This is a genomic window from Microthrixaceae bacterium (assembly GCA_016702505.1).
Classification (GTDB): Bacteria; Actinomycetota; Acidimicrobiia; order Acidimicrobiales; family Iamiaceae; genus Aquihabitans.
Genome location: JADJDU010000013.1, coordinates 1 through 57,671 on the forward strand (window position 1 = coordinate 1; position 57,671 = coordinate 57,671).

Sequence of the window (57,671 nt, forward strand, 5' to 3'; positions counted from 1 at the left end):
ACGGGACTGCCGTCACGACCGTACATGGACTCTCCCCATGACCTTCGGGAGATCACCCGTGCTGCGGATCCGGTTCCTGATCCGGGAGGACTTGCGAACGGGTGGCGATGGGATGTGCCTGGGCGGGTTCAAGGGGTGACGGCAACACCGTGAGGTGATGGGTCTCCACCGGTCAGAGCGTGATGGCGGCCATGATGGCCGCTGTCTACACAGCACCCTGAACCGATGGAGAGTCCCAGCATGCCAGCTAACCCACTCACCGCGTCTGATCGTGAGCAAATCCGCGCTGGGATCGAACGCCGACTCGACGCCTGTATCGCCCGCGGGCTGGGACGTCATCGCAGCACGATCGGGCGCGAGATCGCCTGCAACGGTGGCCGAGCGCCGCGTACACCGCGACCAAAGCGCAGGTCCGAGCTGACAAGGCACGATTGCGACCAAAGCACCGATGCTGGTCGCTGAACCCGAACTGGCGTGGCAGGTGACCAAACGTCTCGTGGCCGGAGATTCGCCGATGACGATCTCGATCGAGTTGGCCCAAGGCCTCCACGGCTACACCGCCAACATCTCCCACGAAACGATCTACCAGGGCGTCTACGCCCCGAAACGTCACGGCCTGCCACCAAGGTCCTACAAGATGTTGCACCGCCGTCGTCCACGACGCCGACACACCGGTCAACGCCATAGCCAGCAACGATCCAGCGTTCTCGGCCAGTTCAACATCATCACAACCGCCCACCCGCCGCCGAGGCACGGGCAGAGGTCGGTCACCTCGAAGGCGATCAGATCATCGGCGCCCGCAACCAGTCCGCCATCATCACCCTCGTCGACCGCAAAACCCGGTACCTGTGGCTCGCCCGCCACGACACCCAACTGTGCCTACACCGCCTTGAGCACCCAACACGCCCTCACCGCCACCCTCGAAACGATCCCACCCGAGCTGGGACTGACCCTCACCTGGGATCGCGGCAGCGAGATGGCCAACCACCCCGCCATCGCCCAAGCCACCGGAATCGACATCTACTTCTGCGACCCCACAAACCATGGCAACGCCCAACCAACGAGAACACCAACGGCCTTATCCGACGCTGGCTCCCAAAGGCACCGACCTCTCGATCTACACCAGCCGACCTCGACCGAATCGCCCACCGCATCAACACCATCCCCCGACGCTCACTCGGCTGGACCACCGCCGCCCACCACTACCATCACGCTGTCGCGATGACCGGTTGAACTCGCCTGGCATGTTCGGGGTCTCAGGGGGACTTGGGAACTGGTAATCGGGCTTGACACAAACCGGGTCGTGCACTGGAACTTTTACGATGAGCGAGAGGACGATCTTCATAGAACGGTGGATACCAGGACTGCAATCAGAACATGGTGTTGCCGGGTATTTCGGTGGGTGGTCGGGGCCTGCTGGGGTTCGCTGGCGTATAACTCGTTGGGCGCTGGCAGTGCTGGGTTGTCGGGTTTGGTGGTCGTCGGTGTTGTCGATGACGGTGGTGGCTGATGGCGGGGATCGTGGGTGGTGTCCCAAGAGGGCGGTTCGATTTGTCTGTTTCTGGCCCGGATGGCAGCGGGGGTTGGGTGGCTCCGTCGAGGTTCTCTGCTGGTTTGGTGGCGCTAAGCTGGTGTGGGCTGGGTGTTTACCCGTAACCATTTCGACAAGTTCAGCGTTCGACGCATGGGAAGCTGGTTTCGATTGGTGATCAGTTCGGTAACGAGACCACCGTTACCTGGTGGCGGGGCGGCAGTGTTCATGGAGGACGAGGCTGGTCGCCGGTTGAGTTTCGCGGTCGGCGGCCGGCTGGTGTCGGTCACTGACTCGCTGGGTGGCTTCGGGCGGTCCAAGTCAATCCACATGGCCTATGGAGACGCGGCCGGTGATTTTGGCGTCGTTCACCGATGTTGGCGACGGGATATGGTCGTTCACTTACGACGGTTCCCGCATCGTTTGTTGAGTATGCGTAAACCCCGTATCACGGCGGCGCACCTGCTGTGTGGCAAACACTTCCATGACCATTTGGGTCGGGTCAGCCACAAACAAATGAGAACAACGAGAAAGTGACGTTTGAGTATTTCACGCCGGTTCCGGGGTGCGACGACGATAACGATGGCGTCGGGCCGCCAAAAGATCGACGTTTGGCGTGATCATGACGGGCTGGTGCACACGTCGACGGTGTGGGCCCCAGCACCGCGGCGGAGCCTGAGACGGTCTTTGTTCGTGACCCGCCACTTGGCGTTGGAGCGGTCACGAAACGCGGCCAATGAGGTGACGGTGTTCGACAGCGACGCTCACGGGAATCACGATGGTCCTCGTGGCGGGGTCGGGGCGGGTGATGAACACGGCGGACCTACAACGGCCAGGATCAGGTGACGTCGATGTCAGTGGGTGAGAGACCGCGGCACCGTTGCCGTCCTCGACAGCGAACGTGGTGACCTCGACGATCTCCTACAACGCTGATGGTTTGCCGACGGTGATGGTGGACGGTCGGCACCGCCCTCGGAAGCAAACCACCAGTTTCGTTCCATGACAGTGTGCACCGCGAGGATCTGGTGGAGGTGATCGACGGCCGCTCACAGCACTGGACTTATGGCTATGACCCGGCCAGTGGTGATGTGGTCGAAGCGGTTGATCCGGTGGGCGGTCGTTCCACGATGTCCTACAACAACATCGGCTGGCTGAACACGGTGGTGGCCCCTGAAAGGGGCAACCTCGCCGGTGCGACAATCAGCCCCGTGGGCGACGACCTTGGAGGCGGACGATTGGGGCCGGTGACCGGCGAGGTCGACCCGATGGGGAACCGGGTCGAAAAACCTCCTTTGACGCCAACGGCAACGTGACTCGATCGAGACCGGCTTGTCGGCCACGGTCGCGGGGGATGTGGACCACCTACAGCTACGACAACGCGGACCGTCCCCACGTCGGTTAGATCCACTCCGGTCCGGGGGACTGCACCAGCCATGACCCTGACGGGCGCCGGACCGGGTTCACTCAACGAGCTGGACGGCACCTGGGTCCTTACAGTTTCGACGCTCTGGGGCGGGTCGAGTCGGCGCGACCGACCCGACCAACGCGACCGCCAAGCTACGGCTGGACGAGGCGTCACGGTCAAGTCGGTCACCCAACCTGGCAGCAACCGCAATGGCGCACCCAAGACCGGCTGTGTCACCTACACATATGACTTGGCGGGCCGTCTGACTGGTGTCGATTACGCTGATCCGGGCCATTCCCCGACATCACCGCCATCACCCCATGACGTTGGGACGAAGGACTCCCAGCGTCTCGGGCGGTGACACTGAACATGGGTGTGGGATCAGCGGTGCACGGTTGACGTCACACACGGATGTGAACGGCCGTGCCACCAGTTACGGGTGACGACACCGGAAACCTGATATCGATTGCTACCCGGGCCAGACCACCGCGGTCACCCGCACTTTCGACGGCCGGAAGAATGGCCTCGACCACGGACTGGACGGGCCGGCTCACCACGTTTGGTTATGACCAGAACAGCAACTGGTCTGAGACGGTAGCCCCGGGAAGTCGTCACAGAACCGTGACGTTCACTGTTCGATCGCTCTGATCGATGGTCGGTGTCACAGCGGAACCGCGGCCTGACAATGCTGGGCAGCCTCTCCTATGGGCCCCGTGACTTGGAAGGGCCAGGTCACGCCCGTCGCCGGCACTGGGGCCGGCTGGCCGGGACCAATGTGGGCCCAGCGATTGACCGGGACCAGGGCTTGACCGCGCACTGGGGACGGAGGGGGTTCGGGTTTGATGCGCCACGAACCCGGCCGACCAGGATGGGGTGTTGCAGGTGTTCGACCCCGCCCCAACGGCTGTGTTGACATCGCAAACCGTCGAGGGCGGTGATTGGGACCCCGTACCTGAGGATGCGACCACCTACGGTTATGACGCCTGCGGAACCGGACTCGATGACTCATCCGTCGGGAACGACCGCAACGTATGGGTTTGATGCCGAGAACCGGATGACCAGCGCGGTCCTGCCGACGACGTGGCAGACGACACCGCCCGCCAACACGCACCTGTCCCCGCGCCCGCTCGTGGACACCACGACGCGTGCCGGAACTTGTGATGGTGCCCCGTGTGCCCGGCTTGCCGCTGATGACCCCTGTCTCTGCAGGTCACCGGTGGGGGTGGTGTGCCGGCGTCAGGGTTGACGTTGGTGGTGGTGTCGATCATCGCGCCAGCACCACATCGGATGGCTGGTTGGAGGTGAACCCCGCTGGTGACGCCGCCGCCGGACACTCTCCCACTCAACGCCGGACAACGTCGGCTCAGACCGTGACCGCGAAACTGGCTGGGAACGGACGATCACCTTGGCTAGTGGGGTGTGTGGATGTGTCGGTCGATGGTCGGCTATTACTTCCGGCGCCGTCGCCGTGGTGCCGGCCCTGAACCACTGGCCGCTCACCCCCACAGTCACCGCCGAATCCACGTCGGGAACTGGTGTGTGACGCTTCGCCGTGTGGGACTCTTGTGGGAAACGGGCAGTGTCGGTGCTGCTGGTGTGTTCACTGTGCCCCTCAACCCTGACGGCACCATCACTTTGGAAACCGCCGGTTCCACCAACATCAGGGTGGCGGTGACGGGCTACTGGAAGATCCCCACCGGAACCGATACCGGTCTCGGCTTGGATCTTCTCGATGCCCCCACCCGACTGGTGGATACCACCACCAACGTCGGTGTCTGTGACAGCGACCCGTGTGACACCGCCCAGTCGAACACGCCAGTCGAAGTCGCGGTCACCGACAGGCGGGGCTGAGCGGTGAGATCAAAGGTGGCGGTCATGGTTTCGGTCACCGCTACCGACCCGACCGGCACCGGTGTCCCCGGTTGGGACCACCGAAGCCGACTGGTGTGGCGGATCGTGGTGTTCGACCCAGCCCAACACACGCCGACGACCATGATCATTCCGCTCACCGATACCGGACGTTCACGATCGGATCATGACCGAAACTGATGTGGCGGTCGATGCGGGCGGTGTGTTCCTGGTGCGCCGACCAGACGCGGCGTTACGAATACGACACGACCGGCAGCGCACCGCCAAGTAACCCCGACAACACCGCTGGCACCGGCGTGGAGGGCGTAAAGAACACACCTGACCGCCAGCGGCGGTCCCCCGTTGTTGCTAGCGGAGCATCAAGGCGCGCAGAGCGCGTATGTGATCTACGGGCCGGGCGGGACACCGATCTATCAGATCAACACCACCGGCGAAGTTCAACACTTCCACCAAGATCACCAAGGCTCCACCCGGCCTACAACCAACGCGAATGGAACCACCCGCAACACCATCACCTACAACGCCCACGGTGAAATCATCGCCAACACCAACTGGTGGCTCGAACAACCACCAGCCGGCTGTACCGGCCAACACCACGACCCAGAAACCGGCTACATCTACCTAAGAGCCCGCCACCATGACCCCACAACACCGGCCATTCACAACCCTCGACCCGTTAGTCGCAATCACCGAAGAACCCTACGGCTACGTAAGCGGAGACCCGCCGAACAACATGACCACTCGGGCCCAGCACCGACCTGCCGGGGGGTTCCGCATTCAATACGGTCCGTCCGACGAGAGTTGTAACACCGCCTCCGGACAACATCCGTGATGAACATCCCGAGGTTGCCTCAGGGCATCGTGGACTTCTCGAGCGGCATGCTCGACATAAAACCCACTACCGCCGTTACGAATGCGACAGGAGCCACTGACACCGCAGTATGCCAATGAATGTCCCGGCGGTGGTGCGGGGTGGGCAGGCAGGTCGGACGATGTTCGCATCGACGCGATCCCGGGCAGCCGGTGGAACCCAGGCGAGGCGTTCGGATCCGAGACTCATCGGTGTTCGGCAAGTCACGCCGTCGCTAACCTTGTTCGGTCGTTAGGAAAGGTGGCGGGGGGCCTTCTGGAAAAACCACTTTTTTGGACATGGATGCGCATCGGTGGGGGTTTGGGGGAAGGGATCCGGCCTCGGCAGGTCGGGACGTTCGCATCGGTATTGGAAACCGGAAATGGCACATTGAGATCTGGGAAGTCGGGAAGGCCCTGTCGTGGTTAGCGACTTCCGCGGAGTACCTGATAGCCGATTCCGACATGTAGAGCTAGTCGCCGTTACTCGGGAAAGCAAGGGACGATCTCCCGCGATGGGCGGAGTCGAGAGGCTGCCGCCGCGGAAGAACGGAGCGAATCGCCTTTTCCTGCCTGGGATGCCGCAAGTCGGAGCGGACCTTCTCGACGCCGTTTTGGGCTGGTTCGTCTTGAGGCCTCGGGTATCGGGCCAAAGAGCTCCGTGGCGTTAGGTGCCCGTCGGGCGGAGCGAGGTGGATGTCGGTGACGGTGCGCTCCAGAGTTACGAAGCCCTACTCGCGGGCAGCGACAGAGGTTGGCCGGCGTTGGCTCTCCTGATGGAGCGAGGGAATGAGGAAGGGATCGTCCTGTCCTCGGACCTCGATGGCTCAACGCCATTCATCGACGCCTGGGGTTTCACGGCGCTCGAGGATGAGGACGAATTGTTTGACCTCATCTGGACTGCGACGCGCGAATACCATTGATGTCGCGCCGGAGCGGTCAGATTGATTCGGACCTGGGTTTGACGGGTGCTCGGTGGGTTTGATTTGTCAGGCCGCATCGGCCTGACCGCGTGAACGGCAGTGGGCGGCTTCGACCTCTGCCTGGGAGCGGTCGTCGAGCTCGCCGTGGATGCGGTCCTCGTTGAACCAGGACACCCACCCACAGGTGGCGAGTTCGAGGTCCTCGAGCTCTTTCCAGTGCCCGCCGTTGGCGGCGAGCACGGCAGGGTTTCGGTGCAGTTCGGTCTTGTAGAGGGCGTTCACCGATTCGGCCATCGCATTATCGAAACTGTCGCCGATGGTGCCTATGGAGGGCGTCGCTCCGATCTCGTCGATGCGGTCGGTGTAGGTGATGGATGTGTACTGCCCAGGGAGCCGGCGTCGTTGTAGAGATCAGCCCGGCGAGGTCGGTGCCCCGCCGGGTCCAGGCGGCCATGTTCAGCGCATCCACGACGAGGTCGGCGTGCATGGGCGCTGCTTTCCAGCCGACGATGCGCCGGGAGAACACGTCGACAACAAACGCCACGTACACGATCCCAGACCATGTCGAGCAGTACGAAATCCGCAACCCACAACTGATCGGGTGCGGTCGCGGTGAAGTTCCGTTTCACCAGATCCGGGGCCCGGGTCGCGGCCGGATCGGCGTGGGTGGTGAAACGCTTCTTCGCTCGACTGGCCGCTGATGCCCTCAGCTTTCATCAGGCGTGCGACCTGGTCACGGCCGATGTCGATGCCGGTTTACGAACGGCGACGGCCATCTTGCGGCGGCCGTACACCGAGTAGTTCTTCTTCCAGATCGCCCGGACCTTCGGGCCCATCTCAGCGTCGCGGACCTTGCGGGCGCAGGGCTTGCGGGTCTTGGCGGACCAGTAGGTGGTGGGGGCGATCTCCAGCACTTCACAGATCGGCTCGACCCCCCATCTCAGCCCACCGGACTCACGGGTCCGGTGGGCATCGATGAACTCAACAACCGCAGCGACCTCTGCCGAGGTCAGCGGCCTTGCCTCTTCGGGTGACCGTCGAGCTCGGTCGCGAAGAAAACCGATGCGGCTTTCAAGATGTCGTTCGCCCTGCGGAGCTCACGGTTCTCCTTCACCAGCTCCGCGATACGCTGCGCGTCAGCCGTCGACGTGCCCGGACGGGTCCCCGAGTCGACCTCAGCTCGGCTCACCCAGCCACTCAAGGACTGGGCACCTACACCAAGGTCACGAGCCACCCGGGCGATCACCCCGTGAGACTGGCCGGACTCACGGCGGATCTCCAGGACCATCCGGACCGCTCGCTCACGCAACTCGTCCGGGTACTTCTGCGGCCGTTTCGGGCCACCACTGTTGCTTGCCATGCTCCATACTCGCTTCCAAGCTCAGGAGCACCCGCGGATCCCAGTCCGAATCAGAAGGTCGCCGGTGTGGGTGGTGTGCCGGCGTCAGGGGTGACGGCGGTGGTGGTGTCGATCATCGCGTCAGGCACCACATCGGATGGCTGGTTGGAGGTGAACCCCGCTGGTGACGCCGCCGCTGGAACCCTCCCACTCAACAGCGGGCAAACCTCGGCTCAGACCGTGACCGCGAAACTGGCTGGGAACGGGACGATCACCTTGGCCAGCGGGGTGGGTGTGGATGTGTCGGTCGATGTGGTCGGGCATTTCCGGGCCCCGTCCCCGTGGGTTCCGGCCCTGAACTACTGGCCGCTCACCCCACAGTCACCGCCGAATCCACGTCGGGAACTGGTGTGTGACGCTTCGCCGTGTGGAAACCTCCCGGCGGGTGAAACCGATATCGCCACCGCCGGACTGGCGGATCCCCGCATCCGGGGTGAACGCGGTCACCGTGTCGATCCTGGCCCAGAACGCGCCTGGTGGCCAGGTTGCGTGTCGCCCGTCGGGGATGCGGGCTGCGGGTGAGTTGGTGGGAGGCAGGCAGTGTCGGCGCTGCTGGGTGTGTTCACCGTGCCCCTCAACCCTGACGGCACCATCACTTTGGAAACCGCCAGAGTCACCAGCATCAGGGTCGCGGTCACGGGTATTGGAAGATCCCCACCGGAAACGACACCGGACTCGACTGGATCTACTCGAAGCCCCCACCCGCCTCGTCGACACCACCACCAGCACCGGCATAGGCGATAACAACCCGTGTGACACGCTCCAGGCGAACACGCCAATCGAAGTCGGGCCACCGGACAGGGCGGGCTGTCGGGTGAGATCATGGCGGTCATGGTTTCGGTCACCGCTATCAACCCGACCGGCACCGGTGTCCTCGGGTTGGGACCACCGAAGCCGACTTGGGTGGCGGGATCGTGGTGTTCGACCCCGCCCAACACGCCTCGACGACCATGATCATCCCGCTCACCGACACCGGGACTCTCACGATCGGATCCTGGACCCAAACTGACGTGGCGGTCGATGTGATCGGCGTGTTCAAAGGCACCGACCAGGACGGGCGTTACGAATACGACACCACCGGCATGCGCACCGCCAAACAACTCGACAACACCGCCGGCACCGGCGTCGAGTGGCGTAAAGAACACACCTGGACCGCCGGAACCGGTCTGCCGTTGCTGCTAGCCGAGCATCAAGGCGCACAGAGCGCGCGTATGTGATCTACGGGCCGGGCGGGACACCGATCTATCAGATCAACACCACCGGCGAAGTCCAATACCTTCACCAAGACCACCAAGGCTCCATCAGACTCACCACCAACGCCAACGGAACCACCCGCAACACCATCAGCTACAACGCCCACGGTGAAATCACCGCCAACACAAACTGGTAGCTCGAACAACCACTAGCCGGATACACCGGCCAATACCACGACCCCGAAACCGGCTACATCTACCTAAGAGCCCGCCACTACGACCCCACAACAGGCCAATTCACAACAGTCGACCCACTCTTAGCAATCACCGAGGAACCCTACGGCTATACCGAAGGCAACCCAGCCAATCGCTCTGATCCAACCGGTCTCTGCGGATTTCTTGGGCGATGGTCCGTGCACACCGGGCGGTATCGTCGACGACATCGCGGATAGGAGTCCGGTCCGAGGCCAGGATGCGGCAAATTCCGCCGCCGGGGTCCTTGACGGCATCACGATGGTAACGCTGATACGGTGCTATCGGCAATCGGTCAAGCGGACAAGGTGCGGTGGGATTCCACAGCTACAACTGTCGGTGGTGTTGTCGGCCTAACCCTGATGGCCCCTTGCCATTGTCGGCCCTGCCAGTTCACGGCATATGCAAGCAAGGCGACGGCACTCAACTTTGTATCCGAATCCTATTCATGTATCTTCACGAGTTGTGACTGGTGGTCACTCGTTGGAGCAACTGCTGGACTGGGCTTTGGAAGTATGTTCCAGGTTGGGTGGGACGTCACATGGGTGATGATGCTCGGCATGTGGCTTGGAGGTTTCCTCCGAATATCTCTTCCCGATGTTGTTTGTGCTTGCCTCAGTCTCATCCCCACGGATTGCCATTATGGACGACCAATGGAAGCCTCTAATGATGGCGCTCGTGGGATTGGTGATTGTTGTTTCATCCCGCCGATATATTCGCGATAGCGAATTATCTGAAGGCGACGGGAGAACACGCCTGCTAAGGCCTACTGGCGAATGACCCGCTGGGAAGTTTCGACTCTATGGGCAGGGTGGGCCATTGTTGTGTGCAGTTTGGTTGCATTTGTGGCTCAGCTGATTGGCTTGGCATACCTGAACGCGGGCCGACGGGTTCCAAGTGGTAACGGTAACACCGTGAGGTGATGGACGCTGAGTTCCAGCAGCCAGTGCCTGTCCGTCGTCGAGCGAGAGGAGATCAGCCGATGCGCGGTTATGACGCCCGAGGGGAACCGGACCTCGATGACTCATCCGTCGGGAACGACTGCAACCTTCGGGTTCGATGCGGAGAACCGCATGACGTCGGCAGTCCTGCCGACGACATGGCAAGACGACACCGCCCGCCAGTACGTCCCAGTCCCCGCTTCTCGCATCGTGGATGCGACGACGGGTGCCAGGACCTGTGACGGTGCGCCGTGCACGGCTCGCCGCTGATGACCCTGTTGCGGTGAAGGTCACCGGTGTGGGCGGTGTCCCCGCCACGGGGTGACGGCGGTGGTGGTGTCGATCATCGCGCCAGGCACCACATCGGATGGCTGGTTGAGGTGAACCCCGCTGGTGACGCCGCCGCCGGAACGCTCCCACTCAACAGCGGGCAAACCTCGGCTCAGACCGTGACCGCGAAGGTCGCGGCGAACGGGACGATCACCTTGGCCAGCGGGGTGGGTGTGGATGTGTCGGTCGATGTGGTCGGCTATTTCCGGGCGCCGTCGCCGTGGGTTCCGGCCCTGAACTACTGGCCGCTCACCCCCACAGTCACCGCCGAATCCACGTCGGGAACTGGTGTGTGTGACGCTTCGCCGTGTGGAACCCTCCCGGCGGGTGAAACCGATATCGCCACCGCCGGACACGGCGGGATCCCCGCATCCGGGGTGAACGCGGTCACCGTGTCGATCCTGGCCCAGAACGCGTCTGGTGGCCAGGTGCGTGTCGCCCCGTCGGGGGATGCGGCTGCGGGTGAGTTGGTGTGGGAGGCAGGCAGTGTCGGCGCTGCTGGTGTGTTCACCGTGCCCCTCAACCCTGACGGCACCATCACTTTGGAAACCGCCGGTGTCACCAGCATCAGGGTCGCGGTCACGGGGTATTGGAAGATCCCCACCGGAAACGACACCGGACTCGGACTGGATCTACTCGAAGCCCCCACCCGCCTCGTCGACACCACCACCAGCACCGGCATATGCGACAACAACCCGTGTGACACGCTCCAGTCGAACACACCAGTCGAAGTCGCGCCACCGGGCAGGGCGGGCTGTCGGGTGAGATCATGGCGGTCATGGTTTCGGTCACCGCTATCAACCCGACCGGCACCGGAGTCCTCGGGGTTGGGACCACCGAAGCCGACTTGGGTGGCGGGATCGTGGTGTTCGACCCCGCCCAACACGCGTCGACGACCATGATCATCCCGCTCACCGACACCGGGACTCTCACGATCGGATCCTGGACCCAAACTGACGTGGCGGTCGATGTGATCGGCGTGTTCAAGGCACCGACCAGGACGTGGCGTTACGAATACGACACCACCGGCATGCGCACCGCCAAACAACTCGACAACACCGCCGGCACCGGCGTCGAGTGGCGTAAAGAACACACCTGGACCGCCGGAACCGGTCTGCCGTTGCTGCTAGCCGAGCATCAAGGCGCCCAGAGCGCGTATGTGATCTACGGGCCGGGCGGGACACCGATCTATCAGATCAACACCACCGGCGAAGTCCAATACTTTCATCAAGACCACCAAGGCTCCACCAGACTCACCACCAACGCCAACGGAACCACCCGCAACACCATCAGCTACAACGCCCACGGTGAAATCACCGCCAACACAAACTGGTGGCTCGAACAACCCCTCAACGGATACACCGGCCAATACCACGACCCCGAAACCGGCTACATCTACCTAAGAGCCCGCCACTACGACCCCACAACAGGCCAATTCACAACAGTCGACCCACTCTTAGCAATCACCGAGGAACCCTACGGCTATACCGAAGGCAACCCAGCCAATCGCTCTGATCCAACCGGTCTCTGCGGATTCTTGGGTGATGGTCCGTGCACACCGGGCGGTATCGTCGACGACATCGCGGATAGGAGTCCGGTCCGAGGCCAGGATGCGGCAAATTCCGCCGCCGGGGTCCTTGACGGCATCACGATGGGTAACGCTGATACGGTGCTATCGGCAATCGGTCAAGCGGACAAGGTGCGGTGGGATTCCACAGCTACAACTGTCGGTGGTGTTGTCGGCCTAACCCTGATGGCCCCCTTTGCCATTGTCAGCCCTGCCGCGTTCACGGCATATGCAAGCAAGGCGACGGCACTCAACTTTGTATCCGAATCCTATTCATGTATCTTCACGAGTTGTGACTGGTGGTCACTCGTTGGAGCAACTGTTGGACTGGGCTTTGGAAAGTATGTTCCAGGTTGGGTGGGACGTCACATGGGTGATGATGTCGGCATGTGGCTTAAGGTTTCCTCCGAACATCTCTTCCCGATGTTGTTTGTGCCGCTCAGTCTCATCCCCACGGATTGTTGATTATGGACGACCAATGGAAGCCTCTAATGATGGCGCTCGTGGGATTGGTGATTGTTGTTTCATCCCGCCGATATATTCGCGATGCTAGCGAATTATCTGAAGGCGACGGGAGCGCGCCTGCTAAGGCCTACTGGCGAATGACCGCGCGCTGGGAAGTTTCGACTCTATGGGCAGGGTGGGCCATTGTTGTGTGCAGTTTGGTTGCATTTGTGGCTCAGCTGATTGGCTTGCATACCTGAACGCAGGCCGACGGGTTCCAAGGGGTAACGGTAACACCGTGAGGTGATGGGACGCTGAGTTCCAGCAGCCAGTGCCCTGTCTGTCGTCGAGCGAGAGGAGATCAGCCGATGCGCGGTTATGACGCCCGAGGGAACCGGACCTCGATGACTCATCCGTCGGGAACGACCGCAACCTTCGGGTTCGATGCGGAGAACCGCATGACGTCGGCAGTCCTGCCGACGACATGGCAAGACGACACCGCCCGCCAGTACGTCCCAGTCCCCGCTTCTCGCATCGTGGATACGACGACGGGTGCCGGGACCTGTGACGGTGCGCCGTGTGCACGGCTCGCCGCTGATGACCCTGTTGCGGTGAAGGTCACCGGTGTGGGCGGTGTCCCCGCCACGGGGGTGACGGCGGTGGTGGTGTCGATCATCGCGTCAGGCACCACATCGGATGGCTGGTTGGAGGTGAACCCCGCTGGTGACGCCGCCGCCGGAACGCTCCCACTCAACGCCGGGCAAACCTCGGCTCAGACCGTGACCGCGAAGGTCGCGGCGAACGGGACGATCACCTTGGCCAGTGGGGAGGGGGTGGATCTGTCGGTCGATGTGGTCGGCTATTTCCGGGCGCCGTCCCCGTGGGTTCCGGCCCTGAACTACTGGCCGCTCACCCCCACAGTCACCGCCGAATCCACGTCGGGGACCGGTGTGTGTGACGCTTCGCCGTGTGGAACCCTCCCGGCGGGTGAAACCGATATCGCCACCGCCGGACACGGCGGGATCCCCGCTTCGGGCGTGAACGCGGTCACGGTGTCGATCCTGGCCCAACACGCCAATGGTGGGCAGGTGCGTGTCGCCCCGTCGGGGGATGCGGCTGCGGGTGAGTTGGTGTGGGAAACGGGCAGTGTCGGCGCTGCTGGTGTGTTCACCGTGCCCCTCAACCCTGACGGCACCATCACTTTGGAAACCGCCGGTGTCACCAGCATCAGGGTCGCGGTCACGGGGTATTGGAAGGTCCCCACCGGAAACGACACCGGACTCGGACTGGATCTGCTCGAAGCCCCCACCCGCCTCGTCGACACCACCACCAGCACCGGCATGTGTGACAACAACCCGTGTGACACGCTCCAGGCGAACACGCCAGTCGAAGTCGCGGTCACCGGACAGGGCGGGCTGTCGGGTGAGATCATGGCGGTCATGGTTTCGGTCACCGCTATCAACCCGACCGGCACCGGTGTCCTCGGGGTTGGGACCACCGAAGCCGACTTGGGTGGCGGGATCGTGGTGTTCGACCCAGCCCAACACGCGTCGACGACCATGATCATCCCGCTCACCGGCACCGGGACGTTCACGATCGGATCCTGGACCGAAACTGATGTGGCGGTCGATGTGATCGGCGTGTTCCGGGCGCCGACTAGGACGTGGCGTTACGAATACGACACGACCGGCATGCGCACCGCCAAGCAACTCGACAACACGGCTGGCACCGGTGTGGAGTGGCGTAAAGAACACACCTGGACCGCCGGAACCGGTCTGCCGTTGCTGCTAGCCGAGCATCAAGGCGCACAGAGCGCGTATGTGATCTACGGGCCGGGCGGGACACCGATCTATCAGATCAACACCACCGGAGAAGTCCAATACTTCCATCAAGATCACCAAGGCTCCACCCAGCTTACCACCAACGCGAATGGAACCACCCGCAACACCATCAGCTACAACGCCCACGGTGAAATCACCGCAAACACCAACTGGTGGCTCGAACAACCCCTCAACGGATACACCGGCCAATACCACGACCCCGAAACCGGCTACATCTACCTAAGAGCCCGCCACTACGACCCCACCACCGGCCAATTCACAACAGTCGACCCACTAGTGGCGATGACCGAAGAACCCTACGGATACGTAAGCGGCAATCCCCTGAACCGTAACGATCCATCAGGCCTCTACTGGGGCGAAGGAGTGGTGAACGGGGTCGTAGAAATTGCAACTCAAGGAAATGCCGATTGTCTTGATATTCTAGATGCCGATTGTCAGACAATTGCCGAACAGTATCCAACCACAACTCAACAGGTCGTCGAGGGATCAGCTGGCTTTGTGGACACTCTGACCCTTGGAAATGGACGGACAATCTTTCCTGATACGGAAATTGATTGGGCAAGCAGTGCCAGCAAGGCAGGCCAGGCAGCGGGCGCCCTTTCTTTACTACCCCTGGCGGTAGGCAATCCTTCAGCCTTTGGGTTCTATTCGGCATCTATGGCAACAGTAGGCTGTTTGTCGGCGGCTGGACGTGCGGGAAGATTAACACCCAATTGCGTCCAGGCCCTGGTGATGTTTGGGCTGGGCGGATATTTGTCGTCGGTAAGCAGACTTCTTCCCTATTGGGCGCCACCATGGCTCCGAGACGTCGTTGCGGGAATGATGTCATGGTACGTCGACTGTGCGGCATACCTAGAATGAGGAACCTCGTATTTCTAGGCCAGGTTACGATCTATTGCACCTTAATGGCAATTCTCCTTGAAATGAGGTTAGATAAGCCGGTCGGGCCGGGAACGATCCTTCGCCCGTCGCTCAGGCGATGGAGAATTATGCGAAATTCGTTAACTCTTCTGGTTGTCGGCTTCATGGGATTTCTGCTTTCGAAACTCTAAGCTTGCGATTAGACCGGCTCTTCGGATCTGAGGGGGGGGAGTGATCGGCGGGTAAAGGGGCCCTACGCGTTTGAGCGGGGTGGGTTGCCGAGGAGGGTCCAGTTGCAGCCGCCGCAGGCGAGAAGGATGCGGAGCCGGTAGTGGTTGAAATTCCGGAAGCCCGCGGCGACTCGTTTGACCTTCTTGATCAACGAGTTGAGGCCCTCGACAGGGCCGTTGGTGTGGCCGCTGTGGTGCCATGCCAGGATCGGGTTTCGCCATTGGGTGAGGGTGCGGGCCATTCCGCGAACTTCGGGGGCGGTGGCGTTTCGGCAGCCTTCGATGATGCCGTCGAGCCAGCGTGCAGCGCCGGGCTGGTCGCCCCACATCGTGTAGAGGTCGCGAACGACTTCTTTGGCAGTCCAGGCTTCGTGGACTTCACCGTCAGGGTCTCCCACCGCGAGCAGCTCAGCGAGGCGGGTGCGCGGTGGTCGGCGTCGAGTCGCTCGGCTCCGATGGTCAACAGCTTGCGGCTGCGATACAGCGGATCGGCTTTGCGGCCCCGGCGACCGTGGGTGTCTTGTTGGACTCGACGGCGTGTGCGGTCCACAACCCGGGTAGCGACTCCCACGACGTGGAAAGGGTCCGCCACCGCGACGGCGTTGGGAAGGTGGGTGGCCAACGATCGTCGGAACGGTTCGTGCAGATCAGTGACGGTGACCGTCACCAGCTTGCGCCACCACTCAGGCTGAGCATCGAGCCACGCGGACAGCTCAGGGCCTTGTCGGCCTTCGATCACGTCGATGACGTGGCGGTTGTCGAGATCCCAGACCGCCGAGATCCAGCGGGTCCGCTCGGTTGCGTTCGCGGCTAGGTACTTCGTTTCATCAACACCGACAGCGGCGACCGTCCCGACCCGGTCGGGGTCTTCGGTGAGCGCTCGACCCCAGTACCAAACAGCGGCCATCACCGTGTTCCACGCCACTCCCAGATGGGGGCTGCGGATTCGTGTGTGTTACTGGGGGGCACGAGGGTCCTGTGAAGCGCCTCAGGTCTGGTGCCGTTCTCATACGGGTTGCGGCTCTCGGGTGAGGTACCCGACCTGAGGGGTAGCCGGTACGGTCGGGTGGTGTTACCTCGGGAGGTTTGGACGTGATCGAGTTGAGGGCTGATCGGAGCCAGACGACGGGGTGGTCGTTGCGGGGGCGGGCGGCGGCCGTCGTGGCCGCGGTGGTGCTGTTGGCTTCTGTTGGGGTCGGTTGCTCGGGCGATGACGACAAAGCGAACAAGGGTGATGGCCCGGGCTCGACCGCCATGCCCGAGCTGACCCCGGCTCCTTCCGAGTTGGAGGAGGAACTGGCGGCCACCATCGACGGGGCTAAGGCATGTGACTGGCTCGATGAGAGCGAGTGCATGTTTCCGTTTCCGTCGTCGCGCTTCGAGAACGACGACCCCAAGACCGACACCAAGCGCAAGTTGGAGTTCGAGCTCGGGGCCCTCCCGGTCAACGTGGATGGGGTGGAGGTCGAACCCAAGGCTTGGGCCCGGCTCGACGGCTGGGGTGTGGGAACCCCGATTATGACCACCATCGCTGGTGTCGACCCGGAGGCTTCTAGCTTCCCGAGCGAAGCCGATCCGGCGTCGTCTCTGGAGAAGGGGTCGGGCACGGTGATCGTGGACATGACCACAGGCAAGCGCGTGGCGCACTGGGCCGAGGTCGATGCCCGACCTGAGATCGCCGAGGCCGACCGCACCACCGTCCTGCTCCATCCCCTCACCATGTTGGAACCCGGTCGCCGCTACGCCGTGGGCATCGCTCAGCCCGTTGACCGCGGCGGGGACCCGATCGCGGTGTCCAACGGGTTCCGCGTCATCCGAGACCGGCTTCAGACCGGGATCGGACCGGTGGAGCAACGGCGATCCCGCCTCGACCAGGCCGTCAACGCCGTGGACGAAGCGGGCCTGCCCCGGGCCGAGCAGTGGCTGGCCTGGGACTTCACCACCATGAGCGAGAAGCTGCTCACCGGGGGCCTCGTCTCCATGCGTGATCAGGCCTTCGACCAGTTGGGAGATGCAGCGCCCGCATTCACCGTCACCGAGGTGTTGAGCACCGCCGATGACGGAGGTCCGCTACCCGATGGGGTGGCCCGTCGGGTTCGGGGCACCTTCGAGGTCCCGTCGTTCCTGACCGGCGACGGCTCGCCCGGCAGCGTGCTGACCCGCTACGACGACAAGGCACCGTTGCTGTCCGGTCGGAACTACACCGCGGAGTTCACCTGTTCGCTCACTGCGACCCAACTGGCCGGGACCACACCGGCCCGGCCCGTCGTCTACGGCCACGGTTTGCTGGGCAGTGCCCGAGAATCCGAACGGGGAGATCTGGGCCTGGCTGCCGGCAACCTCATGCCCTGTGCCACCAATTGGATCGGCATGTCCGAACCAGACATCGGCTACGCGGTATCGGCCCTGGCTGACATCAACAAGTTCCCGAGCGCAGCCGAAAGGCTCATGCAGGGCGTGATCAACCAGCAGTTCCTGGCCCGGCTGTTGACTCACGGAGACGGTTTCGTGGCCGCCCCCGAGTTCCGCACCACCGCCGGAGCGGCCAGCTTCGACACCGACGAGGTGTTCTACGAGGGTCACAGTCAGGGCGGGATCATGGGCATCGTGGCCACCGCGGTGTCCACCGAGTGGACCAAGGCGATCATCGGCGTACCCGGCATCGACTACGCGCTGCTCATTCCCCGCTCCAACAATTGGCAGAAGTACGGCCCGGTGATCGCCGGTGGTTACGACCGGCCGGTGGACGGTCTGTTGATCCTGGCGCTGCTGCAACAGCTCTGGGACCAGGCCGAAGGTTCCGGCTTCGCCCGTCACCTCACCACCAACACCCTGCCCGGTACGCCCGAACACCAGGTGATCATGCAGGTGGCTCTCGGTGACCATCAGGTGGCCAACGTCTCAGCGGAGATCGCGGCCCGCACCGCCGGGGTGCCGATCCGGGTGCCGGCGGTGGACGACCCTGGCAGCGGACGGGTGGAGCCACCTTTCGGCATGGACATCGTAAAGGCAGGCGAGGACGCCACCTCCTTGTTGATCTACTGGGATGCCGGCACCCTGCCCGCACCGCTCGGTGGGATCAGCCCGGACATGGCCGAGCCGTGGATCAGCGAATGCGAACCCGGTTCGGCGGGAGACAGAACGGTGGCCAATGCCGACTGTGCCGATCCCCACGAGTTCCCCCGCCGCACCCCCGATGCCCAACGCCAACGCAACGAGTTCTTCGCCACCGGCATCATCAGCGACGTCTGCGGACCCGACCCGTGCCGCACCGAACCCCGCAACCGCTGACCGGTTCGGACTCCTTCACCACCGCCGACGGAGCCCCAGTCGCAGCCGACGAATTGGAAGAGCTGCAGCCCGGCCCAGCGCACACTGCGCAAGGAAGTCGTCGGCAATCAGGGGCACACGGGGCAATGGAACCAATACGTTGTTTCATGGCCAGGCGATGAGGAGGGCTTTGGCTGCGGTGCTCAGCTTCATGGCCAGTCGCCGATCGTGGCCCGGTATTGGCTGGAAGTCGTGGTGCAGGTAGAACGCCCTGGCCTGGTCATCGATGGCATCAACGACGACCACCCGACCCCCGGCCCGACGGGCGGCGTCAATGATCACCCCGAGTGCCCCCAACAACAGTTCCGAGCCGAGCCCCTGGCCCTGCAATGAGGTGACGATGGCGAACTTGGTTAGGAGGATTGCTGGGATCTGCCGCGACGCTCCCCTGGCCAGCTTGGACGGAGCCTCAGCGCGGTCGAGGAGGTGGGGAGCAACTGCGAAGTAGCCGACCACGGCACCGTCTTCGTCGACGAGGACGTAGGTGCGAACGCCTTGACCGGTGGCGGTACGGGCATGGCGGCGTAGCCACTCGCCAAGATCGTCGTTGCCGCACTCGAATGCCCCGAGGTCGTGGCCAGCGAGCGGCTCGATCCGGTACGTCACCTAGGCGCTATCCGAGGCGCGCGGTTGGCACGTTTCGCCGCCTCCGCCAGCCGTGGCGCTGGCCCAGCCGCATCTAGTACGGCGAGAAGTTCATCGAAGTAGTCGGCTGGAACCGTCGTGGTCGTCGCCTCAGCTATGACCTCATCGGCGCGCTTCACCGCGGCACCCACCAGAAATGCCGACACCGACACCCCTGCCGCAGAAGCGGCTCGCTCGATACGAGCACGCTGGTCGGGCGACACCCGAGCTTCCATTCGTTCTGTCTTCACGGCCATCACGCCTCCGGGTAATGTACGGACAATTGTACGGTCGATCCGCGGTGGCGTAAACCCGTGATGCGAACCCGGTTCGGCGGGTGACAGATCGACAGCGACTAGGTCGTCGGGGTGAGGTCGGTGAGGACGAGCTTGTTCGACTCCTTGAGGGTGGCGGGGCCCGACAGATCGAGCTCGCGTTCCATCTGGACCGGTAGGTGGGTGTCGTTGGCGAGCCACAGCTTCTCGACCCAGGTGCCGGACAGGCTGCCGCTGACGTTGAAGGTCAGCTCGACCAGGGTGGCCTCGACCGCCTGACCGGCGATGTCGACGGTGGCCGGCGACGATCTGGCGGTCCCGGTCATCTGGGATTCCACCTTCACCGGTGCCCCTTCCAAGGAGATCCCACAGGCGATGTCGCCCTGTTCGGTGGCCGGGTCGATGACCACGTTGGGGTCGCACTGGAAGGTGACGGTGGGGGACATGCCGCCGACGGATTGGTGCTTGCGGTGCTCGACGAAGCGGACCGTGCCGTCAGGCGAGGCGCACAAGGTGGTGTCGTCGGAGTGCTGTTCGAACAGCTTGGCGGTGGTGGTGAAGCACTCGGGGTCCTCGTCGTGCACCAGCACCATGTTCACCTCGGCGGGCAGCACGCGGTGCTCGGCGGGGAACGGTCCCAGCTTCACGTCCTCGCTGCCCGTCGCGGTGAAGGTGTACACGCCGGGTTCGGGACGTGAGGCCGTGGTGGATGCGGCGGTGGTCGTCGATGCTCCGGCGTCATCCCCGTTGGCAGAGGTGGTGGTGCTGTTGTGGGAACGGAAGTCTTCGACGGCTTCGTCCTTGGTGACGGGGTCGCTTCCCCGGGGCCACAACAGGAACGCTCCGACGAGCACCACGACGATCAGCACCAGGCCTCCGGCGATCAGGGGTTTACGTCCGGTCATGACGGGGCCTCGTCACTGCGGCGCACCGCGGTCAACGTGACGGCTTGGAGGTGCTTCGCGTTGTCGTGCATGGCCTTGCGCATGGAGAGCACCCGTTCGCGAGCCGGCTTGTCCTTGGCGACATTGACCCCGAAGCGCGCCGCACCGGTGAACCCTTCGTCGGCGATCAATCGTCGTGGTTCGAGCAGGTGCAGGGGAGCGGTGGAGCAGTGAGCCACATCGAATCCGGCGTCGTCGAGCAGCTTGCGCCAGCCGGCGATGGTGAGGGGGGTGACGTTCACCTTGATCGTGGACTGGAGGTCGTGAGCAGCGCGGTCGGCGTCGTCCTCGGTGACGTCGTCGGGGGCGAAGGCGACCTCGTGAAGGCCGAGCCGTGCCCCGGGCCGCGAGATCCGGGCCAACTCGGCGAGGATCCGGTCCTTCTGCTTGGCGCCCTGCATTGTCAGGTAGGCCTCGCCGAACACCACGTCGGCGCAACGGTCAGGCAGGCCCGTGTCTGATGCCGAGCCGTTCACGGCCCGCCGGTTGGTCCCGTTCATCTGGCTGGCCATGCGCTCGACGACCACCTCGTCGCGGTCCACTCCGACGTAGGAAGCGGGGTTGGCGGCCAGCACCTGGGTGGTGGTGATCCCCATCCCGGGAGCGAGTTCGACTACGTCGTCGTTGGGTGACACGGCGAGGGCATCGAGCATCTTCAGGGTGAGTTCACGCCCGCCCGGGCGCAACACACGCTTGCCGAGGCGGGCCAGGAGCCAGTGCCCGGCCACCCGGTCCGCAGCCAGTCCGGCACCGGGGATCAGTTCCTCGTGCCCGTGGTGCTCGACGGGGTCATCGTGGGGCCGGGTTCGGTCGGACTGGTCGGGTGAGCTGGTGATCGACATCGGGCGATCCCTTCTTCATCGGGTCAGCCGACGTTCCCGGTCGGCGTGGATCCACGGTAGGCAGACCTAACGATGGTTGGCAACCCTGCCGTAAGCAGTTCAGCGGCACCGGCGCTGATGGTCGCGGCGAGACCCGATACGGGCTCTGCGTCCACAGCAACAGATGCGTGCACCCCATCTACTCCGGAACCCACTGTGTGCTGGCTCCACCGGAACCCGCTGCGTGTTGGTCGACCCGACCCTGCGGTCATGAGACGCCTAGAAGGTCGGGTAGTTGTAGCGGCCGGCTCCACAGCCGATCGGCGACCGGTTGTCATGTGGCCGTCGGCTATGGGAGGGTCGGGTGGCCCGGGTAGCCTGCGGCGAAGAGACGACGCCCCGGAGACGAAGAAGATGGCCCTCGACCCGCCAGACCGCACCACCCCTGACCGGTCCGCCTCCGATCGCTCGATGTCGGATCGCTTCGCCATCACCGGGCTCACCTTCGACGACGTACTGCTTGTCCCCGCTGCGAGTGATGTCCTCCCCAACGAGGTGTCCACCGCCAGCCCACTGGTGCCGGGTATCACCCTCAACGTGCCGATCCTCTCCGCGGCCATGGACACCGTCACCGAAGGGGCGTTGGCCATCGCCATGGCCCGGGCCGGTGGGATCGGCGTGGTGCACCGCAACCTGTCGGTCGAGGATCAGGCCGCCGAGGTCGACAAGGTCAAGCGTTCGGAGTCGGGGATGATCGTCGACCCCGTCACCCTGGGCCCCGATGCCCTGGTGGCCGACGCCTTGGACCTGATGGCCCGTTACAAGATCTCGGGCGTGCCGATCACCGACCCCGATCGGCGCCTGGTCGGCATCCTCACCAACCGAGACCTGCGCTTCCACCAGGATGTCAACGAGCGCATCGGCGACGTGATGACCAGCGAGAACCTGGTCACCGCCCCCCAGGGCACCACCCTGGAACAAGCCCAGGAGATCTTGGGACGTCACCGCATCGAAAAGCTCCCGGTGGTCGACGCCGACGGGCGCCTGTCCGGCCTCATCACCGTCAAAGACATCCAAAAGCGCATCCAGTACCCCGAGTCCACCAAGGACGACCAGGGCCGTCTGCGCTGCGCCGCCGCGGTGGGCACCGGCCCCGACGCCTTCGAACGGGCCGCCGCTTTGGTCGACGCCGGGGTGGACGTGTTGGTGGTCGACACCGCCCACGGACACTCGGCCGGCGTGCTCGACATCGTGGCCAAGATCGTGGCCGAGTTCCCGGTTCCGATCGTGGCCGGCAACGTCGCCACCTACGACGGCACCCGGGCCCTGCTCGACGCCGGCGCCTCCGCCGTCAAGGTCGGCGTCGGTCCCGGCTCCATCTGCACCACCCGGGTGGTGGCCGGAGTCGGCGTACCTCAGCTCACCGCCATCGACGACGCCCGCGCCGCGCTCGACGGCTACGACGCCTGCCTGATCGGTGACGGCGGCATCCAGTTCTCCGGCGACATCGCCAAGGCCCTGGCCGCCGGTGCCGACACCGTGATGCTCGGCAGTTTGCTGGCCGGTGTCGACGAGAGCCCCGGAGACGTCGTCCTCTACCAGGGGGAGCGGTTCAAGGAGTACCGGGGCATGGGATCCATGGGGGCCATGAAGACCCGGTCGTACTCCAAGGACCGCTACTTCCAGGGTGACGTGATCGACGCCGAGAAGCTGGTGCCCGAGGGCATCGAAGGTCGCGTGGCCTACAAGGGACCGGTGCGGCGCATCCTGTTCCAGCTCACCGGCGGCCTCCGCCAGGCCATGGGCTACTGCGGGGCCGCCACCATCGCCGACCTGCACCAGGCCCGGTTCGTGCGCATCACCGCCGCCGGCCTGCGTGAGAGCCACCCCCACGACGTCACCATCACCGCCGAGGCCCCCAACTATTGGAAGGGCTGACCGGGCCGATGGCCGATCAGTGGGACGACACCCGGGTCCAGCGTTGGCTCGGTCAGTCCGAAGGCATCGACCGCCAGCTCGCCCCGGTGACCGACGCCCTGTTCGCGGCCGCCGACCTCCAGCGCGGCGAGAGGGTGCTCGACGTGGGTTGCGGCCACGGTCCGACCACCAGGTTGGCCGCGGGTGCGGTAGGGCCTGACGGCTCGGTGAGCGGCCTCGACCTGGCCGACGCCATGCTCCGGGCCGCAGCCTCGGTGACCCCCGACCCCGACGCCGCTCCGATCGAGTGGATCAGCGCCGACGCCGTCAACTGGGATCCGGTCGGAACTTCGGTCCGCCCCCACGACGCGGTGATCTCCCGCTACGGGGTCATGTTCTTCTCCGACCCGGTGAAGGCGTTCACCAACATCCGAGCGTCCGCCCCCGAGGGCCGACTGGCCATCGCCACCTGGGCCCACCGTCACCGTTCAGACCTGTTCGAGGTACCCCTGGCCGCCACCCTCGAGGTCATGGCCCAGAGGGGCGTTGTCGTTGACCCGCCCGAACCCGACGAAGGGGCCTTCTCTCTCTGTACCGCCCAGCGGTTGAACGACGTGTTGACCCAGGCGGGCTGGTCTGCGGTCGACACCGTCGAACATCACGCGGCGATGCTTATCGGCGGTGGGACCGACGTGGACACCGCGGCCCACGCCGGCCTCGACCTGGGCCCGACCAGGGTGGTGACCACCGGCCAACCCGACGACCTCCGCTCCGAGGTGATCGAGGCCATCGCCGGTGTCTACCGGTCCCACCTGAACGCAGACGGTCACGTCGCCCTCGGCGGAACGTTTCTCATCACCACCGCCTCGGCCTGATCCGACTAGCCACGACCCCGGGGATGGGTTTGCGCGCCGCGACCGCGCTGCCGGGTGATCGACGCCCGGAACGGGTTCAGGGAGCGGAGAGGTCACCGCGTAGGCTCTGACCTTTCCAATCGGGGTTCGAGGAGCACCAGCACCGTGGCTGAGATCGAGATCGGCATGGGCAAGAGCGGGCGGAGGGCCTACGCGCTCGACGACGTGGCCCTGGTCCCCAACCGGCGTACCCGCGACCCCGAGGACGTCGACCTGTCATGGGAGATCGACGCCTTCCGCTTCGACCTTCCGATCATGGCCGCGGCCATGGACAGCGTGACCAGCCCCACCAGCGCCGCCACGGTCGGGTCGCTCGGCGGCGTGGGCACCCTGGCGTTAGAAGGTTTGTGGACCCGCTACGACGACCCTGAACCCCTCCTGGCCGAGATCGCAGGCGCCGGTCATGCCATGACCACCTCCCGCCTCCAAGAGATGTACGCCGAGCCGATCAAGCCCGAGCTGATCAGGGATCGGATCAAACAGATCAAGGCCAGCGGCGTGGTGTCGTGCGCGGCGATCACCCCCCAGCGCCTCGCCGCCTTCGCCGACACCCTTCTGGCCGCCGAGCTGGATCTGCTCGTGATTCAGGGAACCGTGGTCTCCGCCGAACACGTCACCCGCGACGGTGACCCGCTCAACCTCAAGACGTTCGTCCGACGCTTCGACATCCCGGTGATCGTGGGCGGCTGTGCCGGCTACCAGTCGGCCCGCCACCTGATGCGCACCGGCGCCGCGGGCATCCTGGTCGGAGTCGGATCGGGTGCCACCTCGACCACCCGTGAGGTGCTCGGGGTCGGCGCAGCCCAGGCCACCGCCATCGCCGATGCCCGCGCCGCCCGCATGCGCCACCTCGACGAGACGGGTGTGTACGTGCACCTGATCGCCGATGGTTCGATCACCACCGGCGGAGACATCGCCAAGGCTGTGGCCTGCGGTGCCGACGCCGTGATGATCGGCTCCCCCCTGGCCGCGGCGTCAGATGCCCCCGGACAGGGCTGGCACTGGGGGATCAACAGCGGCCACGCCGACCTGCCCCGATCCTCGGTGGTTCCCGCCCCCTCGGTGGGCACGATCGAGGAGGTCCTGGTCGGACCTGCCCACCGGGCCGACGGTCGCACCAACCTGGCCGGTGCCCTCCGCCGGACCATGGCCACCTGCGGCACCCCGTCGCTTAAAGAGCTCCAACGAGCCGAGCTCACCGTCACCCCGGTGACCCCGATGACAGCGCCGGCCGTCCCCGCATCCGCTGGACCCGTCGGCGCTGGCCCGGTCCTCGTCGTCGACTTCGGCGCCCAGTACGCCCAGCTCATCGCCCGCCGGGTACGTGAAGCCCACGTCTACAGCGAGATCGTCGCCCACACCATCACCGCGGCGGAGGTGGCCGCCCGCCGACCGGCCGGGATCATCTTCTCCGGTGGCCCCAAGTCGGTACACGTCGAAGGCGCCCCCGCCATGGACCCTGGGGTGTACGACCTGGGCATCCCGATCTTCGGTATCTGTTACGGCGCGCAACTCATCGCCCAGCAGCTGGGCGGCACCGTCGCCAACACCGGTGTCGGCGAGTACGGCCGCACCGATCTCGACGTGGTCCACCCCGGTGTGGTGTTCGGCGGAGGCCAACCGGCCCACCAGCAGGTGTGGATGAGCCACTTCGACTCCATCGCCGAAGTCCCCGACGGGTTCACCATCACCGCCACCACCGCTCAGATCCCGGTGGCGGCCATGGAGCACGTGGAGCGCCGGATCCACGCCGTGCAGTTCCACCCCGAGGTCGTCCACACTCCTCACGGCCAGGCTGTGCTCGAGCACTTCCTCTACGACGTGTGCGGCTGCCCCCCGGCATGGACCATGGGGTCGCTCATCGACACCCAGGTCGCCGCCGTGCGCGAACAGGTCGGTACGGCCCGGGTCATCTGCGCCCTGTCTGGTGGCGTGGACTCGGCGGTGGCCGCCGCCCTGGTCCACAAGGCCATCGGCCCCCAGCTCACCTGCGTGTTCGTAGACACCGGCCTCATGCGAGAAGGCGAAGGCGACCAAGTCGTCGAGACCTTCCAACGCCATCAGGGCATAGAGCTCATCCACGTCCGGGCCGCAGACCGCTACTTCGACAAGCTGGCCGGCGTCACCGACCCCGAAGACAAGCGCAAAGCCATCGGCGAGCTGTTCATCCGCATCTTCGAAGATGTGTCCGGCGGCATCGAAGATGCCCGCTTCCTGGTGCAGGGCACGCTGTACCCCGACGTGATCGAGAGCGGCACCGCGTCGGCCGCCAAGATCAAGAGCCACCACAACGTCGGTGGCCTCCCCGACGACATGCAGTTCGACCTGGTCGAACCCCTGCGCCTCCTGTTCAAGGACGAGGTCCGCAAGGTGGGCACCGAACTGGGTCTGCCCGACGAGATCGTGTGGCGCCAACCGTTCCCCGGTCCCGGACTCGGCGTCCGCATCATCGGCGAGGTAACCCCCGACAAGGTGGCCGTCCTCCAACGAGCCGACGCCATCGTCCGTGAAGAGATCCGCGCCGCCGGCCTCGAGCGCGAGATCTGGCAGGCCTTCGCCGTGCTGCCCGACATCCGCAGCGTCGGGGTCATGGGAGACGAACGAACCTACGGGTACCCGATCATCATCCGCGCCGTCACCTCCGAAGACGCCATGACCGCCGACTTCGCCCGCCTCCCCTACGACCTGCTCGAACGCATGAGCCAGCGCATCATCGGCGAGGTCCCCGGAGTAAACCGCGTCGCATACGACGTGACATCGAAGCCTCCCGGCACGATCGAGTGGGAGTGACCGCTTCGCGGTGAGCGGGGGGCGGAGCCGATGTCACGTCCTCCGACACGTCTCTCCCGCTCTTGTTCGACTTCGTCGAACGGGCCGCTCGGGCCCTGGATCGAAACCGCCGGGCACGATCGAGTGGGAGTGACCGCTTCGCGGTGAGGACCAGCTTTGGTCGGCACGGTGCGTGCTGAAGGGTCGATCCTGATCACTGCTTGCGGTTTTCGGTGGGTTCGCGGATGATCAGAGGGCGAGGCCCCGCAGGGGGCGGGGCCCTCACCTCGGAGGTGGGCGCCATGGCTCTGACCACTCGGATGCAGGACCAGGCGGTGGTCGACCTGTCGGCGGGCCGGTGGCGGCGAGCATGGAGGGAAACCGGTCCCGATGACACCATCCTCGAACAGTTCCTGAACAGCCAGTCCGAGCTGAACGCCAGGCTGGCGTTGGCGGGCGGGGGACGGGCGGTAGCGGTGGAGGGGGCGAACCTGGCCGACTCCCGCAGCGCCGTTCCCTATCTCAACCAGGCGGTGCTGGCTCGCCCCGCGCCTCGCAGCGATGATCCCGTGTACGACGAGATAGAGGACTTCTTCGGATCGTCAATAGATGGAACCACGTTGCTCTCGCTGTGGCCCACCGCAGACCTGTGGCATCGGGGATGGGTGCTCTACGGGCATCCGGTCCTGGTGGCCAAGTCGCCGGTCCTGTCGGTGCCGAGTAGACCCGAGGGTCTGGAGATCGAGGTCGTCAACGACCGAGATGGGGTGGCTCGTGCCGAAGACGTGGTGATCGACGGGTACCCAGTGGGGAGCCGGGTGATCCATCGTCTCGCCCCGAGCCAGGATCCGTGCTGCCTGCCGGGGTGATCGACACCGGGTGCACCCTACGGATCGCCTGGCTGGATGGGACGCCGGTTGCGGCTGGGCTCAGCTACGTGTCTCATGGGGTTGTGAACCTGGCCATGGCCGCCACCCTGCCGGCAGCACGGCGGCGAGGGGTGTGGCAGGCATTGGTCCAGGCCCGTTTGGCCGACGGGCCGGGGCTGCCCGCTGTTGCTTACACCAACGACCTGACCCGACCAGGGTTTCTGCGACTGGGCTTCCTTCCCGTCGCCCGTCTCACCTTGTGGGGTCGGGGCTGACGACCAATCCTCGCTCCACCGAAAGGTGGAGCCTTGCGGCGGGGTTCGATTCGGGGTGGGTCGGAGACGGCCGGGGCGGGCGCTAGCGTTTCGGGAATGTCGTTACGGCCACCGACCTCTTCCCGACCTGGCCGATAGTCACGTGCAGCTCGTTCAACTCCGTCATCGCGCCGTGTGCTCGGTCTGCTCCAGCAAGCTTCCACCTCGTTCGGAGGCATGGCACGACGAAGAGACCAAGCGCACCGTCTGCCCGAGTTGTCACAAGATCGGGACCGCAGCGTCGGCGCCGGTGGCCCCGGTGGTGCCGCCGTCCGCGGATACACCCGACGGTTTGGACGCGGCCGGACCGGCCCCAACCATCCCGGACCGGCCCCGGCCCCGGCTGGCCCACCCCGACCCGGTGACGCCGTTCGAGGGCGACGGCATTGCCGATAGCCCCGAGCGGGAGGCCGTCGGCAAGGAGGTCGACCAGGCGCTCATCGAAAGGGAGCGCGCCGCCATGCGTCACGCCGAGGAGCGACGGCTCGACCTGGAACGGGCGGCGCGGGCAGAGCTGGACCGCGCTCGGCAGGCCAGTGAGCTGGACGCTGCGGCGAAAGACCAGGGTCCTCGCCCCGAACAGTCCGAGGTTCGCCTGACCCCACCGCTGCCGGCACCGGCGCAGCCCCCTGCTCGCAGCGGCAACGGGTGGCGACGCACAAAGCTCCCCCAGGTGGGTCCGTCGCTGGCCGCCGGCGTGGAGGCACAGCGCGAGATTGCAGAAACCGAAGCCGGAACCAGCGCCATCCACCGGGCCCTCGAGGCCGCTCGGCCTCACGGGCTCGAGATCATCCACTCGCGGCCGTGGGGCGGGACCCAGGTTGAGAACGAAGCCATCGTGGTGGCCCCCAGTGGGATCTGGGTGGTCGACGGCATGGGAGACTCCGAACGTCCGGTGGAGAAAGGCTTCCTGGGGGGTCACGGAGGATCGGAGCTGTTGAACGTGGTCGGTGGCCGCACGTCTCTGATCAGCGGGCTCTTGTTCGACTCCCCGTTCCAACGGGTCCCGGTTCGTGGGGCGCTGGTATTCGAAGGCACGGTTCCGGGTTGGTTCGATGATCCCTTCAACCTGGCGGGGATCGCCATCACCACCCCGCGCGACCTGATCGACCAGCTCTTCACCCCGCTGCACCTCGATGCGGACACCCGCCGACGCGTCGCCCAACACCTCGTCAACCGGTTCTGACCGGCCAGGTAAATCGGTCGGGTCGGAAGCGGCGTCAGCTCAGCCACCGACCAAGTCGGTCGGATCGGTGGACGGAGCCTCCACCAGGTCCCACGTCCGGCCCCGCCGCTCATAGCGCCACCATCGACCATCCGCGGTCACCCGGAGCTGCACGTCTCCTACCGTGATCCGGTTTGAGCGGACCTGAACCTCGGACGTATCGATCCCGGCGTCGGTGAAGGCCCGGACCCCGGCATCGATAACGGTGGGGGCCGGACGCCATCGGCCGTCGTCGGTCTCGGAGACCCCATCGGGGCCAGCGTGACGCCACAGGGCGGCGCGGGCTGTGAGGTTGGTGGGGGTCTCGCCGGCGGCCCGAGCCAAATCGATCACGGGTAGACCCTGGTCGACCCGCCGGGCCGCCCGACGGGCCAGGTCGGCAGCCACGCTGAGCTGCAAGCCGCTTTCGGTTCCCCGGGTCAGTTGCGACCATGCCCTCTCGGCAGCATCGGACGCCAGGACGCGCAGACCAGCAGCCGTGAACGGAGCGTCGGCCGGTGGGTCCGCCGCCCACGGTGTTGGGTCTCCGGGGGAGTCGGGCGGTGGCGGTGGTGGCGGTGGTGCAACGTCACGGTCTTCGCTCGAGCGCTCCAACCACTGTTGCCAGGCCGTCCGGGCCGTCACCCCCGGATCGACCAGCGTCCCACCCTCGGCCCCCGGCCCCGGCCCCTGAGTCAGAGCCTGAGCCAGAACCAGAGCCTGAGCCTGAGCCGCCCTCGGTTGTGCCCGCGGCTGGGTTCTCACTCGCTCCAGGTCCCGCACCACCGCGGCGGCGAGACCGAACTGCGCCTAGGAGGGCATCGGGATGGCGACCCCTCAACGTGAACAGCACGAAGGGGTCCGCGTCGACGGCATCGGCCACCACGTAGCAGACGGCGGCGGCATGCTTGCACGGGTCGGCGTGGTCCGGGCACGAGCAGCGCGGTACCAGGTCGCCCGACACCGGAAGCAGTTCCACCCCGTTGGCTCGGGCGTCGTCGATGACGCCAGGTACGAGCTCGTGGTCGAGCAGCGCCGCGGCATGGCCAGCCCTGGCCGCCAGGGCATCGAGGAGACGCTCCCACTCGTCGTCGCCGAAGGTACGGACCCCGATCGTCGCTCGGTACGGAAGGACCCGCGAGCCGCGGACCAGCGCGGTGATCCGACCCGGCTCCAGCTCCACTCGGTTGACGTTTCCCTGTCGGGCGTAGGTGCGGCCTCGGGGCAGCCGGTTGGGGTCGAGGTCGGCCCGTTTCTCCAGCGCTTCGACCCAGGCCTGACCCCACCACGTGTTCCCGAACTGGCGGGCCATCAGCGGTCACCTCCCGGAGTCGGTTCGGTTTCGGAGCCGAGCGACACCAGGAGCCGGAGATCGTCGTCACCCAGATCTGAGATCCAGCCCTCACCGGAGGTGACCACCACGTCGGCCAGCGCCCGCTTGTCGGCCAGCAGGCCAGCCACCTTGTCCTCGACCGTGCCCTCGCAGATGAGCCGGTGCACCTGCACGGGCCGGTCCTGGCCGATGCGCCAGGCTCGGTCGCTGGCCTGATCCTCGACCGCGGGGTTCCACCAACGGTCGTAATGGATTACGTGGGTGGCGCGGGTCAGGTTCAGTCCGGTGCCCCCGGCCTTCACCGAGATCACGAAGATCGGGATGTCGCCGGCCTGGAACCGGTCGACCATCGCTTGGCGGGCCGCCTCGGGTACGCCGCCATGGAGGAACTGTGCGGCCCGACCCGGTCGGTCTAGGTGTCGGGTCAACAGGTGGCCCATAGCTCGGTACTGGGTGAAGACCAGGACCGAATCCCCCTCGTCGCAGAGGGTGTCGATCAGCTCGGTGGTGGCGTCGAACTTTCCTGATCGACCGACCAGCTCGCCGGGGCTGGCCCCGTCCTGGTGCAGGAACTGGGCGGGATGGTTGCAGATCTGTTTGAGCCCCGTGAGCAGCTTGAGCACCAGACCTCGGCGGGCGATCCCCTTGGTTTGGGCCACCTGGTCGAGCGTCTCGTTGACCATGGCCTCATAGAGGGTTCTCTGCTCGGTGGTGAGGGGAACGACCTCGTCGGTCTCGGTCTTGGGCGGTAGGTCGGGGGCGATCTCGGGATCAGACTTGCGGCGGCGCAACAAGAAGGGGCGGACGAGCCGGTTGAGGGCAGCCGCCGCCTCGGAATCTCGATCTCGTTCGACGGGAACGGCGACCTTGCGGCGGAACGTGTCGAGTGGGCCGAGCAGCCCGGGGGTGGTCCAGTCGAGCAGGGACCACAGGTCGACCAGGCGGTTCTCCACCGGTGTTCCGGTGAGCGCGAAACGGGCCGGGGCCGGAACCTGGCGGAGTGCCCGGGCGGTTCGAGACAGCGGGTTCTTGATGGCCTGGGCTTCATCGGCGGCGATCAGACCCCACTCCAGCCCAGCCAGTACGGCCACGTCACGGCGAAGGACCGAGTAGGTGGTGAGGACCAGCGAATCGGCAGCGAGCTCGCCGAGTGACCGGTCGACCCCGTGGTACCGGACGACGGGGGTGTCTGGGGCGAAACGGGCGGCTTCGCGGGACCAGTTGCCGAGCACCGATACCGGGCACACCACCAGCGTCGGTCGACGATCCGCGCCCATGGCGTGGGCGCGGGTCAGGTGCAGGGTCAGGAACTGCACGGTCTTGCCTAGGCCCATGTCGTCGGCGAGCACCCCGCCCAGGCCCAGCTCGGCCATCTCGGTCAGCCATGTCACCCCGTCTAGCTGGTATGGCCGCAACGTGGCGTTGAGCCCCGGCGGTGCCTGCCATCTACCTCGGTGGCCTCCATCGGCATGTCCGGCAGCCAGGTCGGCCAGACGGGTGGCCAGGCCGGTGAGGGGACCGTGGACCTCGGCCGGGATCGACTCATCGTCGACCGTCAGCTCACCACCGAGAGCCACGGCAAGGGCCTCTCCGGCTGAAACCGTGCGTCGTTGGCGAAGCCGGGCCAGCCGGCTGGGGTCGGCGCGCACCCAGTGCCCCCGCAAGCGGATCACACCTCGCTTGGCTTCGACCAGGGCCGCGACCTCGGCAGGAGTGAGCGGCTCACCGTCTATGGATGCCGACCAGCTCAGCTCACACAGGCCGGTGAACGACATGGTCCCGGCCCGATCAGCGGTCAAGGAGTCCGATGACACCACCGGATTGAGCTCTACCCCCTGAAGGACCGTCTTGGGCCAACGCACCTCGATGCCTGCCCCGGCCAGGGTCTCGGTCACCGGGCCCAGCAGGTCGCCCACCTCTTCGCCGCTCAGGTCCAAGTCGGTGGGCCGAGCCTGATCGAGCAGGCGACCGAGCGGTGGCCACACTCGGCTCCCCCGGTGCAGGACCACTAGGAGGTCGTCTTCGACGGTGGGCCCAAATCGGTCGAGCACTTCGCTGGGGGCGTCCCAGAGATCGGCGGCATCGAGGACGAGGCTGCGGTCGGCGACGCTGCCCACCTCGACCACCGCCCTGAACCTGTCCATGTCCTCGGGGTCGTGATGGCCCTCTCCGCCGGTTTCGTCGGGAACATCGGTGTGGTCGGGGACGTCGGTGTCGCCGATGGCCAGTGCTCCACCTGCTTCCAGACGGAGTGAGACGCTGGCCCGAGCGTTGATCGAGGACGCGGTGCCAGCCAGCCAGCGCCCCAACTCGCCGTCGTGTCCGCTGCTGCGATCGGCGGTGACCACCCTTAGCGGGGTGGCGGTGGTAACGGCGTAGGCATCGTGGCCGGCTTCCATGGGGGCGGCCGCGGTGCGGACGTAGGCATCGGCGATGGCGTCCCAGAACCGGGCGACCAGCCAGCGTGGCGATGCCATCCGGCGGGGCGCGGTCCCCTCCACGGCTCGGGCGTGGGCGGCTGGGGGAAGCGTGTCGGCGATCGCCTCACGCAGGGCCAGGTCAGAGGGGTCCAGCGGGCCGATCCGCCAGCCGTCGACCCCGTCCTCGTCGATCATGGGGACCAGGCGGCCTCTCGCCATCGGACCCAGGGCGGCACGGGCAGCCCGGGCCCAACCGTGGACCGAAGGTCCCGACGTCGCTCCGGCGGGCAGGGCGATCAGCTCGTCGAGCACCCGGGTCAGGGGAACGAAGGTGGCTGGAACGGAACGCTGGCGGACGCTGGATCCAGCGGGGAGGACCAGCTCGACGGTGCGGCTGAAAGAGCCTGGACTGCGAGTCGGGTGCCACAGCGCCAGCTCCCCGCTGCGGGCCGGTCTACCCGGTACGAACACGGCCTCGAGTCCGGGCACCGACAGCAGTAGGTCGGGAGAGGCCATCCGGTCGAGGATAGGGAAAGCCACGGCTGTTGCGATCGGGATAGAGGTCCGAACCTGGGGGTTTCTGGATGGAAACGGCGATGGTGGGGCTGGATAGGGTGAATTCGACCCTTGTCCGTTCAGGTCCCATCGCCCCCAGGAGCACATAGATGTCCAAGTCGCCCGTCCGCATCGCTGTAACCGGAGCCGCTGGCCAGATCGGCTACAGCCTCCTGTTCCGCATCGCCAGCGGAGCGGTGTTGGGCCCTGATCAGCCGGTTTCGCTGCAACTGCTCGAGATCACGCCGGCCCTCGGTGCCCTCGAAGGTGTGGCCATGGAGCTCGACGACTGCGCCTTCCCGCTGCTCTCGTCGATCGTCAAGACCGACGACCCCGACGTCGCTTTTGGTGACGCCGACATCGCCTTCCTGGTTGGATCGATGCCCCGCAAGGAAGGCATGGAGCGCAGCGACCTCCTCGCTGCCAACGGCGCCATCTTCACCACTCAAGGTCAGGCCCTGTCGCGAAGCGCCAGCCGTGACGTGAAGGTTCTCGTGGTCGGAAACCCGGCCAACACCAACTCCCTGATCGCCATGAACAACGCTCCGGAGCTGGACCCCCGTCAGTTCACGGCCATGACCCGTCTCGACCACAACCGGGCCATGGCCCAACTGGCAGCCAAGACCGGCACCACCGTCAACGACGTCAAGAAGATGACGATCTGGGGCAACCACTCGGCCACCCAGTACCCCGACCTGTTCCACGCCGAGGTCGCTGGTCGCAACGCCGCAGAGGCCGTCAACGATCAGGCCTGGCTGGAGGGTGAGTTCATCCCCACCGTCCAACAGCGCGGTGCCGCCATCATCAAGGCCCGGGGTCTGTCTTCGGCCGCGTCGGCCGCCAACGCCGCCATCGACCATGTACACGACTGGGTGGCTGGTACCCCCGACGGCGACTGGGTGTCCATGGCGGTTCCCTCCGACGGTAGCTACGGCGTGCCCGAAGGCCTCATGAGCTCGTTCCCCTGTGTGTGCAAGGACGGCCAGTGGGAGATCGTCCAGGGCTTGGAGATCGACGACTTCTCCCGTGCCCGTATCGACGCCAGCGCCGCAGAGCTCGCCGATGAGCGCGATGCCGTCAAGGAACTCGGCCTGATCTGAGGCCAGCACACCACCGGCCGGTTCGCTACTTGAGGAACCGGCTGGTGGTGTTGTCGGCCAGGATCTTGCCGCTGGTCTGACATGTGGGGCAGTAGGCCACCGTGTAGGCCCGGTACTCCACGGCTCGGATGGTGTCGCCGCACACCGGGCACGGCTCACCGCTTCGGTGGTGGACTTGGGATGTCCGCTGCGCGGATGAGGACATGTCCGAGCGCGCCCGTTCCTCGGTGAGCGACTCGTCGAGGCACTCGCCCATAGCGGTGCTCAGTCGGCCGACCTCGGCCGGCGGGAGCTTGGCCGTGGCGGCGAAGGGCGAAAGCCGGGCCCGGTGACAGATCTCGTTGGCCAGCCGGCGTCCCAGGCCGGCGATGATGTGCTGGTCTCGAAGGAACCCGTGAAGGCGCATGGGGTGGGCAGTCAGCAGGTCGGAAAGGGCGGCGACATCGACGGTGTCGGCGTCGGGACCGAGCCCTAGGACCGGGTCCTGGGTCTCGATGTCTCCGCTCACCACCCACACCCCGGCCTTGCGCTCGTGGCCGGGTTCGGTGAGCAGCAGCGCCCTGCCGTCCTCGAAGGTCCAACGGGCGATACCCCCTCGGGGCTTGGCCGTCTGTTTGGGATCGGGCTTGAGGCGCCCGCCCTGCATCAGGTGCACCACGAAGGTGACCGGACCCGCGTCCAACGTGAGGTACTTGCCTCGACGACCGACTCGCTCCAGCGGATGACCGTTGGCCTGGGCCGGATCGGGGAGCGCGGTCTTGAGCGCGGTGAAGGTGATGGGACGGAACCGGTCGATGGTGGTGCCGCCGAACTCCTCGGTGAGCCGCTCGGCGTGGGCCTGCAACTCGGGGAGCTCGGGCATCTAGATCTCCGGTCCGAAGTCGGTGCGATCCCTCACCGAGGCGAAGACATCGGCGAGTGCGGCCAGTGCCTCTTGGGTGTCGACCAGGGCGCGTAGATCTCCACCGACTCGTAGTTCGCCGGTCATGAACGCCCGTTGCGCCGAAGCCGTACCCATCGCGATGGCGCGAGCGGTGGCCTCGGTCTGGGTGAAGGTGACGGTGGCGTTGGTCGCTGGACCGGCGGCCACCGTCACCTCGCCGTGGTCGAAGGAGAGGTGGAACACAACCGGCGCGCCGTCTCCACCCATCGTCACCCGCTGCTCGATCACCAGCCCGATGTTGGCGGTGTGGTCGGCCAGGGCGGCATCACCGGATGCGACCTCGTGCAGGGCGGAGATCCACTCGGCTGACAAGAACGCGACCACGGCCCCGACGCTAACGCGACGGTCGGCCATCGCCCGCCGTTCGAGTTCAACGGCTCCGGGTTGGAGCTACGGTCCGTCTGTGACCGTGGATCCCTATTCCCCCGCCGATCAGGCACCACCCGCCGATCGCTTCGACCGGGTTCCGCCAGCCGATGAAGGGGTTCACCAGCCCGGGCCCGAAGACTTGTGGGGCGAGAGCTGGTACCTCGACGCCGTCGACCCCGACGCCGGCGTGGCCGCCTACGTCCGGCTGGGCCTCTACCCCAACCAGGGGATCGCTTGGTACTGGGCCTGCCTGGTGGGTGAAGGCCGCCCGTTGGTGACAGTGATCGATCACGACATCGCCTTGCCTCGCCAGGGTCTGGAGATCCGCACCGAGGGGTTGTGGTGTGATTACAACGTCGAAACCCCCCTCGATCATGTTTCGGTGGGGGTGGAGGCCTTTGCCGTCGAGGTCGAGGACCCCACCGCGGTGTACGGCGACCTGCGAGGGAACCGGGTGCCATTCGGCCTCGACTTGGAGTGGGAGACGTCCGGCGGCATCTACGCCTACCCGGGCACCACCCGCTACGAGGTTCCGTGCCGGGTGCACGGTGAGATCCTGCTGGCCGGCGAGACGATCGACCTCGACGGTTGGGGCCAGCGTGACCACTCGTGGGGGGCGCGGGACTGGTGGACGTACTCGTGGAGTTGGATGGCCGGTTGGCTGAACGACGGGACCCGGTTCCACGGCACCAGCGTCCGCATCGAAGGTTTGGACCTCTACGGCACCGGCTACATCCAGGTCCCTCGGCCCGATCTGGCCGTGCGCGAGGGCGGCGGAGAGTGGGAGATGACCGCGGTCGACGTGGTCGGTCACCAGGAGGACCTGAGGGCACCGGGTTTGCCGGGACCGGGACGATGGCAGGTCGGTGATCTGGACTTGGCCGTGGAACCGGTGGCCTTCGCCCCGGTGGGGCTGTCCGCTTCGGATGGTCGCTACAGCCGGTTCCCCCGGGCGTGGTGTCGGTTCACGGCCGTCGACGGCAGGACCGGCCACGGCTGGGTGGAGTGGAACCTCCCGGACTGAGACCTGCGGAGATCGGCTTTGCCGGTCGCAGCAGCGAAGGCTCAGGTCTGGTCGGTCTCGGTGGGTTGTCCGGCGCCCTGACGGCGGCGGATCTCTTCGACGTCGTCGATGAGGTCGGGTGGTACCAGTTCTGGATCGGCGTCTTCGGGATGGAGGCGAACGAGGATGATGCGTCGCCACACGAACCAGCCGATAGCACCGAGGATGGCCAGCACCACCACGTACTGGGCGTAGCTCATGATCGATTGGACGGTGTCCCAGCGCTCTCGGGCGAAGTAGCCGACCATGATCAGGGCCACGTTCCACACCCCTGATCCGATGGCGGTGTAGAGGGTGAACCGCAACGGGTTCATGCGCCGCAGCCCGGCCGGCACCGACACCACCGACCTCACCAACGGCACGCAGCGACACATGAGCACCGCCAGCTCTTCGTGGCGGTCGAACCAGGCATCAGCGGTGTCGAAGTCCTTCTCCTTGACGCCGAACCAGCGGCCCCATCGGGCCACGAATCCGCGAAGCCGGTCCTCTCCGATGCCAGCCCCGATGAGGTACAGGGCCCACGCTCCCACCACCGAACCGATGGTGGCGGCCACGATCATGCCGATGAGCTCGACGGCACCGCGGCCCCCGTCGTGAGCCCAGATCCCGGCTGCTGGGAGCACGACCTCGGAAGGGATCGGCGGGAACAGGTTCTCTAGCGCCACCAGGAAGGCCACGCCTAGGTAGCCCATGGCGTCGATGACGTCTATGACCCAGTCGGTGAGGTCACCGGTGAGGAAGTCGCTGAGCCCGGCCAGAATCATTTGCGGGTCACCCTTGAGGTCAGGCCGGGCTGTCGATGTCGAGCAGCGGGGGCAGTACGGCGTCGTGGTCGGCGAACAGCGCCGATGCCGGGCCGGTCCCGTCCAGTGCGTCGGCGGCCATGACCACCGCCGCGGCCGTGTAGGTCGACTGCTCGTCGGCGGGGAAGCGGCTCAGGTCGGGGAAGACGGTTCCGGTCCAGTACCGGCCTGAATCGACCCGGTACTGCTGCGCCCAGGTGAAGAGTCGCTCGGCCGTCTGGCGTTCGCCGACGGCCAGGTGGGCCATCATGCACTCACAGGTCTCGGCCACGGTGATCCACGGACGGTCCTTGACACACCGCACGCCGCGCTCATCGTCCACGAACGTGTCGAAGCGTGAAGCCAGGCGCTCGCGGCCCACATCGCCGAGCAGCACCCCGCCCAGCACCGGGTAGTACCAGTCCATGGCCCAGCGGTGCTTGGGGGCGAAGGCGTCGGGCTCGTGGTGGCGGATGGCGTCGGCGAGGCGGGCGGCCGAAAGCTCCCAGTCGGGTCGCTCGTGGCCGAGCAGCCCGGCAAGTGCCACCGCACAGCGCAGGCTGTGGCAGATGCTGGAGGATCCGGTCAGCAGGGCGAAGGGCCACGGGGTGCCATCGGCGTGACGGGCCCACAGGATCTCGCCTCGGGGCTCTTGGAGTTCGAGCACGAAGTCGATGGCCCGTTCGACGGTGGGCCACATCTCCTCGGCGAAGCCGCGGTCTGCGGTGATGAGCCACTGGTGCCATACACCGGCGGCGATGTAGGCGACCATGTTGGCGTCGAGCTTGTCCTGCTCGATGCCGTCCTCCACGTAGTACTGGTGCCAGGCGCCGTCGGGTCGTTGGATGTCCACCAGCCACTCATAGGCCCGTTCGGCCTCAGCGATGCGACCACCGATGGCCAGGGCCATGGCCGCTTCCACGTGGTTCCACGGGTCGGCGTGACCGCCCGGCACCCACGGGATCATGCCTGAGGGGAGCTGCCACTCGGCGATGGCATCGACGGTGGCTTGGACCTGGGCGCCGGTGATGATGCCGTCGACGGTGGGGAGCCTGGTGTCGGACATGGTCAGGCTGCCCCTGCTCGGGCTCGGGAGGGTTCTGTGCCGTTGGGCTTGGTGGCGTACAGCACCAAGCTCTTGCCCAGAACCGGGTTGAGGATCCTCTCGGTCCAGCGGGTCAGCGGAGGGGCCGAGGTGATGTCCCACACCAAGAGCTTGTGGTACGCCTGAACCAGAGGGTGGGTGTCGTTGGTGGGGCCCACTGCGCACTTGAGCCACCAGTACGGCGAATGCAGAGCGTGAGCGTGGTGGGCCTCGCCCGGCTTGAGGCCGGCGTCTCGGAACCGGCGGCGCAGGGTGGCTTCGGTGAAGATGCGGACATGGCCACCTTCCACGAAGGGAGCGTGGTACTCGTGGCTCAATGCCCAACACACCTTCTCGGGCAGCCAGGTCGGGACGGTGACGGCCAGGGTTCCGCCCGGCTTGAGCACCCGGGCCAGCTCGCGGGCGGCGGCGGCGTCGTCGGGGATGTGTTCCATCACCTCTGAGCAGATGATCCGGTCGAAAGTGTCGTCGGGGAACGGGAGGCGGGTGCCGTCGCCGTTCACGGTGGCGGCGCTGGCACCGTCGGGAACTTCTCCGGCCTCGGCCATGGCCCCGAACAAGCCGGTCACGTCCTTGAGGTCGGCCAGGTTGTAGTCGAGGGCCACGATGTGGGCGCCGCGGCGGAACACCTCGAAGGCGTGGCGCCCGGCCCCGGCCCCCATGTCGAGGACCCGGTCGCCGGGCTGGAGGCCCAGGCGGGCGTAATCGACGGTGAGCATGAGTCCAACAGCCTTCACGGTCGTTGACCTATGGGTCAAGCGGGGGGAAACGAGGTACCGTGCGCCGGTGGACGAGTTCGACTTCGTGGTGGTGGGCGGAGGTTCGGCGGGCTGCGTGGTGGCCAGCCGTCTGAGCGAGGACCCCTCGGTGCGGGTGTGTCTCCTGGAGGCCGGCGGGGAGGGCCGCGACGTGCTGATCCGGGCCCCTCTTGGCTTCACGGTGGCCATGCCTCGGGGCATCAACAGCTGGAACTACGAGACCGTTCCCCAGCCCGGCTTCAACGGTCGTAGGGGGTTTCAACCGCGGGGTAAGGCCCTGGGTGGATCCAGCACCATCAACGCAATGATCTACGCCCGGGGTCACCGGTCGGACTTCGACCGGTGGGCCGAGCTCGGCAACCCGGGCTGGGGATACGACGATGTCCTCCCGTACTTCAAGAAGTCCGAGTGCAACGCCATCCACCGGGATTCGCCGTTCCACGGGATCGACGGACCGCTGCACGTCACCAACCTCCGCAGCCCCAGCCCACTCAACGACGTGTTCCTCCAGGCGTGTCAGAACCAGGGCATACCCTTCAACCCGGATCTGAACGGGGCTGAACACCACGGCTGCTACCACGTGCAGGTCACCCAGAAGGACGGTGAACGCCACAGCGTGGCCGCCGCCTTCATCCACCCCAACTTGGATCGTCCCAACCTCGACGTGCGGACCGGGGCCCACATCACCCGCATCACCTTCGACGGCCGGCGCGCCACGGGTGTTCAGTACGAACGCGGCGGTCGGGCCGAGTCGGTGTCGGCACGGCGTGAGGTAGTCATGTCGGCGGGTGCCTTCGGCACGCCCCAGATACTCATGGCCTCGGGGCTGGGGCCCGGTGCCCACCTCCAGAGCCTGGGCATCACCACGGTGCTGGACATCGCCGGGATGGGCCAGAACCTCCAGGACCACATCTCGGCCCTGTTGATCTACAAGGCGCTGGTCCCCGATCACACTGTGGGCATCTCGCCGGTCGGGGTCGGCACGCTCCTCAAGGCCATGTGGAAGTGGCGCCGCCACCGCACCGGCCTCATCACCAGCTGTGCCGCCGAGTCCGGCGTCTACTACAAGACCAGCCCGGACATCGAGGTGTCCGACATGGAGATGGAGCTGATCGTCGGGATCGGTGACGATCACGGTCGAAAGCTGCACCTGGGTCACGGGTATTCGGCCCACCTGCTGCTGGCCCGGCCCCAGAGCATCGGCGAGGTTCGTCTGGCCAGTCCCGACACCCGGGTGGCCCCGTTGATCGACCCTCGCTACTTCAGCCATCCCTACGACATGGAGACCCTGGTCAAGGGCACACAGATCGCTTTGGACATCATGGCCGACCCGGTGTTCGACCGTTATCGGGGGGAGATGTTGATTCCCTACGACCGCAACGACCCCCGCCAGATCGAAGAGACGCTGCGCAACCACGCCGACACCGAGTACCACGTCTGTGGCACGGCCAAGATGGGGCCCGATTCAGATCCCATGGCGGTGGTCGACCCGTCGCTGCGGGTCCGGGGCATCGAGGGACTGCGTGTCGCCGATGCATCGGTGATGCCTCAGGTCACGTCCAACAACACCCACGCTGCGGTGATCATGATCGGCGAGAAGTGTGCCGACCTCATCAAGGCCGACGCCCGTTAGGGGTTCAGCCCCCGAGAGCGCCTCGATTGCGAAAGTGGGGGCAGCTCAGCTCAGAGTGTCGAGGCGGGCCCGGTACTGCTCGACGGTTCGCTCGGCGGTGTGGCGCCAGCTCCACAGGTCGATGACCCGTTGGCGGCCAGCCGCTCCGACGCGGGCTGCGACGCGGGGGTGGTCGAGCACGTAGCCGATCTTGTGGGCCAGGGCCCCGCTGTCTCCGGGGGTCACGCTGAAGGCGGTGTCGCCGTCGGTGCCTACGACCTCGGGGATGGCCCCGCCGGTGGTGGCCACCAGGGGGATGCCGGTGGACATGGCTTCGATGGCCGGTAGCGAGAAGCCTTCGTACAGAGATGGCACCACGGCCACCTCGGCTTCGGCGTAGAGCTCCACGATGCGTTCGTCGGACACGCCCGACACGAAGGTGACGGCATCCTCGAGGCCCATCGCCGCGATGGTGCGGGCCGACTCGCCACCTTCCTTGGGGCGGCCGATCACGGTGAGGGTGACCTCGGGTCGTTCGGTGCGCAGTTTGGCCACCGCTTCGAGCAGGTAGCGCAGGCCTTTCATGGCCACATCGGCGCTGGCGGTGGTGATCAGCATGCCCGCGCGGCGCTTGATCTCGGGCTTGGGCACGAACAGCTCGGGGTCGACGCCCACGGGCACGATGTGCATGCGGTGGGGGTCGACCTTGTGGTCGGTGACGATGTCGCTGAAGGAGTTCTCCGACACGGTGATCACCCGCTGAAGTCGGCGGGCCACCTCGGTCTGCATGTCGGTGAAGGCGTACCAACGTCGCAACGTGAGCTTCTTGTAGAGGCCTTGGGCGTGCTCGATCTCGAGTCGGCGATCCACCGTGATGGGGTGGTGGATGGTGGCGATGACGGGCAGGCCCATGCGCTCGATGGCCAACAGGCCGAAGCCCAGGGACTGGTTGTCGTGCACCAGGTCGAATTCGTCCTTGCGGTGCTTGAGGTGGTCCCAGGCCCGCATGGTGAAGGCCAGCGGTTCGGGAAACGTCCCGAACGAGAAGGTTGAGACCTCGAGCAGGTCCTTCCAGTCCTTGATCTCCCACAGCCCCGGCATGCGCATGGGGAAGTGCTCGTTGTAGATGTCGAGGCTGGGCAGCTTCACCAACGGCACGCGGTCATCGAGCTCGGGGTAGGGCTGACCGCCCAGGACTTCGACGTGGTGGCCGAGGTCGGCCAGGGCCTTGGACAGGTGGCGCACGTAGACGCCCTGGCCACCGCAGTGCGGCTTGCCGCGGTAGGCGAGGAGAGCGATGCGCAGCGGGGAATCAGCGGAAGCCATGGACCCACAAGCCTTCCGGTTCGTTGACCCATCGGTCAAGCCACGTGGATTGGTGCGGTGGCGGGAGCTTGAGCTCAGCGGAGCTTGAGGAACAGCTCTTCCATGGCCTCGGTGGTCATGCCATCGGCGGCGGCCCCGTCGGGGTCGGTGAGGCAGTGGCGCATTCCCGCCGACATGAGGCGCAGGCCGGCGCGGTGCAAGGCGGCCTGGGCTGCGGTGAGCTGGGTGATCACGTCTTTGCAGTCGGCTCCTTCTTCGAGCAGGCGCTGCACCCCGCGGACCTGGCCCTCGGCCCGGCGGAGCCGGTTGAGTACATCGTCGGACACTTCGTCTGGGAACCGCATGAGCGTCAGCATATACCTATAGGGGTATTAGACCCATGAGGGGCGCGGTTGGAGCGATACCCCCAGGGGTATATACTGGGATCGGGGTGCAGGCTCAACCGGCACCCTCCACAATCAGAGGTACGACGTTCGGCTCGCACCCGCCGGGTCGGCCCGCCTCGTCACCCGTCACGGAGGACGGCCATGACCACCATCGATACCCCGAGCACCGGACTGGACAACCTCGGCCGAGTGCAGGGGCTTCCCTCCAACCTGGTGATCCGCCAGCTCTACCTCGGCTGCCTGTCCCAGGCTTCCTACCTGGTCGGAGACCGCGCCACGGGCCGGGCCATCGCCATAGACCCCCGGCGGGACGTGGACGAGATCCTCGATGCCGCCACCGCTGAGGGGCTCACCATCGAATGGGTGGTCGAGACCCACTTCCACGCCGACTTCCTCTCCGGCCACCTGGAACTGGCGGCGGCCACCGGGGCCACCATCGCGGTGGGCTCGAAGGGCACCACCGAGTTCGCCTCCCGGCCGCTCCAAGACGGTGAGACCATCTCGCTCGGCACCGTCGAGGTGGAGGTTTGGCACACACCGGGCCACACCCCCGAGTCGATCTCCCTGGTGGTCCGGCCTGCACCGGGCGAAGCCCCCGTCGCCGTTCTCACCGGTGACACACTGTTCATCGGGGATGTCGGCCGGCCCGACCTGTTGGCATCGGTCGGCGTCACGGCCGCCGAACTGGGCGCCAGCCTCTACGACTCGCTGGGCCGTCTGATGGGGCTACCCGACTCGGTCTACGTCCTACCCGCTCACGGCGCGGGCTCGGCCTGTGGCAAGGCGCTGTCCAACGAGACCATCTCCACCATCGGGATCCAGCGCCAGACCAACTACGCACTCCAACCCATGTCTCGGGATCGGTTCATCGACCTGGTCACCGAAGGTCAACCCACCGCGCCCGGCTACTTCGGATACGACGCATCTCTGAACCGTCAGGACCGTGCCCTGCTGGACGAGCACGAGCCCCCGACCCGCCTGGACCTGGCCGCCGTCGACGCCGCGGTGGCCAATGGCGCGGTGCTGGTGGACACCCGCACCAGCGACGACTTCGCGGCCGCCCACCTGGCCGGATCGGTGAGCGTGAGCCTCGATGGTCGCTTCTCCGAACAGGTCGGGAGCGTGGTCCCGGTCGGGTCGCCGATCGTGTTGGTCGGAGACGAGGGGACCTCGCTGGAGGCCAAGGTGCGTCTGGCCCGCATCGGCTTCGACTCGGTGGTGGGGCGTCTGGCTGAACCCGAGACCGTCCTCACCGATCACCCGGAGCGGGCGTCCCGCCTGTCCCGGCTCACCGCCACCGAACTCGCGACGCGCCGGACCGAGCTGGGGGCCATTCTCCAGTTCATCGACGTCCGCAACCCCGGTGAGGTCGCCGCCGCCCCGGTGGAGGGTGCAATCAACGTGCCGCTGGCCAAGCTGCGCGCTGAGATGGCCACGCTGGATCGGGACCGGCCCGTGGTGTTGGTTTGCGCCGGCGGGGCCCGTTCACTGATCGCCAACAGTCTGTTGCTGGCCAGCGGGTTCAGCGATGTGTCCGACCTACTGGGCGGTGCGAACGCCCTGGGTGTGGCCGCTCCTTGTGCCCTCCCGGCATCGGGCCAGGCGGTCTGACCGTTGGCGTTGGCCATCGTCTTGGGCTTGGCCATCGGCCTGGCCCTCGGTTCGCTGGGAGGAGGGGGTTCGATCTTGGCCGTCCCCGTCCTGGCCCATCTCGCCGGCCAGTCGGTAGCCGCCGCCACTGCCACCTCACTGGTTGCCGTAGGGGTGTCGGCCGGGGTTGGGTCAGTAAGCCCTGCCCGAGCCGGTCCGGTCCGGTGGGGAGCGGCTATGGCCTTCGTCGCCACCGGCGTCGCCGGTTCGTGGGTGGGCACCGAGGTGAACCACCGGATGGACGGGGACGTCCTACTGCTGGCCTTCTCCGGCCTGGTCTTGGTGGCCGCCCACCGGATGCTCACCGCCTGCCCGTCTTGTACCCGGGTGGGCGAGGAAGAGGCCGTCGCTGCCGACTCGGACCCGAAACCCCTCAGCACTCTCGGGCCCTCGGGACGGGTCGTCGTCACCCCCACCGCCGCGGCGAGGGTGGTGTTGGCCGGTACTGCTGTTGGATTCATGACCGGTCTGTTCGGTGTGGGAGGAGGGTTCGTGATCGTGCCTGCCCTCACCTTGGCGTTAGGTCTGAACATGCCTCAAGCGATCGGCACCTCGCTGGTGGTGATCGTGGGCAACGCCTTGGTGGCACTGGGTTTCAGGGGGATCGACGCCGTGGATTGGGCGGTGGCCCTGCCCTTCACCGCCACGATGGTGGTGGGAAGCCTGGCCGGTTCGTTGGTCGCCCACCGGCTTCCACCAAGGCAGTCGCTCACTGCGTTCGCCACTTTGCTGGTCCTGGTGGCGGTGGCCAACGCGGCGGCTGCCGCCCATGCCATCTGGCTCTGATCATCCCCCGGTCGGTGGTTACCCTCGAGGCCCGAAGACGACGGTGATGTTGGGAGGGTGTCGGTGAGGGCGCTGGTGCAGCGGGTGACGCGGGCCTCCGTCGAGGTCGACGCTCAGGTCGTGGGGGCCATCGGGGCGGGCTTGTGCGTCCTGGTCGGGGTCACCCATTCCGACGGTCCGGCCGAGGCGGTCGAGATGGCCCGCAAGCTCTGGCACCTGCGGGTGTTCCCCGACGCCGAAGGCAGGATGGATCGCCCGGTGGCCGAGGTCGGCGGAGAGATCCTGGTGATCAGCCAGTTCACGCTGTACGGCAACACCGCCCGAGGTCGTCGACCGTCTTGGGTGGCGGCCGCCGGCCCCGATCAGGCGGAGCCGCTGATCGAGCGGCTCGTGGCTGAGCTTCGGGCATTGGGCGCCACCGTCGCCACCGGCCGGTTCCGGGCCGACATGGCGGTCGAGTTGGTCAACGACGGTCCGGTGACGCTGATGGTCGAGGTCGGTCGCCCCGACGTGTGAAGTGCAGGACCCAGCCAACCGCCACCAGGGCCACCGCTAGGACCCGGGTCGGAAGGTCCCCCCACCGCACGTACAGCGTGTTCCCGGTCCGAAGCGGGATGTCGTGGCGTACCTCGACGCGGGCTAGCACCTGGCTGCTGCGTTGGAACACCTCCCCCGACGGGCTGACGAAGGCACTGAAACCGGTCGGCGAGACCTGTACCGCCCACCGCCCGGTCTCGATGGCCCGCAACCGGGTGGACGCCACCTGCTGGGTCTGCACCAAGGTCCCGGTGTAGGTGGCGCCGTTGGTGGGGTTGTAGAGGAGCTGGCCGCCGGCCTGCACGCCCGATCGGGCGCGGTGCCCGAAGAAGACCTCCCAGGAGATGACCGTGGCCAGCGGGGCGTTTGGAGTGGTGAGTAGACCCGAATCGGTGGACACGGTGGCATCCCGGGACGCCAGTGTGTCTGGGGCCACCTTCTCTATCCAGGACCGGAAGGGCACGAATTCGCCGAACGGTACCCGCTGCACCTTCACGTACCGGTCTATCCACTCGCCATCGCTGGTGACGACCTGGGAGGAGTTTCGGAACTCGGTGTCACTAACGCCCTCCACGGTGCCGACTACCAAGGTGGAGTCCAGATCGGCCGCCAACTGCTCCAGTTCCGCCCCTTCGGGAGCATCTTGTACCGGGCCGTCGGTGTCGACCACGTCCTCGGGCCACAGGACCAGGTCGAGTCCGGGAGGGACCTGGGCGCTGGCCTCCAGGTGGCGTTCGAACACCTTGCGCTCGTCGGTGTTGATGGCCCGGGTGCCTTGCGGTCCACCTCCTTGCACGTAGGCCACATCCATCGTCTGGCCCGTCGGCTCCCCCTGGGGCGCCACCACCGCAATCACCATCAGGACCGCCACGGCGGCGCCGGCTCCGCCCGCGGCCCGCCAGTCCCGGGACACGAGAGCAGACAGGGCCAGGCCCACGGCCACGGTGGCCACCCCGATCAGTAGGACACCGCCGACCCGGGCGATTGTCGCCAGCGGACCGCCGACCTGCCCCACCGCCAGGAGCGACAGCGGCACGCCACCGAAGGGCCATGCACTCCGGAACGCCTCGCACAGCACCCACGCGCCCACGATGGCCGGTCGGCGACCGGCACCGGGGGGCACCGCCAGACAGAACAGGCCGAGGAACAGGGCGTAGGCCAGGGTGGCGATGATGTATCCGGGAAAGGTGAGCTGGCTGATCCAGGAGATGGTGGGTGTGAAGAGCGCCAGTCCGGCCACAAAGCCTCGACCCAGCCGCTGCCGGGCCCCGGCGCCGGCCAGGAGCCGGTCGGCCAGTGCCAACCCGGCGAAGGCCAACGGCCACCATCCCCACGGCGGCAGGCTCAGGGCCACCAGAACTCCGACCCCGACGGCTCGAACCATCGGTCGGGCCGCCAGGCTCCTGACCTCAGCCATCGGACCACGGCTGGAGGCGTCGCTGCCTTCGGCGCCGAGATCAGTAGCGGTCGGGATCGGTGGATCCTGCTCAGAGGTGTGAGACATCGGCGGACAGTCTGGTCGACACCGGGCTGCCCTCCATCGTCAGCGGGACCGTTCGACTCGCCATGTCGGTCCACCTTGCAGACCGCTCCTTTGACGGTCCGGTCTGGTTCGATGACGTCCGAAGTACCTTCTGGCCATGGATCCGGTGGTCACCTCTCCCGAATCTGCGATGGGGGAACCGCCGAGGTTCGGGCCCCTTCGGTTCGGCCCGGTGCAAAAGCAGGCTGCGCTCTTGTGGTTGGCGGTGGCGTTACCTGTCAACACTCTGATCTTCGTGGGGCGGCGGCTCTGGGGTCCCGGTGGTCGCCCGCTCATCGACGACGCCTTCATGCACTGGGATGCCCGGTGGTTCATGACCATCGCTCGAGACGGCTACAGCTACCAGCCCGGACAACAGTCAAACGTGGTCTTCGCCCCCGCCTTCCCCCTTATCGGAAGGGCGGCATCGGTGGTAGTCGGTTCGATCCCACTGGCCTTGTTCCTGGTCGCTGCCGCTTTCGGCCTAGCCAGCTTCGTGCTGGTGGCCACGTGGTTCGAGCGGCGAGAGTCAGAGGCCATCACCCGCTCGGCCATGGTGCTCTTCGCCCTCTATCCGTTCACCATCTACCTGACCGGCATCCCCTACAGCGAGCCCCTCTACCTGTTCACGGCATTGGCCGCGTTCATGGCCCTGGAATCGGATCGGCCGGCGTTGGCCGGGCTGGCGGGCCTCGTCACCACCGCCACCAGGGTCACCGGGGTGGCGGTGGCCGTGGGGCTCATGGTCATGGTCCTCACCCGGCGGGGCGCACTTCGGGCTGTGACCGAGGCCGATCGCCAAGACGGACCCACCGACGGGTGGGTCTTAGGGCCGATGGTGATATCGCCCCGCAAGCTTCGCGGCCGCGATGCCTGGGTCCTGTTGTCATGGGTGGGGCTGGTGGCGTGGATGGCGTACTTCCAACATCGCTTCGACAACCCGGTGTTGTTCTCGTCGGGCAACTTCGGGGCACCGGGACGCTGGTTGAGCGAACCGAGCATTCGCTCGCTGCTCAAGGTCCAGTACTTCCAGAACCTCACCGAGGAGATCCCGGCCTACATCCTCACCACCACCATCCATGGGATCCTGGCCATCGGCGCCATCTTGTTGATGCCCGCGGTGGTGCGTCGCTACGGAGCGGCCTATGGCGTGTTCGGCGGGACGATCATCGCCATGAGCTGGATCACCAGCGGCGCCTTCCAGGGCTTCGGCCGGTACCTGCTGGTGGTGTTCCCGCTGTTCGGCCCGCTGGCGGTGTGGGCGGCCCGGACCGCGCTGCGCACGGTCTGGCTCCCGCGCTTCTTCGGCCTGGGCCTTCTAGCCACCACCCTCATGTGGGCCAACGGTCACTGGGTGTCCTAGTCCTAGATCCGCCGGAAGGCAGAGCCTTCCGGTGGAGTTCGATCGCCGGCCTGACGGCCGACGTCTTCGCTGCTGCGACCGGCAAAGCCGATCTCCGCAGGTCGGGGGCTCTGCCACGAAGGGCTCTGCCCCCGAACCCCCGCCCAGTCCTGCAGCTTCACGTCGTCGCTCCTAGGTTGATCAGACCGCGGGGGCCTCGGTTGAACCATGCCGTGCTTATGGGTCGGCTCGCCCACTCGCTCGCCTCCTAAGCCTGGATCAGCCGGAAGGCAGGCCCCCGAACCCCCGCCAGTCCTGCTGCTTCAACTCGCCAGATGGTCGAACGTTCTCGGGGCGAGTTTGGTCGGTCAGTGAAGAAGAGCGCGTCGGGTGGGCCAGGTCGCGCCCAGGGCCTTGGCGGCGAGCTCTCCGGAGCGGATGCATGCGGGCACACCCACGCCGCGAAGGGCGGCCCCGGCCAAGACCAGGCCCGCCCGGTGACGGGCCGACACCGCGGCCAGGTCGGCTTCGATGGCATCGACGCGGGACAGGTGGCCAGGGGCGTATTGGGGGAAGGCCCGATCCCAGCGCCCCACTCGGACCTCGGTCGGGGCGGCCCTCACCCCGATCACGCGGTCCAGATCGGCGGTCACGCGGGCCAGGAGGTCGTCATCATCTAGGTCGCGGTGGCGGTCGTCTCCCATCCGGCCCGCCGAGACCCTCAAGATGATGTCGTCACGTTCAGGATGGCGCCACTGCGCCCACTTGGCGGTTCCATAGGACACCGCCGTCACCATGGTTCCCTGGTCGCGGGGGATCAGGCACCCGCTCACCCCCTCGGGTAGCCCGTCGGCGGGGTCGATGGCGTCGGCGTCGAAGGCCAGGGTGACCATCGTTATCGAGGAGTGATCGATGTCGGTCAGCAACCGGGCCGGACCGGGAGCGAGGTCGGCCAGAAGGGATGCAGCGACGAAGGCCGGACAGGCCAACACCACGGCATCGGCGAGAAGGGTGGACCCGTCGGAGAGGTGGGCCAGCCACTGGCCTCCGGCCCCACCAACCCCACTCACCTCCCCGGTCACCCCGGTTTGGCCAATCGGTTCTAGGGCCTGGACCTCAACCCCCACCCGCAGGTCGGCGGAGGGCATGGCACCCACCACGGCATCCACCAGGCGGGCCATGCCACCGAGGGGGGTGGCGAACACCGGGGCCGTACCCGGTGTGGACGCAGCCGGTGATGAGGTGGTCGACGTTCCCGCCTTCACCTGGGCGGCACAAGAGCGGATGAGGCTCGGGTCTCTTGTTCGGGCGGCCGCGTCGATCTGGGGGACGACGGCGGCCAGGCTCAGCCTCGAGGTATCCCCGGCGTTGATCCCTCCGATCAGTGGGTCGATGAGGTGGTCCACCACCTCGTCGCCCAGGCGGCCACGCAGGTAGGGGCCGACGGCCACGTCGCCCGAGGGCGATGCCGGTGCCGACGGAGGATCGGTGTCCAATCGCGGCAGTTCGAGGTCCCGAGCCACCCTCGCCAGGCCGTCGGGCGAGAGGATCCCGCTGGCTGCCAGGGCATCGAGGTCGACGGGCACACCCAGCACGTGCCCCTCGGGCATCGGTCGCCGGGCCCCGTCGAGGAAGATCTCCGCCCGGCGGGCCAGGGGAGACACCAGTTCGCCGTCTATCTCCAGGTCGTGGCAAAGGGCCACAGCCCAGGGCACCCGGAGCAGGAAGTTGTCGGCGGTCTCGTCCACCGGTCGACCGGCGAACATCGAGGTCTGGATCTTTCCCCCCAGGCGTCCGGGCTCCACCACCGTCACGTGGGACCCTGCCTGGGTAAGTCGCAACGCGGCCGTCAGCCCGGCTGCACCACCCCCTACCACCACGACATGGTCAGGTCGGACCCGCGTCGAACTCACGTCGGACTCACGTCGGACTCGCATCAGTTCCGGGCTGGTGCGGGTCGGTGCCCGCGCCGGGATCCGAGCCAGGATCAGCGCTCTGACCAGCGTTCTGACCAGCCACGGGTGAGTTGGCGGCGGTCTGGACCCGGCGGGCCAGGGCCGCCATGACTCTGGGGTCGTCGTTGAGGGTCCTTGTCCGGCCAAAGGCCAGCCCGGCCTCGGAGGCTCTAGCAGCGGCTTCGATGTCGAGGTCGTAGGCCACCTCGAGGTGGTCGGCCACGAACCCCTGCGGGCACACCAGGATTCCATCGGTTCCACCGGACCGTGCCAGCTCGTCGATCACCGCCAAGATGTCGGGGCCCCGCCACGGTTCGGGGGTTGCTCCGGCGCTCTGCCAGGCCAGCGACCAGCGGGAGGCGTCCAGGCCGGCGAGCCGGGCCGCAGCCGCTGCCGACGCCGCCAGCTCGCCGGGGTAGGAGTCTCCTTCCAGCACCCGCTCGGGCAGCGAGTGGGCGGTGAAGACGACTTGGGTGGATGGACCCATGTCGGTGAGGGCATCGACGACGGCGGTGGCCAGGAACTCCTGGTAGGTGGGCTCGTCATACCAGCGCAACACCTGCGAATGCCCGATGTCGACCTGGGCGGCGGCCGCGGCGGCCCGATTCTGGTACTCGCCGACGCTGGCTCCCGAGTAGTGCGGGGCCAGGACCAGGCCCACCACATGGCCGACGCCTTCAGCGGCCAACGTCGATACGGCGTCCTCGATGAACGGACTGGCATGCTTCTGGCCCAGCCTGACCTCGAACCGTTGCGGCTCGAGGCGGTCCAACTCCCGGGCCACGGCCGCCACCTGGTCGGCCGTGCGTGCGGCCAGTGTGGATGTTCCCCCCAGAGCGTCGTAGCGGCGGGTGAGGTCGGCGAGCTGCTCGGGTGACGGGGGTCGACCACGCCGGATGTGGGTGTAGTAAGCCTCGATGTCGCTGGTGCGGGCCGGGGTGCCGTAGGCCATGACCACGACCCCCACCCGAGTGGCGGGCGCGGCCGTCACCGCACCCGACCCTCGGCGTGAACGGTGTCGATCACCCGCTTCAACACGTCAGGGTCCGACTCGGGAAACACACCGTGGCCCAGGTTGAAGATGTGTCCGCGGTGTCCGTCGGCTCGTCGCAGCACGTCGCGGGTCCGCTCCACCGCCACATCGGCACCGGCCAGGATCGTGGTCGGATCGAGGTTGCCCTGGAGGGCCACCTCATCTCCCAGACGGGCCCGGGCGTCGTCGAGGTCCACCCGCCAGTCGACCCCCACCACGTCGGCGCCGGCCTCGTGCATGAGCCCCAGCAGTTCACCGGTGCCCACCCCGAAGTGAACCCGCGGCACCCCGGTGTCGGCGATGCCACCTAGGACCTTCTGCGACGCCGGCAGGACGTAACGCCGATAGTCGCTGGGGCACAGGGCCCCAGCCCAGGAGTCGAACAGTTGGATGGCCGAAGCCCCAGCCGCAACCTGGCTGCGCAGTGATGCCAGGGCCAGGTCGGCGAGCCGGTCGAGTAGCGCGGCGAACAACTCGGGATGGCCGTACATGAGAGCCTTGGTCTTGGCGTAGGTGCGGCTCGGTCCACCCTCGATGGCATAGGAGGCCACCGTGAACGGGGCCCCGGCGAACCCGATGAGCGGGACGTCACCCAACTCCGACACCAGGTTGCGGACGGTATCGAGCACGAAGGGAGTGTGGGCCTGGGCGTCGAGATCGACGATGCGGTCCAGATCGGCCTCGCTTCGGAACGGGCGTTCCACGACCGGTCCCACGCCGGGACGCACCTCGACCCCGAAGCCGATCGCCTCCAGCGGGGTGACGATGTCGGAGTACAAGATCGCGGCATCGGTGCCGTAGCGGTGCACCGGCTGGAGAGTGATCTCGGTGGCCAGGTCGGGGTTGCGGATCGCCTCGGTGATGGAGCCGGTGCCCCGGATCGCCCGGTACTCGGGCAGCGATCGGCCGGCCTGGCGCATGAACCACACTGGCACCCGGTCGTGAGGTTCACCCCGACAGGCACGGAGGAACGGTGAGTCGGCGCTGACCATCGCGGCGAGGCTAATGGTGCTGTGATCGGATGTAGCCATGCGCCGCTCCATCGACGACCAGCCCTTCGACGCCGAGGCCGACCCGGTGGTGGCCGGTGATCCCGACCTCCAGCAGACCTCGTGGGCGGTGGCCATCGCCGATGACTACGACGACGCCGAACCACGGGTGGTGCTCACCGTGGAAGAGATCGGACGGGCCGGTGCCGGGCTCATCACCCATCTGACCCCGGTCGGGGCCCGCCGGCTGAGGGTGGCCCTACGCGATGCCCTGCGTGAGATCGGCGAGGACCCCGGGCTCTGAGGAGGCGAGCCGAAAGGCGGAGCACCGCCTAGGATGGCAGATCCCTTGATCGGGGTCTGACCCGCCGGTCCGATCCCGTTCACCGCCGAACCGACATCGGATTCACCCGCTTCACCCATGACCATCCACCCCGACCTGGCCTCCGAACAGGCCCACATCGACCGGGCCTACGAATGCCTCGAAGAGGCCCGCACTTCGGCCAACCGGCTCAAGGGGATGGTCGAGGTCGGTGCCGGTGGTACCGAGCAGGCCCGCTTCGAGCGGGAGGTCATCTTCGACACCGTGGCCCACCGCCTGAGCCACCTCCACCTCGGCGATGCCGCCCTCTGCTTCGGCCGCATCGACCGGGAACCCGACGACGGCGGCGAGACCTTCTACGTGGGTCGCCTCGCCGTATCGGACCGAGACCAGGAGCCGCTGGTGGTCGACTGGCGGGCGCCGGTGGCCGAGCCGTTCTACCGGGCCACCGGGCGTCAACCGATGGGCCTGGCCCGTCGCCGTCACTTCGCCACCCGGGGACGCCAGGTGCTCGGCATCGAAGACGAGTTGTTCGGAGATCACGCCCTGGACCTGGGTGAGGCATCGGGCCTCCAAGGCCAGGGGGCCCTGATCGCAGCGTTGGAGACGGCTCGCTCGGGGCGGCTGGGCGACATCGTGGCCACCATCCAGGGCGAACAGGACGAGATCATCCGTGCCCCGCTGCCCGGGGTGCTGGTGGTGCAGGGCGGGCCCGGCACGGGCAAGACCGTTGTTGCCCTGCACCGTGCCGCCTACCTCCTCTACACCCACCGCTTCCCGCTGGAGGACCAGGGTGTGCTGGTGGTGGGACCCAACCGCCTGTTCCTGGCCTACATCGAGCAGGTCCTGCCCTCGTTGGGTGAAGCTGGCGTCGAGCTAGCCGTTCTGGCCGACCTCATCGATCCGGTGTCGGTGAAGGGCCGAGACCACGAGGAGGTGGCCCGGCTCAAAGGTCACGACGTAATGGCCAAGGTCCTGGCCAAGGCGGTCCGGGACCGCAAACGTCCGTTGCGATCCACGTTGCGTATCGGGCACGGCCTCCAGCACCTCACCCTCACGGTGAGTCAGTCCGAGTGGATAGTGCACGAAGCCCGACGTCGGTACCACACCCACAACGCCGGTCGCCGCTTCGTGGAACGTGAGGTGGCCCGGGCTATGGCCGAGTCATCGCGGACCCCGCTCGACCCGACCGATCTCTGGCGCCAGATCCGCCGTCACCCAGATGTGTTCGAGGCGTTGGAATCCATGTGGCCGGTGCTCACGCCCGCCCAGTTGCTGCACGACCTGTTCGGGGCTCGGAGCCTGTTGCACCTCGCCGCTGGTCGTCATGTACCCGAACAACAGATGGACCTGCTGTTCCGTCCCCGTTCGGTAACCGTCGGGGACGTGGTGTGGACCCACGACGACGTACCTCTGCTCGATGAGGCACGGTCGCTGTTGGGGCCCAAGCCCCGGCTAAAGCGAGACCTCGACGTCGTCGACGAGATCCGGACCTACGGCCACATCGTGGTCGACGAAGCCCAAGACCTGTCACCGATGCAGCTTCGGATGCTCACCCGGCGGTCGCTCAACGGGTCGATGACGGTGGTCGGAGACATCGCCCAGTCCACTGGGGCATGGGCGCATGCCGACTGGAACGAGATCCTCGCCTTGTTGCCGTCGCGGCGACCGGCCCGCCGCGAGGAGCTCACGGTCGGTTACCGGATCCCAGAACCGAACATGGAGCTGGCCGCCAGGGTGTTGGCCCACGCCGCTCCGGAACTGGCGCCGCCGCGGTCGGTCCGTCAGGGAGGTCGTCCACCGCGGATCACGCGGATCGACGGGGCCGGAGGCTTCGGTCCGGCGGTCGTCGACGCCGTGGTGGCCGAGCTGGCCTCGGTCGGAACCGGCAACCTGGCCGTCATCTGCCCGGCCTCACGGGTGGAGCTGTGCGCCCGTTCGTTGACCGAAGCCGGCATCGACCACGGGGTGGCCACCGAGCGAGGATTGAACCATCAGGTGACGGTGGTTCCCGTGGGAATCGTGAAGGGCCTCGAGCTGGACGCCACCGTGGTCGTCGACCCGACCGGGATCCTGGACGAAGAGGCACAGGGGACCAGGGCGCTGTACGTGGCGCTGACCCGCTCGACCAAGCACCTCACCGTGGTCCACGACGGGCCTCTCCCCGACGTTCTGGAGCCGATCGCTCAGGACCCGGTGCTCACCAGGATCCGCTCGGCGGCGAACGCCCCGACCCCGATGTGACGACCCTCGATCTCGACCGTGGTCGTTCCATCCGGTGACGAAGCGGTGACGGTGCCCTCGTGGCCGGGCTGGATCGCAGCCTCCTCCAAGAAGTCGAGCAGGCCCGGCGTGAACTCGAGGGCCTCGGGGATTCGGCGCACGGTGAACTCGTCACCCACGGTCAGTTCGCTGAGGCAGACCATGTCGGGTGCCTTGTAGCCCGACCCCGGGATCGGGTTGCCGTGCGGACAGGTGGTGGGGTCGTCGAGAAGGCGGATGATGGCGGCCTCGACGTTGTCGGAGATCACGTGCTCCCACCGGCCCGCCTCCTGATGGGCCTCGGCCCACGACAGTCCCAAGATGTCGGTGAGCAGCCGCTCGGCCAGCCGATGCCGTCGCACCACCATCTCGGCCAGGGCCCGTCCATCGGTGGTGAGCTGGATGGTCCGGTCGACCTCGACGAGGCCTTCGTGCTCCATGCGGCGGATCATCTCGGACACCGCCGGTCTCGACACCTGGAGACGCTCGGCGATCCGGGCCTGGATGACGTCGACGTCGTCCTCGTGGAGCTCGAAGATCGCCTCGCAGTACTCCTCGAACGCGGGGTGGTACTCGGGGGTCTGATATGCGGCCACGCCGGGAGTCTAGGGAGCGAGCCAGCCGATTCGGCCCGTCTGGTCGTCGTCGGTACGGTGGTCTCATGGCAACGCATGTCCGGCCCTCCTCGTCGACCCGTTCCCCGTGGCGTTCGCTGGCCCTCGCCGTTGGATTGGCGGCCTCGATCGCGTTGGTCGGGTGCAGTGGTGAAGACAAGGCCGGCGGCCAACGGGAGTGCATCGCGGTGGCTCCGGTCGATGGCGTGACCGAGCTGACCGTTACCGGCAAGAACCTGGCCTTCGACCACGAGTGCTTCGACATCCAGCCGGGCAAGGTCGAGTTCACGTTCGTCAACGCAGACCAGGGCGTGTCCCACAACCTCCACGTGAGCGGCCCCGGCGGGGTCAACGAGCGAACCGACCTGGAACGGGGTGAGACCACGCAGGTCCTGGAACTGGAGCTGACCGAGCCGGGCCGCTACGACTTCGTGTGCGACCCTCACGCCACCATGGAAGGCCAGCTCAACGTGGCCGATCCATCGACGGCGTCGACGACCACTGTCGCCGGCTGACCAGATCTGGGTCCGCCGTCGTGGCGGTGTTCCAGGAACGGCCCCGCTGTCGTGGGGGGTTCGTAGGCTGCGGTCATCGCCGCGCTGAGCCTGTTCTCCGAGCCCGTCAGGACCTGGTTCCAAACCTCATTCCCCGCGCCCACCGAGGCCCAAGAGCGGGGATGGCCCGCCATCGCGTCTGGGAACCACACCCTCATCCTCGCTCCCACCGGGTCGGGCAAGACCCTCACCTCGTTCCTGTGGGGCATCGACCGGCTGATGACCACGCCGGCGCCCGACGGTCCGGCTCGTACCCGGCTCTTGTACCTGTCGCCGCTGCGGGCCCTGGCGGTAGACGTGGAGAAGAACCTGCGGGCACCGCTGGTGGGCATAGCCCACGCCGCGCACCGCCTAGGTCAGGAGGTCAACGTTCCCACCGTGGCGATGCGAACCGGGGACACTCCGGCCGATGAGCGGCGCAAGTTGGCCCGCACGCCGCCCGACCTTCTGATCACCACCCCGGAGTCGCTGTACCTGATGCTGACCTCCGCAGCCCGGGACACCCTGGTGAACGTCGAGGCGGTGATCATCGATGAGATCCACGCCGTGGCCGCCACCAAGCGGGGCACCCACCTGGCCTTGACACTGGAGCGACTCGCTCAACGGTGCGAACAGTCACCTCAACGCATCGGCCTGTCGGCCACCCAGCGCCCGCTGGACGAGGTCGCCACCTTTCTTGGCGGCTTCGACCGCGGTAGCCCCCGGCCGGTGACCATCGTCGACGCCGGCAGCCGAAA

General features: G+C 66.6%; 54 protein-coding genes and 1 pseudogene (1 of these 55 running past the window's edge). 32 read left to right on the forward strand and 23 right to left on the reverse strand.

The genetic code is table 11. From position 1 onward, the window contains the following. The first annotated feature begins 240 nt into the window (after positions 1-240). The 6 genes from IPG97_13550 to IPG97_13575 all read left to right on the forward strand — a co-directional run bounded on the left by IPG97_13550 (position 241) and on the right by IPG97_13575 (position 6,577). Entirely contained in the window at positions 241-462 is a 222-nt protein-coding gene (locus IPG97_13550; protein MBK6857533.1) for a helix-turn-helix domain-containing protein, read from the forward strand. Beyond that, positions 449-1,225 carry a hypothetical protein gene (locus IPG97_13555; protein ID MBK6857534.1) on the forward strand — a complete coding sequence of 259 codons (777 nt, stop codon included), beginning with the start codon at positions 449-451 and terminating at the stop codon, positions 1,223-1,225. The genes IPG97_13550 and IPG97_13555 overlap by 14 nt, the downstream gene beginning before the upstream one ends. A 1,313-nt stretch (positions 1,226-2,538) precedes the next feature. After that, positions 2,539-2,844, forward strand: a complete 306-nt coding sequence (locus tag IPG97_13560) for a hypothetical protein (protein MBK6857535.1) — start codon at positions 2,539-2,541, stop codon at positions 2,842-2,844. Between the two features lie 1,529 nt (positions 2,845-4,373). Then, on the forward strand, positions 4,374-4,787 hold the full coding sequence (locus IPG97_13565; protein MBK6857536.1) for a hypothetical protein: 414 nt from the start codon (positions 4,374-4,376) through the stop codon (positions 4,785-4,787). Between the two features lie 24 nt (positions 4,788-4,811). Continuing rightward, on the forward strand, positions 4,812-4,985 hold the full coding sequence (locus IPG97_13570; protein ID MBK6857537.1) for a hypothetical protein: 174 nt from the start codon (positions 4,812-4,814) through the stop codon (positions 4,983-4,985). A gap of 1,361 nt (positions 4,986-6,346) precedes the next feature. After that, positions 6,347-6,577, forward strand: a complete 231-nt coding sequence (locus IPG97_13575) for a hypothetical protein (protein MBK6857538.1) — start codon at positions 6,347-6,349, stop codon at positions 6,575-6,577. A gap of 66 nt (positions 6,578-6,643) precedes the next feature. On the opposite strand, the gene IPG97_13580 is transcribed toward IPG97_13575, so the two are convergent. The 3 genes from IPG97_13580 to IPG97_13590 form a co-directional block, all read right to left on the reverse strand. Beyond that, positions 6,644-6,949: a transposase gene (locus IPG97_13580; GenBank protein ID MBK6857539.1), complete on the reverse strand. Its 306-nt coding sequence runs from the start codon at positions 6,947-6,949 to the stop codon at positions 6,644-6,646. A gap of 344 nt (positions 6,950-7,293) precedes the next feature. After that, the gene (locus IPG97_13585) at positions 7,294-7,491 is read right to left on the reverse strand and encodes a hypothetical protein (GenBank protein ID MBK6857540.1); all 198 of its coding nucleotides are present in this window, start codon (positions 7,489-7,491) and stop codon (positions 7,294-7,296) included. A 95-nt stretch (positions 7,492-7,586) separates the two neighbouring features. After that, positions 7,587-7,937: a transposase gene (locus tag IPG97_13590; GenBank protein MBK6857541.1), complete on the reverse strand. Its 351-nt coding sequence runs from the start codon at positions 7,935-7,937 to the stop codon at positions 7,587-7,589. A 66-nt stretch (positions 7,938-8,003) separates the two neighbouring features. Here IPG97_13590 and IPG97_13595 point away from each other — a divergent pair, with 66 nt between their 5' ends. The 8 genes from IPG97_13595 (at position 8,004) to IPG97_13630 (ending at position 15,405) form a co-directional block, all read left to right on the forward strand. After that, positions 8,004-8,498 (forward strand): hypothetical protein, encoded by a 495-nt coding sequence (locus IPG97_13595; GenBank protein ID MBK6857542.1) that lies wholly within the window; start codon positions 8,004-8,006, stop codon positions 8,496-8,498. Positions 8,499-8,890: 392 nt separating this feature from the next. Next, positions 8,891-9,193 carry a hypothetical protein gene (locus IPG97_13600; protein ID MBK6857543.1) on the forward strand — a complete coding sequence of 101 codons (303 nt, stop codon included), beginning with the start codon at positions 8,891-8,893 and terminating at the stop codon, positions 9,191-9,193. After that, positions 9,190-9,366, forward strand: a complete 177-nt coding sequence (locus IPG97_13605; protein ID MBK6857544.1) for a hypothetical protein — start codon at positions 9,190-9,192, stop codon at positions 9,364-9,366. The genes IPG97_13600 and IPG97_13605 overlap by 4 nt, the downstream gene beginning before the upstream one ends. Positions 9,367-9,423: 57 nt before the next feature. Then, positions 9,424-9,621, forward strand: a complete 198-nt coding sequence (locus tag IPG97_13610; GenBank protein MBK6857545.1) for a hypothetical protein — start codon at positions 9,424-9,426, stop codon at positions 9,619-9,621. A gap of 819 nt (positions 9,622-10,440) precedes the next feature. Continuing rightward, positions 10,441-10,632 carry a hypothetical protein gene (locus IPG97_13615; protein MBK6857546.1) on the forward strand — a complete coding sequence of 64 codons (192 nt, stop codon included), beginning with the start codon at positions 10,441-10,443 and terminating at the stop codon, positions 10,630-10,632. Positions 10,633-10,811: 179 nt separating this feature from the next. Then, on the forward strand, positions 10,812-11,594 hold the full coding sequence (locus IPG97_13620) for a hypothetical protein (GenBank protein MBK6857547.1): 783 nt from the start codon (positions 10,812-10,814) through the stop codon (positions 11,592-11,594). After that, positions 11,555-12,724, forward strand: coding sequence for an RHS repeat-associated core domain-containing protein (locus IPG97_13625; protein ID MBK6857548.1), 1,170 nt, complete (start codon positions 11,555-11,557; stop codon positions 12,722-12,724). Before IPG97_13620 ends, IPG97_13625 begins: the two co-directional genes overlap by 40 nt. Before the next feature lie 347 nt (positions 12,725-13,071). Next, positions 13,072-15,405, forward strand: coding sequence for an RHS repeat-associated core domain-containing protein (locus IPG97_13630; protein MBK6857549.1), 2,334 nt, complete (start codon positions 13,072-13,074; stop codon positions 15,403-15,405). Positions 15,406-15,783: 378 nt separating this feature from the next. Here the strand turns inward: IPG97_13630 and IPG97_13635 are convergent, their stop codons facing one another. Further along, positions 15,784-16,542 carry a transposase gene (locus IPG97_13635; protein MBK6857550.1) on the reverse strand — a complete coding sequence of 253 codons (759 nt, stop codon included), beginning with the start codon at positions 16,540-16,542 and terminating at the stop codon, positions 15,784-15,786. A gap of 185 nt (positions 16,543-16,727) precedes the next feature. Here IPG97_13635 and IPG97_13640 point away from each other — a divergent pair, with 185 nt between their 5' ends. After that, positions 16,728-18,926, forward strand: coding sequence for a hypothetical protein (locus IPG97_13640; GenBank protein ID MBK6857551.1), 2,199 nt, complete (start codon positions 16,728-16,730; stop codon positions 18,924-18,926). Positions 18,927-19,070: 144 nt separating this feature from the next. Here IPG97_13640 and IPG97_13645 read toward each other — a convergent pair whose 3' ends face one another. The 4 genes from IPG97_13645 to IPG97_13660 all read right to left on the reverse strand — a co-directional run bounded on the left by IPG97_13645 (position 19,071) and on the right by IPG97_13660 (position 21,650). Further along, the gene (locus IPG97_13645; protein MBK6857552.1) at positions 19,071-19,571 is read right to left on the reverse strand and encodes a GNAT family N-acetyltransferase; all 501 of its coding nucleotides are present in this window, start codon (positions 19,569-19,571) and stop codon (positions 19,071-19,073) included. Further along, entirely contained in the window at positions 19,568-19,846 is a 279-nt protein-coding gene (locus IPG97_13650) for a DUF1778 domain-containing protein (GenBank protein MBK6857553.1), read from the reverse strand. Before IPG97_13650 ends, IPG97_13645 begins: the two co-directional genes overlap by 4 nt. A gap of 98 nt (positions 19,847-19,944) precedes the next feature. Continuing rightward, positions 19,945-20,769, reverse strand: coding sequence for a hypothetical protein (locus IPG97_13655; GenBank protein MBK6857554.1), 825 nt, complete (start codon positions 20,767-20,769; stop codon positions 19,945-19,947). Further along, positions 20,766-21,650, reverse strand: coding sequence for a class I SAM-dependent methyltransferase (locus IPG97_13660; protein MBK6857555.1), 885 nt, complete (start codon positions 21,648-21,650; stop codon positions 20,766-20,768). Before IPG97_13660 ends, IPG97_13655 begins: the two co-directional genes overlap by 4 nt. Before the next feature lie 393 nt (positions 21,651-22,043). Between IPG97_13660 and guaB the strand changes: the two genes are divergently transcribed. From guaB to IPG97_13690, 6 genes are all read left to right on the forward strand, one after another. Beyond that, positions 22,044-23,567 (forward strand): IMP dehydrogenase, encoded by a 1,524-nt coding sequence (guaB, locus tag IPG97_13665; protein ID MBK6857556.1) that lies wholly within the window; start codon positions 22,044-22,046, stop codon positions 23,565-23,567. 8 nt (positions 23,568-23,575) lie between these two features. Continuing rightward, positions 23,576-24,421: a methyltransferase domain-containing protein gene (locus IPG97_13670; GenBank protein ID MBK6857557.1), complete on the forward strand. Its 846-nt coding sequence runs from the start codon at positions 23,576-23,578 to the stop codon at positions 24,419-24,421. A gap of 144 nt (positions 24,422-24,565) precedes the next feature. Beyond that, on the forward strand, positions 24,566-27,250 hold the full coding sequence (gene guaA / locus IPG97_13675) for a glutamine-hydrolyzing GMP synthase (GenBank protein ID MBK6857558.1): 2,685 nt from the start codon (positions 24,566-24,568) through the stop codon (positions 27,248-27,250). A gap of 281 nt (positions 27,251-27,531) precedes the next feature. Continuing rightward, positions 27,532-28,098 (forward strand): hypothetical protein, encoded by a 567-nt coding sequence (locus IPG97_13680; protein MBK6857559.1) that lies wholly within the window; start codon positions 27,532-27,534, stop codon positions 28,096-28,098. Further along, the gene (locus tag IPG97_13685; protein ID MBK6857560.1) at positions 28,080-28,373 is read left to right on the forward strand and encodes a hypothetical protein; all 294 of its coding nucleotides are present in this window, start codon (positions 28,080-28,082) and stop codon (positions 28,371-28,373) included. Before IPG97_13680 ends, IPG97_13685 begins: the two co-directional genes overlap by 19 nt. Before the next feature lie 289 nt (positions 28,374-28,662). Further along, positions 28,663-29,598 (forward strand): hypothetical protein, encoded by a 936-nt coding sequence (locus IPG97_13690; protein MBK6857561.1) that lies wholly within the window; start codon positions 28,663-28,665, stop codon positions 29,596-29,598. 39 nt (positions 29,599-29,637) lie between these two features. Here IPG97_13690 and IPG97_13695 read toward each other — a convergent pair whose 3' ends face one another. From IPG97_13695 to IPG97_13705, 3 genes are read right to left on the reverse strand one after another with little or no spacing between them, the layout of a single operon-like run. Beyond that, complete coding sequence (locus IPG97_13695; GenBank protein ID MBK6857562.1) at positions 29,638-30,231, reverse strand: hypothetical protein; 594 nt, start codon at positions 30,229-30,231, stop codon at positions 29,638-29,640. Continuing rightward, on the reverse strand, positions 30,206-30,928 hold the full coding sequence (locus tag IPG97_13700) for an SWIM zinc finger family protein (GenBank protein ID MBK6857563.1): 723 nt from the start codon (positions 30,926-30,928) through the stop codon (positions 30,206-30,208). The genes IPG97_13695 and IPG97_13700 overlap by 26 nt, the downstream gene beginning before the upstream one ends. Next, positions 30,928-33,885: a DEAD/DEAH box helicase gene (locus IPG97_13705; GenBank protein ID MBK6857564.1), complete on the reverse strand. Its 2,958-nt coding sequence runs from the start codon at positions 33,883-33,885 to the stop codon at positions 30,928-30,930. Before IPG97_13705 ends, IPG97_13700 begins: the two co-directional genes overlap by 1 nt. A gap of 149 nt (positions 33,886-34,034) precedes the next feature. Between IPG97_13705 and IPG97_13710 the strand changes: the two genes are divergently transcribed. Further along, positions 34,035-35,024, forward strand: coding sequence for a malate dehydrogenase (locus IPG97_13710; protein MBK6857565.1), 990 nt, complete (start codon positions 34,035-34,037; stop codon positions 35,022-35,024). A 25-nt stretch (positions 35,025-35,049) separates the two neighbouring features. On the opposite strand, the gene IPG97_13715 is transcribed toward IPG97_13710, so the two are convergent. Then, positions 35,050-35,886 carry an Fpg/Nei family DNA glycosylase gene (locus IPG97_13715; protein ID MBK6857566.1) on the reverse strand — a complete coding sequence of 279 codons (837 nt, stop codon included), beginning with the start codon at positions 35,884-35,886 and terminating at the stop codon, positions 35,050-35,052. Beyond that, a complete protein-coding gene (locus tag IPG97_13720) occupies positions 35,887-36,291 on the reverse strand; it encodes an SCP2 sterol-binding domain-containing protein (GenBank protein MBK6857567.1) in 405 nt (134 codons plus the stop codon). 79 nt (positions 36,292-36,370) lie between these two features. On the opposite strand from IPG97_13720, the gene IPG97_13725 reads away from it, so the two are divergent. Continuing rightward, positions 36,371-37,360, forward strand: coding sequence for a hypothetical protein (locus tag IPG97_13725; GenBank protein ID MBK6857568.1), 990 nt, complete (start codon positions 36,371-36,373; stop codon positions 37,358-37,360). Between the two features lie 41 nt (positions 37,361-37,401). Here IPG97_13725 and IPG97_13730 read toward each other — a convergent pair whose 3' ends face one another. Genes IPG97_13730 through IPG97_13740 form a run of 3 tightly spaced genes read right to left on the reverse strand, consistent with a single transcriptional unit; the run spans position 37,402 to position 40,005 of the window. Next, positions 37,402-38,163 (reverse strand): DedA family protein, encoded by a 762-nt coding sequence (locus IPG97_13730; protein ID MBK6857569.1) that lies wholly within the window; start codon positions 38,161-38,163, stop codon positions 37,402-37,404. 19 nt (positions 38,164-38,182) lie between these two features. Continuing rightward, positions 38,183-39,247 (reverse strand): prenyltransferase, encoded by a 1,065-nt coding sequence (locus IPG97_13735; protein ID MBK6857570.1) that lies wholly within the window; start codon positions 39,245-39,247, stop codon positions 38,183-38,185. A gap of 2 nt (positions 39,248-39,249) precedes the next feature. Next, positions 39,250-40,005, reverse strand: coding sequence for a methyltransferase domain-containing protein (locus IPG97_13740; protein ID MBK6857571.1), 756 nt, complete (start codon positions 40,003-40,005; stop codon positions 39,250-39,252). Between the two features lie 67 nt (positions 40,006-40,072). Between IPG97_13740 and IPG97_13745 the strand changes: the two genes are divergently transcribed. Further along, positions 40,073-41,677 (forward strand): GMC family oxidoreductase N-terminal domain-containing protein, encoded by a 1,605-nt coding sequence (locus IPG97_13745; protein MBK6857572.1) that lies wholly within the window; start codon positions 40,073-40,075, stop codon positions 41,675-41,677. 45 nt (positions 41,678-41,722) lie between these two features. On the opposite strand, the gene IPG97_13750 is transcribed toward IPG97_13745, so the two are convergent. Both IPG97_13750 and IPG97_13755 read right to left on the reverse strand, forming a co-directional pair. Beyond that, positions 41,723-42,982 (reverse strand): glycosyltransferase family 4 protein, encoded by a 1,260-nt coding sequence (locus IPG97_13750; GenBank protein MBK6857573.1) that lies wholly within the window; start codon positions 42,980-42,982, stop codon positions 41,723-41,725. Positions 42,983-43,056: 74 nt separating this feature from the next. Then, positions 43,057-43,326 (reverse strand): metal-sensitive transcriptional regulator, encoded by a 270-nt coding sequence (locus IPG97_13755; GenBank protein MBK6857574.1) that lies wholly within the window; start codon positions 43,324-43,326, stop codon positions 43,057-43,059. Between the two features lie 252 nt (positions 43,327-43,578). Here IPG97_13755 and IPG97_13760 point away from each other — a divergent pair, with 252 nt between their 5' ends. The 3 genes from IPG97_13760 (at position 43,579) to IPG97_13770 (ending at position 46,320) form a co-directional block, all read left to right on the forward strand. Beyond that, positions 43,579-44,979, forward strand: a complete 1,401-nt coding sequence (locus tag IPG97_13760; protein ID MBK6857575.1) for an MBL fold metallo-hydrolase — start codon at positions 43,579-43,581, stop codon at positions 44,977-44,979. A gap of 3 nt (positions 44,980-44,982) precedes the next feature. Then, positions 44,983-45,804, forward strand: coding sequence for a sulfite exporter TauE/SafE family protein (locus IPG97_13765; GenBank protein ID MBK6857576.1), 822 nt, complete (start codon positions 44,983-44,985; stop codon positions 45,802-45,804). 63 nt (positions 45,805-45,867) lie between these two features. Beyond that, positions 45,868-46,320, forward strand: a complete 453-nt coding sequence (locus tag IPG97_13770) for a D-tyrosyl-tRNA(Tyr) deacylase (GenBank protein MBK6857577.1) — start codon at positions 45,868-45,870, stop codon at positions 46,318-46,320. Here IPG97_13770 and lnt read toward each other — a convergent pair. After that, positions 46,268-47,845 (reverse strand): apolipoprotein N-acyltransferase, encoded by a 1,578-nt coding sequence (lnt, locus tag IPG97_13775; protein ID MBK6857578.1) that lies wholly within the window; start codon positions 47,843-47,845, stop codon positions 46,268-46,270. The two genes, IPG97_13770 and lnt, sit on opposite strands and share 53 nt — an antisense overlap. Before the next feature lie 136 nt (positions 47,846-47,981). Here lnt and IPG97_13780 point away from each other — a divergent pair, with 136 nt between their 5' ends. Further along, entirely contained in the window at positions 47,982-49,226 is a 1,245-nt protein-coding gene (locus IPG97_13780) for a hypothetical protein (GenBank protein ID MBK6857579.1), read from the forward strand. A 347-nt stretch (positions 49,227-49,573) separates the two neighbouring features. Here IPG97_13780 and hemG read toward each other — a convergent pair whose 3' ends face one another. Genes hemG through hemE form a run of 3 tightly spaced genes read right to left on the reverse strand, consistent with a single transcriptional unit; the run spans position 49,574 to position 53,224 of the window. Next, the gene (gene hemG / locus IPG97_13785) at positions 49,574-51,118 is read right to left on the reverse strand and encodes a protoporphyrinogen oxidase (GenBank protein MBK6857580.1); all 1,545 of its coding nucleotides are present in this window, start codon (positions 51,116-51,118) and stop codon (positions 49,574-49,576) included. A gap of 7 nt (positions 51,119-51,125) precedes the next feature. Continuing rightward, positions 51,126-52,112, reverse strand: coding sequence for a ferrochelatase (gene hemH / locus IPG97_13790; GenBank protein ID MBK6857581.1), 987 nt, complete (start codon positions 52,110-52,112; stop codon positions 51,126-51,128). A gap of 35 nt (positions 52,113-52,147) precedes the next feature. After that, positions 52,148-53,224 (reverse strand): uroporphyrinogen decarboxylase, encoded by a 1,077-nt coding sequence (gene hemE / locus IPG97_13795; GenBank protein MBK6857582.1) that lies wholly within the window; start codon positions 53,222-53,224, stop codon positions 52,148-52,150. Here hemE and IPG97_13800 point away from each other — a divergent pair. Then, complete coding sequence (locus IPG97_13800; protein ID MBK6857583.1) at positions 53,223-53,486, forward strand: hypothetical protein; 264 nt, start codon at positions 53,223-53,225, stop codon at positions 53,484-53,486. The genes hemE and IPG97_13800 overlap by 2 nt on opposite strands. 117 nt (positions 53,487-53,603) lie before the next feature. Further along, positions 53,604-55,748, forward strand: coding sequence for an AAA family ATPase (locus IPG97_13805; protein MBK6857584.1), 2,145 nt, complete (start codon positions 53,604-53,606; stop codon positions 55,746-55,748). Here the strand turns inward: IPG97_13805 and IPG97_13810 are convergent. Then, positions 55,691-56,362 (reverse strand): metal-dependent transcriptional regulator, encoded by a 672-nt coding sequence (locus tag IPG97_13810; GenBank protein ID MBK6857585.1) that lies wholly within the window; start codon positions 56,360-56,362, stop codon positions 55,691-55,693. The two genes, IPG97_13805 and IPG97_13810, sit on opposite strands and share 58 nt — an antisense overlap. Before the next feature lie 65 nt (positions 56,363-56,427). Between IPG97_13810 and IPG97_13815 the strand changes: the two genes are divergently transcribed. Together IPG97_13815 and IPG97_13820 are read left to right on the forward strand one after the other, a co-directional pair. Next, positions 56,428-56,895, forward strand: coding sequence for a cupredoxin domain-containing protein (locus IPG97_13815; GenBank protein MBK6857586.1), 468 nt, complete (start codon positions 56,428-56,430; stop codon positions 56,893-56,895). A 75-nt stretch (positions 56,896-56,970) separates the two neighbouring features. Beyond that, positions 56,971-57,671, forward strand: a pseudogene (locus tag IPG97_13820) (DEAD/DEAH box helicase) (it continues 3,848 nt past the right edge of the window).

Coding starts and splice junctions, on each gene's coding strand:
- IPG97_13550 (MBK6857533.1), top strand. CDS start 241: ATGCCAGCTAACCCACTCACCGCGTCTGATCGTGAGCAAATCCGCGCT.
- IPG97_13555 (MBK6857534.1), top strand. CDS start 449: ATGCTGGTCGCTGAACCCGAACTGGCGTGGCAGGTGACCAAACGTCTC.
- IPG97_13565 (MBK6857536.1), top strand. CDS start 4,374: ATGGTCGGCTATTACTTCCGGCGCCGTCGCCGTGGTGCCGGCCCTGAA.
- IPG97_13570 (MBK6857537.1), top strand. CDS start 4,812: ATGGTTTCGGTCACCGCTACCGACCCGACCGGCACCGGTGTCCCCGGT.
- IPG97_13590 (MBK6857541.1), bottom strand. CDS start 7,937: ATGGCAAGCAACAGTGGTGGCCCGAAACGGCCGCAGAAGTACCCGGAC.
- IPG97_13615 (MBK6857546.1), top strand. CDS start 10,441: ATGACTCATCCGTCGGGAACGACTGCAACCTTCGGGTTCGATGCGGAG.
- IPG97_13630 (MBK6857549.1), top strand. CDS start 13,072: ATGCGCGGTTATGACGCCCGAGGGAACCGGACCTCGATGACTCATCCG.
- IPG97_13635 (MBK6857550.1), bottom strand. CDS start 16,542: ATGGCCGCTGTTTGGTACTGGGGTCGAGCGCTCACCGAAGACCCCGAC.
- IPG97_13650 (MBK6857553.1), bottom strand. CDS start 19,846: ATGGCCGTGAAGACAGAACGAATGGAAGCTCGGGTGTCGCCCGACCAG.
- IPG97_13655 (MBK6857554.1), bottom strand. CDS start 20,769: ATGACCGGACGTAAACCCCTGATCGCCGGAGGCCTGGTGCTGATCGTC.
- IPG97_13660 (MBK6857555.1), bottom strand. CDS start 21,650: ATGTCGATCACCAGCTCACCCGACCAGTCCGACCGAACCCGGCCCCAC.
- guaB (MBK6857556.1), top strand. CDS start 22,044: ATGGCCCTCGACCCGCCAGACCGCACCACCCCTGACCGGTCCGCCTCC.
- IPG97_13670 (MBK6857557.1), top strand. CDS start 23,576: ATGGCCGATCAGTGGGACGACACCCGGGTCCAGCGTTGGCTCGGTCAG.
- IPG97_13680 (MBK6857559.1), top strand. CDS start 27,532: ATGGCTCTGACCACTCGGATGCAGGACCAGGCGGTGGTCGACCTGTCG.
- IPG97_13700 (MBK6857563.1), bottom strand. CDS start 30,928: ATGGCCCGCCAGTTCGGGAACACGTGGTGGGGTCAGGCCTGGGTCGAA.
- IPG97_13705 (MBK6857564.1), bottom strand. CDS start 33,885: ATGGCCTCTCCCGACCTACTGCTGTCGGTGCCCGGACTCGAGGCCGTG.
- IPG97_13710 (MBK6857565.1), top strand. CDS start 34,035: ATGTCCAAGTCGCCCGTCCGCATCGCTGTAACCGGAGCCGCTGGCCAG.
- IPG97_13715 (MBK6857566.1), bottom strand. CDS start 35,886: ATGCCCGAGCTCCCCGAGTTGCAGGCCCACGCCGAGCGGCTCACCGAG.
- IPG97_13730 (MBK6857569.1), bottom strand. CDS start 38,163: ATGATTCTGGCCGGGCTCAGCGACTTCCTCACCGGTGACCTCACCGAC.
- IPG97_13735 (MBK6857570.1), bottom strand. CDS start 39,247: ATGTCCGACACCAGGCTCCCCACCGTCGACGGCATCATCACCGGCGCC.
- IPG97_13740 (MBK6857571.1), bottom strand. CDS start 40,005: ATGCTCACCGTCGATTACGCCCGCCTGGGCCTCCAGCCCGGCGACCGG.
- IPG97_13750 (MBK6857573.1), bottom strand. CDS start 42,982: ATGGCTTCCGCTGATTCCCCGCTGCGCATCGCTCTCCTCGCCTACCGC.
- IPG97_13755 (MBK6857574.1), bottom strand. CDS start 43,326: ATGCGGTTCCCAGACGAAGTGTCCGACGATGTACTCAACCGGCTCCGC.
- lnt (MBK6857578.1), bottom strand. CDS start 47,845: ATGTCTCACACCTCTGAGCAGGATCCACCGATCCCGACCGCTACTGAT.
- IPG97_13780 (MBK6857579.1), top strand. CDS start 47,982: ATGGATCCGGTGGTCACCTCTCCCGAATCTGCGATGGGGGAACCGCCG.
- hemH (MBK6857581.1), bottom strand. CDS start 52,112: ATGGCCTACGGCACCCCGGCCCGCACCAGCGACATCGAGGCTTACTAC.
- IPG97_13800 (MBK6857583.1), top strand. CDS start 53,223: ATGCGCCGCTCCATCGACGACCAGCCCTTCGACGCCGAGGCCGACCCG.
- hemE (MBK6857582.1), bottom strand. CDS start 53,224: ATGGCTACATCCGATCACAGCACCATTAGCCTCGCCGCGATGGTCAGC.
- IPG97_13805 (MBK6857584.1), top strand. CDS start 53,604: ATGACCATCCACCCCGACCTGGCCTCCGAACAGGCCCACATCGACCGG.
- IPG97_13815 (MBK6857586.1), top strand. CDS start 56,428: ATGGCAACGCATGTCCGGCCCTCCTCGTCGACCCGTTCCCCGTGGCGT.